57 protein-coding genes and 1 pseudogene (2 of these 58 cut by a window edge) are annotated in these 55,411 nt (G+C 71.4%); 30 read left to right on the plus strand and 28 right to left on the minus strand.

Annotated elements, in window-relative coordinates; translation table 11 throughout:
• Positions 1-1,784 carry the 3' portion of a translational GTPase TypA gene (typA, locus tag RY94_RS01930; protein ID WP_043440968.1) on the plus strand. The gene continues 133 nt to the left of window position 1, outside the view, so the window shows 1,784 of its 1,917 coding nt (coding positions 134-1,917); the start codon falls outside the window, past its left edge; the stop codon is at positions 1,782-1,784.
• 163 nt (positions 1,785-1,947) lie between these two features.
• Positions 1,948-2,286 carry a hypothetical protein gene (locus RY94_RS01935; protein WP_156134975.1) on the plus strand — a complete coding sequence of 113 codons (339 nt, stop codon included), beginning with the start codon at positions 1,948-1,950 and terminating at the stop codon, positions 2,284-2,286.
• Positions 2,287-2,295: 9 nt separating this feature from the next.
• On the opposite strand, the gene RY94_RS01940 is transcribed toward RY94_RS01935, so the two are convergent.
• Positions 2,296-2,790: an ArsR/SmtB family transcription factor gene (locus tag RY94_RS01940; protein WP_043441405.1), complete on the minus strand. Its 495-nt coding sequence runs from the start codon at positions 2,788-2,790 to the stop codon at positions 2,296-2,298.
• Positions 2,791-2,892: 102 nt separating this feature from the next.
• Positions 2,893-3,129 (minus strand): putative acetyltransferase, encoded by a 237-nt coding sequence (locus RY94_RS01945; protein WP_043440971.1) that lies wholly within the window; start codon positions 3,127-3,129, stop codon positions 2,893-2,895.
• Between the two features lie 145 nt (positions 3,130-3,274).
• Here RY94_RS01945 and fdxA point away from each other — a divergent pair, with 145 nt between their 5' ends.
• From fdxA to RY94_RS01960, 3 genes are all read left to right on the plus strand, one after another.
• Positions 3,275-3,601 carry a ferredoxin gene (gene fdxA, locus RY94_RS01950; RefSeq protein ID WP_043440973.1) on the plus strand — a complete coding sequence of 109 codons (327 nt, stop codon included), beginning with the start codon at positions 3,275-3,277 and terminating at the stop codon, positions 3,599-3,601.
• 3 nt (positions 3,602-3,604) lie between these two features.
• Complete coding sequence (dapC, locus tag RY94_RS01955) at positions 3,605-4,756, plus strand: succinyldiaminopimelate transaminase (protein WP_442853430.1); 1,152 nt, start codon at positions 3,605-3,607, stop codon at positions 4,754-4,756.
• Positions 4,757-4,927: 171 nt separating this feature from the next.
• Positions 4,928-6,208, plus strand: coding sequence for a citrate synthase (locus tag RY94_RS01960; RefSeq protein ID WP_043440977.1), 1,281 nt, complete (start codon positions 4,928-4,930; stop codon positions 6,206-6,208).
• A 94-nt stretch (positions 6,209-6,302) separates the two neighbouring features.
• Here RY94_RS01960 and galE read toward each other — a convergent pair whose 3' ends face one another.
• Positions 6,303-7,328, minus strand: a complete 1,026-nt coding sequence (galE, locus tag RY94_RS01965; protein WP_043440979.1) for a UDP-glucose 4-epimerase GalE — start codon at positions 7,326-7,328, stop codon at positions 6,303-6,305.
• A 151-nt stretch (positions 7,329-7,479) separates the two neighbouring features.
• Here galE and RY94_RS01970 point away from each other — a divergent pair, with 151 nt between their 5' ends.
• Positions 7,480-8,094 (plus strand): hypothetical protein, encoded by a 615-nt coding sequence (locus tag RY94_RS01970; RefSeq protein WP_043440981.1) that lies wholly within the window; start codon positions 7,480-7,482, stop codon positions 8,092-8,094.
• Between the two features lie 24 nt (positions 8,095-8,118).
• Here RY94_RS01970 and RY94_RS01975 read toward each other — a convergent pair whose 3' ends face one another.
• The 8 genes from RY94_RS01975 to RY94_RS02010 form a co-directional block, all read right to left on the minus strand.
• Positions 8,119-8,997, minus strand: coding sequence for a hypothetical protein (locus RY94_RS01975; protein WP_043440983.1), 879 nt, complete (start codon positions 8,995-8,997; stop codon positions 8,119-8,121).
• A gap of 3 nt (positions 8,998-9,000) precedes the next feature.
• Complete coding sequence (gene dapD, locus RY94_RS01980) at positions 9,001-9,978, minus strand: 2,3,4,5-tetrahydropyridine-2,6-dicarboxylate N-succinyltransferase (protein ID WP_197060564.1); 978 nt, start codon at positions 9,976-9,978, stop codon at positions 9,001-9,003.
• 98 nt (positions 9,979-10,076) lie between these two features.
• Positions 10,077-11,477, minus strand: a complete 1,401-nt coding sequence (locus RY94_RS01985; RefSeq protein ID WP_043440987.1) for an alkaline phosphatase family protein — start codon at positions 11,475-11,477, stop codon at positions 10,077-10,079.
• A 10-nt stretch (positions 11,478-11,487) separates the two neighbouring features.
• Positions 11,488-12,624, minus strand: coding sequence for a metabolite traffic protein EboE (gene eboE / locus RY94_RS01990; RefSeq protein ID WP_197060565.1), 1,137 nt, complete (start codon positions 12,622-12,624; stop codon positions 11,488-11,490).
• Positions 12,624-13,496 carry a TatD family hydrolase gene (locus RY94_RS01995; RefSeq protein WP_043440989.1) on the minus strand — a complete coding sequence of 291 codons (873 nt, stop codon included), beginning with the start codon at positions 13,494-13,496 and terminating at the stop codon, positions 12,624-12,626. Before RY94_RS01995 ends, eboE begins: the two co-directional genes overlap by 1 nt.
• A 3-nt stretch (positions 13,497-13,499) precedes the next feature.
• Complete coding sequence (locus RY94_RS18255; RefSeq protein ID WP_043440991.1) at positions 13,500-15,014, minus strand: EboA domain-containing protein; 1,515 nt, start codon at positions 15,012-15,014, stop codon at positions 13,500-13,502.
• Positions 15,011-15,913 carry an SCO3242 family prenyltransferase gene (locus RY94_RS02005; RefSeq protein WP_043440994.1) on the minus strand — a complete coding sequence of 301 codons (903 nt, stop codon included), beginning with the start codon at positions 15,911-15,913 and terminating at the stop codon, positions 15,011-15,013. The genes RY94_RS18255 and RY94_RS02005 overlap by 4 nt, the downstream gene beginning before the upstream one ends.
• Before the next feature lie 3 nt (positions 15,914-15,916).
• Positions 15,917-17,170 (minus strand): inositol-3-phosphate synthase, encoded by a 1,254-nt coding sequence (locus RY94_RS02010; protein ID WP_082045978.1) that lies wholly within the window; start codon positions 17,168-17,170, stop codon positions 15,917-15,919.
• 288 nt (positions 17,171-17,458) lie between these two features.
• On the opposite strand from RY94_RS02010, the gene dapE reads away from it, so the two are divergent.
• Positions 17,459-18,550, plus strand: a complete 1,092-nt coding sequence (gene dapE, locus RY94_RS02015) for a succinyl-diaminopimelate desuccinylase (RefSeq protein ID WP_043440996.1) — start codon at positions 17,459-17,461, stop codon at positions 18,548-18,550.
• 74 nt (positions 18,551-18,624) lie between these two features.
• Here the strand turns inward: dapE and RY94_RS02020 are convergent, their stop codons facing one another.
• From RY94_RS02020 to RY94_RS02035, 4 genes are all read right to left on the minus strand, one after another.
• Entirely contained in the window at positions 18,625-19,494 is an 870-nt protein-coding gene (locus RY94_RS02020; protein WP_043440998.1) for an amino acid ABC transporter permease, read from the minus strand.
• The gene (locus RY94_RS02025; RefSeq protein ID WP_043441000.1) at positions 19,491-20,168 is read right to left on the minus strand and encodes an amino acid ABC transporter permease; all 678 of its coding nucleotides are present in this window, start codon (positions 20,166-20,168) and stop codon (positions 19,491-19,493) included. Before RY94_RS02025 ends, RY94_RS02020 begins: the two co-directional genes overlap by 4 nt.
• A 75-nt stretch (positions 20,169-20,243) precedes the next feature.
• On the minus strand, positions 20,244-21,089 hold the full coding sequence (locus tag RY94_RS02030; protein WP_043441003.1) for a glutamate ABC transporter substrate-binding protein: 846 nt from the start codon (positions 21,087-21,089) through the stop codon (positions 20,244-20,246).
• A gap of 58 nt (positions 21,090-21,147) precedes the next feature.
• Positions 21,148-21,924: an amino acid ABC transporter ATP-binding protein gene (locus RY94_RS02035; RefSeq protein WP_052273823.1), complete on the minus strand. Its 777-nt coding sequence runs from the start codon at positions 21,922-21,924 to the stop codon at positions 21,148-21,150.
• A gap of 139 nt (positions 21,925-22,063) precedes the next feature.
• Between RY94_RS02035 and RY94_RS02040 the strand changes: the two genes are divergently transcribed.
• The 5 genes from RY94_RS02040 to RY94_RS02060 all read left to right on the plus strand — a co-directional run bounded on the left by RY94_RS02040 (position 22,064) and on the right by RY94_RS02060 (position 25,558).
• Positions 22,064-22,969, plus strand: a complete 906-nt coding sequence (locus RY94_RS02040; protein ID WP_082045979.1) for a TIGR00730 family Rossman fold protein — start codon at positions 22,064-22,066, stop codon at positions 22,967-22,969.
• 25 nt (positions 22,970-22,994) lie between these two features.
• Positions 22,995-23,360 carry a DivIVA domain-containing protein gene (locus RY94_RS02045; RefSeq protein ID WP_043441007.1) on the plus strand — a complete coding sequence of 122 codons (366 nt, stop codon included), beginning with the start codon at positions 22,995-22,997 and terminating at the stop codon, positions 23,358-23,360.
• Positions 23,357-23,995 carry a DNA-3-methyladenine glycosylase I gene (locus tag RY94_RS02050; protein WP_052273824.1) on the plus strand — a complete coding sequence of 213 codons (639 nt, stop codon included), beginning with the start codon at positions 23,357-23,359 and terminating at the stop codon, positions 23,993-23,995. Before RY94_RS02045 ends, RY94_RS02050 begins: the two co-directional genes overlap by 4 nt.
• Complete coding sequence (locus RY94_RS02055; protein ID WP_043441009.1) at positions 23,992-25,215, plus strand: hypothetical protein; 1,224 nt, start codon at positions 23,992-23,994, stop codon at positions 25,213-25,215. Before RY94_RS02050 ends, RY94_RS02055 begins: the two co-directional genes overlap by 4 nt.
• 163 nt (positions 25,216-25,378) lie before the next feature.
• Positions 25,379-25,558, plus strand: a complete 180-nt coding sequence (locus tag RY94_RS02060) for a DUF3117 domain-containing protein (protein WP_043441012.1) — start codon at positions 25,379-25,381, stop codon at positions 25,556-25,558.
• A 17-nt stretch (positions 25,559-25,575) separates the two neighbouring features.
• Here RY94_RS02060 and RY94_RS02065 read toward each other — a convergent pair whose 3' ends face one another.
• Positions 25,576-26,214: an O-methyltransferase gene (locus RY94_RS02065; RefSeq protein ID WP_043441015.1), complete on the minus strand. Its 639-nt coding sequence runs from the start codon at positions 26,212-26,214 to the stop codon at positions 25,576-25,578.
• Between the two features lie 263 nt (positions 26,215-26,477).
• Here RY94_RS02065 and sigE point away from each other — a divergent pair, with 263 nt between their 5' ends.
• The 3 genes from sigE to RY94_RS02080 are packed head-to-tail and all read left to right on the plus strand — an operon-like array spanning position 26,478 to position 28,546.
• The gene (gene sigE / locus RY94_RS02070) at positions 26,478-27,125 is read left to right on the plus strand and encodes an RNA polymerase sigma factor SigE (RefSeq protein ID WP_156134992.1); all 648 of its coding nucleotides are present in this window, start codon (positions 26,478-26,480) and stop codon (positions 27,123-27,125) included.
• A 5-nt stretch (positions 27,126-27,130) separates the two neighbouring features.
• Positions 27,131-28,111, plus strand: a complete 981-nt coding sequence (locus tag RY94_RS02075) for an anti-sigma factor family protein (protein WP_043441019.1) — start codon at positions 27,131-27,133, stop codon at positions 28,109-28,111.
• A 33-nt stretch (positions 28,112-28,144) separates the two neighbouring features.
• On the plus strand, positions 28,145-28,546 hold the full coding sequence (locus RY94_RS02080; protein ID WP_043441021.1) for a protein translocase TatA: 402 nt from the start codon (positions 28,145-28,147) through the stop codon (positions 28,544-28,546).
• Positions 28,547-28,575: 29 nt separating this feature from the next.
• On the opposite strand, the gene RY94_RS02085 is transcribed toward RY94_RS02080, so the two are convergent.
• The 3 genes from RY94_RS02085 to RY94_RS02095 are packed head-to-tail and all read right to left on the minus strand — an operon-like array spanning position 28,576 to position 31,575.
• Entirely contained in the window at positions 28,576-29,706 is a 1,131-nt protein-coding gene (locus tag RY94_RS02085; protein ID WP_082045999.1) for an Mrp/NBP35 family ATP-binding protein, read from the minus strand.
• Positions 29,703-30,302 (minus strand): DUF1003 domain-containing protein, encoded by a 600-nt coding sequence (locus RY94_RS02090; protein WP_231554376.1) that lies wholly within the window; start codon positions 30,300-30,302, stop codon positions 29,703-29,705. The genes RY94_RS02085 and RY94_RS02090 overlap by 4 nt, the downstream gene beginning before the upstream one ends.
• On the minus strand, positions 30,295-31,575 hold the full coding sequence (locus RY94_RS02095) for a magnesium transporter MgtE N-terminal domain-containing protein (protein WP_043441023.1): 1,281 nt from the start codon (positions 31,573-31,575) through the stop codon (positions 30,295-30,297). Before RY94_RS02095 ends, RY94_RS02090 begins: the two co-directional genes overlap by 8 nt.
• A 156-nt stretch (positions 31,576-31,731) precedes the next feature.
• Here RY94_RS02095 and RY94_RS02100 point away from each other — a divergent pair, with 156 nt between their 5' ends.
• Positions 31,732-32,595, plus strand: a complete 864-nt coding sequence (locus RY94_RS02100) for a general stress protein (protein WP_052273825.1) — start codon at positions 31,732-31,734, stop codon at positions 32,593-32,595.
• Positions 32,596-32,712: 117 nt separating this feature from the next.
• Here RY94_RS02100 and RY94_RS02105 read toward each other — a convergent pair whose 3' ends face one another.
• Positions 32,713-34,287 (minus strand): aminopeptidase P family protein, encoded by a 1,575-nt coding sequence (locus RY94_RS02105; protein ID WP_052273826.1) that lies wholly within the window; start codon positions 34,285-34,287, stop codon positions 32,713-32,715.
• A gap of 105 nt (positions 34,288-34,392) precedes the next feature.
• Between RY94_RS02105 and RY94_RS02110 the strand changes: the two genes are divergently transcribed.
• The 4 genes from RY94_RS02110 to RY94_RS02125 all read left to right on the plus strand — a co-directional run bounded on the left by RY94_RS02110 (position 34,393) and on the right by RY94_RS02125 (position 37,347).
• A complete protein-coding gene (locus RY94_RS02110; protein WP_043441025.1) occupies positions 34,393-35,028 on the plus strand; it encodes an NAD(P)-dependent oxidoreductase in 636 nt (211 codons plus the stop codon).
• Positions 35,028-35,483 (plus strand): MarR family winged helix-turn-helix transcriptional regulator, encoded by a 456-nt coding sequence (locus tag RY94_RS16555; RefSeq protein WP_052273827.1) that lies wholly within the window; start codon positions 35,028-35,030, stop codon positions 35,481-35,483. Before RY94_RS02110 ends, RY94_RS16555 begins: the two co-directional genes overlap by 1 nt.
• Complete coding sequence (locus RY94_RS02120; RefSeq protein WP_043441028.1) at positions 35,480-36,433, plus strand: NAD(P)-dependent alcohol dehydrogenase; 954 nt, start codon at positions 35,480-35,482, stop codon at positions 36,431-36,433. Before RY94_RS16555 ends, RY94_RS02120 begins: the two co-directional genes overlap by 4 nt.
• Before the next feature lie 71 nt (positions 36,434-36,504).
• Positions 36,505-37,347 carry a PHP domain-containing protein gene (locus RY94_RS02125; RefSeq protein WP_043441030.1) on the plus strand — a complete coding sequence of 281 codons (843 nt, stop codon included), beginning with the start codon at positions 36,505-36,507 and terminating at the stop codon, positions 37,345-37,347.
• 40 nt (positions 37,348-37,387) lie between these two features.
• Here RY94_RS02125 and RY94_RS02130 read toward each other — a convergent pair whose 3' ends face one another.
• The 5 genes and pseudogenes from RY94_RS02130 to RY94_RS18600 form a co-directional block, all read right to left on the minus strand.
• Entirely contained in the window at positions 37,388-38,131 is a 744-nt protein-coding gene (locus RY94_RS02130; RefSeq protein ID WP_052273829.1) for a polysaccharide deacetylase family protein, read from the minus strand.
• Between the two features lie 182 nt (positions 38,132-38,313).
• Positions 38,314-39,120, minus strand: a complete 807-nt coding sequence (locus RY94_RS02135; RefSeq protein ID WP_231554377.1) for a DNA-methyltransferase — start codon at positions 39,118-39,120, stop codon at positions 38,314-38,316.
• Positions 39,063-40,784, minus strand: a complete 1,722-nt coding sequence (locus RY94_RS02140; RefSeq protein WP_231554378.1) for a DEAD/DEAH box helicase — start codon at positions 40,782-40,784, stop codon at positions 39,063-39,065. Before RY94_RS02140 ends, RY94_RS02135 begins: the two co-directional genes overlap by 58 nt.
• A 258-nt stretch (positions 40,785-41,042) precedes the next feature.
• Positions 41,043-42,542, minus strand: a complete 1,500-nt coding sequence (locus RY94_RS02145; protein WP_331374506.1) for an RNB domain-containing ribonuclease — start codon at positions 42,540-42,542, stop codon at positions 41,043-41,045.
• Between the two features lie 20 nt (positions 42,543-42,562).
• A pseudogene (locus RY94_RS18600) lies at positions 42,563-43,036 on the minus strand (ferritin-like fold-containing protein); the annotation flags it as partial.
• 14 nt (positions 43,037-43,050) lie between these two features.
• Between RY94_RS18600 and RY94_RS02150 the strand changes: the two are divergent.
• The gene (locus RY94_RS02150) at positions 43,051-43,704 is read left to right on the plus strand and encodes a ferritin-like fold-containing protein (protein WP_043441036.1); all 654 of its coding nucleotides are present in this window, start codon (positions 43,051-43,053) and stop codon (positions 43,702-43,704) included.
• 99 nt (positions 43,705-43,803) lie between these two features.
• Here RY94_RS02150 and RY94_RS02155 read toward each other — a convergent pair whose 3' ends face one another.
• Entirely contained in the window at positions 43,804-44,025 is a 222-nt protein-coding gene (locus tag RY94_RS02155) for a DUF3107 domain-containing protein (protein ID WP_043441038.1), read from the minus strand.
• Positions 44,026-44,073: 48 nt separating this feature from the next.
• Complete coding sequence (locus RY94_RS02160) at positions 44,074-44,694, minus strand: TetR/AcrR family transcriptional regulator (RefSeq protein WP_231554379.1); 621 nt, start codon at positions 44,692-44,694, stop codon at positions 44,074-44,076.
• A gap of 97 nt (positions 44,695-44,791) precedes the next feature.
• Here RY94_RS02160 and moeB point away from each other — a divergent pair, with 97 nt between their 5' ends.
• Positions 44,792-46,009, plus strand: coding sequence for a molybdopterin-synthase adenylyltransferase MoeB (moeB, locus tag RY94_RS02165; protein WP_043441041.1), 1,218 nt, complete (start codon positions 44,792-44,794; stop codon positions 46,007-46,009).
• Positions 46,010-46,058: 49 nt separating this feature from the next.
• Here moeB and RY94_RS02170 read toward each other — a convergent pair whose 3' ends face one another.
• Positions 46,059-47,429, minus strand: coding sequence for a glutamyl-tRNA reductase (locus tag RY94_RS02170; protein ID WP_043441043.1), 1,371 nt, complete (start codon positions 47,427-47,429; stop codon positions 46,059-46,061).
• A 182-nt stretch (positions 47,430-47,611) separates the two neighbouring features.
• Here RY94_RS02170 and hemE point away from each other — a divergent pair, with 182 nt between their 5' ends.
• The 8 genes from hemE to hemL form a co-directional block, all read left to right on the plus strand.
• Entirely contained in the window at positions 47,612-48,673 is a 1,062-nt protein-coding gene (gene hemE, locus RY94_RS02175; protein ID WP_043441045.1) for a uroporphyrinogen decarboxylase, read from the plus strand.
• A 2-nt stretch (positions 48,674-48,675) separates the two neighbouring features.
• Complete coding sequence (hemG, locus tag RY94_RS02180; protein WP_082045983.1) at positions 48,676-50,202, plus strand: protoporphyrinogen oxidase; 1,527 nt, start codon at positions 48,676-48,678, stop codon at positions 50,200-50,202.
• A 71-nt stretch (positions 50,203-50,273) separates the two neighbouring features.
• Positions 50,274-50,993, plus strand: a complete 720-nt coding sequence (gene hemQ, locus RY94_RS02185) for a hydrogen peroxide-dependent heme synthase (RefSeq protein ID WP_043441047.1) — start codon at positions 50,274-50,276, stop codon at positions 50,991-50,993.
• Between the two features lie 47 nt (positions 50,994-51,040).
• Positions 51,041-52,198, plus strand: a complete 1,158-nt coding sequence (locus RY94_RS02190) for a ferrochelatase (RefSeq protein ID WP_052273863.1) — start codon at positions 51,041-51,043, stop codon at positions 52,196-52,198.
• Complete coding sequence (hemC, locus tag RY94_RS02195) at positions 52,195-53,142, plus strand: hydroxymethylbilane synthase (protein WP_043441050.1); 948 nt, start codon at positions 52,195-52,197, stop codon at positions 53,140-53,142. The genes RY94_RS02190 and hemC overlap by 4 nt, the downstream gene beginning before the upstream one ends.
• A 6-nt stretch (positions 53,143-53,148) precedes the next feature.
• Positions 53,149-54,018, plus strand: coding sequence for a uroporphyrinogen-III synthase (locus tag RY94_RS02200; RefSeq protein ID WP_052273830.1), 870 nt, complete (start codon positions 53,149-53,151; stop codon positions 54,016-54,018).
• Positions 54,015-55,001 carry a porphobilinogen synthase gene (hemB, locus tag RY94_RS02205; protein WP_043441052.1) on the plus strand — a complete coding sequence of 329 codons (987 nt, stop codon included), beginning with the start codon at positions 54,015-54,017 and terminating at the stop codon, positions 54,999-55,001. Before RY94_RS02200 ends, hemB begins: the two co-directional genes overlap by 4 nt.
• Before the next feature lie 26 nt (positions 55,002-55,027).
• Positions 55,028-55,411, plus strand: partial view of a glutamate-1-semialdehyde 2,1-aminomutase gene (gene hemL, locus RY94_RS02210; protein WP_043441054.1) — the start only. 963 nt of this gene lie beyond the right edge of the window; the window shows 384 of its 1,347 coding nt (coding positions 1-384); the start codon lies at positions 55,028-55,030; its stop codon lies beyond the right edge, outside the window.

Raw genomic sequence — 55,411 nt, forward strand, 5'->3', positions numbered from 1 at the left:
GAGACGTCGCCGACCGCGTCATGGACTCGGGCGACCTCGAGCGCGAGAAGGGCATCACCATCCTCGCGAAGAACACCACCGTGTTCTACGACGGCCCCTCGGCCAACGGCGAGACCATCACGATCAACGTCATCGACACCCCCGGCCACGCCGACTTCGGCGGCGAGGTGGAGCGCGGCCTGTCCATGGTGGACGGCGTGGTGCTCCTCGTCGACGCATCCGAGGGCCCGCTGCCCCAGACGCGCTTCGTGCTCCGCAAGGCCCTCGCGGCCAAGCTCCCCGTGATCCTGCTGGTCAACAAGACCGACCGCCCCGACTCCCGCATCGAGGAGGTCGTCAGCGAGTCGATGGACCTCCTCCTCGGCCTCGCCTCCGACCTCGCCGACGAGGTCCCCGACCTGGACCTCGACCTGATCCTGAACGTGCCCGTCGTCTACGCCGCGGCCCGCGTCGGCGCAGCGTCGATCGAGCAGCCGGCCGACGGGCATGCGCCGACCAACGACAACCTGGAACCGCTGTTCAAGACGATCATCGACCACATCCCGGCGCCCCGCTACAACCCCGACGGCGTCCTGCAGGCACACGTCACCAACCTCGACGCGTCGCCGTTCCTCGGCCGCCTCGCGCTGCTGCGCATCTTCAACGGCACGCTGCGCAAGGGCCAGCAGGTGGCCTGGGCCCGCCAGAACGGTGAGCTCAAGACCGTCAAGATCACCGAGCTCCTCGCCACGAAGGCGCTGGACCGCGTACCCACCGATTCCGCCGGACCCGGCGAGATCGTCGCCGTCGCCGGTATCGAGGGCATCACCATCGGTGAGACGCTCACCGACGTCGACAACCCGCAGCCGCTGCCGCTGATCACCGTCGACGACCCCGCGATCTCGGTCACCATCGGTATCAACACCTCGCCGCTCGCCGGCAAGGTCAAGGGCGCCAAGGTCACCGCACGCCAGGTCAAGGACCGCCTCGACAAGGAGCTCATCGGCAACGTCTCGCTCCGCGTCCTGCCCACGGCCCGCCCCGACGCCTGGGAAGTCCAGGGCCGTGGCGAGCTGGCGCTCGCCATCCTCGTGGAGCAGATGCGCCGTGAGGGCTTCGAGCTCACCGTCGGCAAGCCCCAGGTGGTCACCAAGACCGTCGACGGCAAGATCCACGAGCCCATGGAGCACATGACCATCGACGTCCCCGAGGAGTACCTCGGCGGCGTCACCCAGCTCATGGCCGCCCGCAAGGGCCGCATGACCAACATGGCCAACCACGGCACGGGCTGGGTCCGCATGGAGTTCATCGTCCCGGCGCGCGGCCTCATCGGGTTCCGTACCCGCTTCCTGACCGACACGCGCGGCGCCGGTATCGCGGCGTCGATCTCCGAGGGCTACGAGCCCTGGTGCGGCGACATCGAGTACCGCACCAACGGCTCGATGATCGCCGACCGCTCGGGTGTCGTCACCCCGTTCGCGATGATCAACCTGCAGGAACGCGGCTCCTTCTTCGTGCAGCCCACCTCCGAGGTGTACGAGGGCATGATCGTCGGCGAGAACTCCCGCGCCGACGACATGGACGTCAACATCACGAAGGAGAAGAAGCTCACCAACATGCGTGCCGCTTCCTCCGACACCTTCGAGAACCTGACCCCTCCGCGCAACCTCACCCTCGAGGAGTCCCTCGAGTTCGCCCGCGAGGACGAGTGCGTGGAGGTCACCCCGGAGACCATCCGCATCCGCAAGGTCATCCTCGACGCCAACGAGCGCATGCGCGCCTCGCGTTCGCGCGCCCGGGCCTAGTCCCGACGGCACGTCAGCACCATGGCCTACGACGACGCCGGTCCCTTCCCTGCCGGGAAGGACCGGCGTCCGTCGTTCCCGGTGCGCCCTCCTGGGGGCCCGCGGCGCCCCGNCTGGGGGTCCGCGGCGCCCCGCCGCGATCGCGGGCGCGGTGGCGGCCGGGGTGGCGGCGGGAGTCCTCGGGACCGCGCTCCACGGCCACCTGCTCTTCGTGGGCGGGGTCGCCGTTCCCGTCGGAGCGCTGGCCGCCCTGCTCCTGGCGGGCAGCCTGTTCCTGCTGTGCGGCCTGTGGGCGCGGAACGTCATGATGACGGCGGTGGCGGGCGCCATCGCGTACGGGATCGTGGCGCTGCTCTCGCGCTCATCGAAGACGCTCATCCTCACCGGGTCGTCGACGGCGGCCCCGGGCACGGCATTCGCGGGGAATCTCTGGCTCTTCGGCGTGCTCATCGCGACGCTCGCCGCGGTGGTGCGGGGCGTCGTCGTGCTCCGTCAGCGCTAGGGGCCCGGCTCAGTCGGCCGTGCGGTCGAGGTGGTGGGCCAGCAGGACGGAGGTCGCCGTGCCGTCGTCGTCCGGCCCGCGGCGCGCGTAGTCCTCGAAGACCTCACGGATGCGCCCCATCATCTCGGCACGGTGCTCGTCGTTCAACCGGACGCCGACGCGCCAGACGTCGATCTCGGAGGGCTCCAGGCCCTCGATCTCCTGCAGGAACGTCTCCACCAGGACGGGCGCGGAATCCGGCAGGCGGCCGTTCCGCGAGAGCCCCGTGGCGCGGTACGGGATCTCCTTCGCCCCGCGGTTGCCCACGCGGGTGTCCTCGGCGGCGAGGAACCCGGTGGTGAGCAGGGTCCTGACGTGGTGGAGCGTCGTCGCCGGGTTGAGGCCCAGGGCCTCCGCGATCTCCTTGTTGGTCCGCGCCCGGTGCAGGCACAGCCGCAGGATCCTGAGCCTGACCGGTGAGCTGAGCGCCCGGCCCCGGGCCTGGAGATCCTCGTCTGAGTCCATGCGCCGATTGTACGGGAGATCGCCCGCGGGATTGGCAGGTCCCAATCACTGATTCCGGGTGGGCGGTCCATGCGTCGACGCGGCCGGCGGCGTGGTGTGCTGCTACGGCGCCGCCCTGCGCGGCGCGCGGCGTGGCGGAGGCGGTGGCACCGGCCGCGCCGCGGTGACGTCGGCGAGGAGCACGACGTCGTCCCCCCTGCGGGTCCGCACCGTGCAGGCGGTCCCGTCGACGGCCACGAGGTCGCCGAGCGAGTCCGTGACCCCGGCGTCGATGCGACGCCGGACGACGACCCGCGTGCCGAGGGGGAGCGAGGCGAGGAGGGCGGCGGGTGTCTGCACGCCTCAAGGGTAGGCCCTGGCGGTGGACCGCGGGGCCGCGGTGCCGGGGACACCCTGGTCCAGCCGGGGCGGGCCGTTGCGTTAAGCTGGAACCCGCACCACGGGTGCGTCAGCCCGACCCCAGTCACCAGGAAAGGCGTGGGAAGTGACCTACGTAATCGCGCAGCCATGCGTGGATGTCAAGGACAAGGCCTGTATCGAGGAGTGCCCTGTCGACTGCATCTATGAGGGCGAGCGGTCGCTCTACATCCACCCCGACGAGTGCGTGGACTGCGGCGCGTGCGAACCCGTGTGCCCGGTCGAGGCGATCTACTACGAGGACGACACCCCCGAGCAGTGGGCCGAGTACTACAAGGCCAACGTCGAGTTCTTCGACGACCTCGGCTCGCCCGGCGGTGCGGCGAAGGTCGGCAACACGGGCTTCGACCACCCCATCATCGCGGTCCTGCCGCCCCAGAACCAGCCCGCGTAGGTGGTGGCCGGGGAGCCGACGCCGTTCGGCCTGCACCTGCCCGACTACCCGTGGGACGCGCTGGTGCCCTACCGGAAGATCGCGTCCGGCCACCCCGGGGGCTTGGTGGACCTGTCCATCGGCACCCCCGTGGACCCGACGCCGGACCTCATCCAGGCGGCGCTCGCCGCCGCCGCCGACGCGCACGGCTACCCGACCACCCACGGCACGGCCGCGCTCCGCGAGGCGATCAGCGCCTGGTTCGCGCGGCGCAGGGGAGTGCCGGGGCTCGACCCCGCGGACATCCTGCCGACCGTCGGCTCCAAGGAGCTCGTCGCGTGGCTCCCCCTGCTGCTGGGGCTGGGCGAGGGCGACGTCGTCGTCCGCCCCTCCGTCGCCTACCCCACGTACGACGTCGGCGCCCACCTCGCGGGCGCCACGCCGGTGGCCGCCGACTCCCTCGCGGACCTGCCCGCGGACGTGCGGGCCCGCGTCCGCCTCGTCTGGATCAACTCGCCCGGCAATCCGACGGGCGAGGTGCTCGACGTCGAGGGCCTGCGGACGGTCGTCGACGACGCCCGCTCGCTCGGCGCGGTGGTCGCATCCGACGAATGCTACGGCGAACTGGGCTGGGGCCGCTGGGACCCCGCGGAGGGCGGCGAGCCCGTGCCCAGCGTCCTCGACCCGCGGGTGTGCGGCGGGTCCCATGAGAACCTGCTGGCCGTCTACTCGCTGAGCAAGCAGTCCAACCTCGCCGGCTACCGGGCAGCGTTCACGGCCGGGGACCCGGGGATCATCGCGAACCTCGTCAACTCCCGCAAGCACGCCGGCATGATCGTGCCGTACCCGGTGCAGGAGGCCATGCGGGTGGCGCTCGGGGACGACGCCCACGTGGCCGCACAGAAGGACCTGTACCGTCGCCGTCGGGCCCTGCTCGTCCCGGCCCTCGAGGCCGCGGGCTTCACGATCAGCGGCTCGGTGGCCGGACTGTACCTCTGGGCGTCGGACGGGAGGCCCACGTGGGACACCATCGACCGGCTCGCCGGGCTCGGGATCCTCGCGGGTCCGGGAACGTTCTACGGCGATGCCGGGCACGGCTTCATCAGGATGGCGCTCACGGGGAGCGACGAGCGGATCCGGGCCGCCGTGGCGCGTCTCGCGGACGCTCCGCGCTGACCCGCCGTACTCGTCCTTGCTCCCGGGCCCCGCAGGGCAGCAGGATTAGTGATCGGGGGCTCGCTGACGGTAGCGTTTGGCGTGAATGTGCTGATCCCGGGGTGACCTCTGCCCTCGTGTGAAGCGATGATTTGTGGCGATGACCGCGCTCCAGCTCCTGAAGGAGAATCAATGACCGAGCAGAATGCCTCACTGCACTACGGCGACGGCGAACTCAGCCTGCCGCTGGTACGGGCAGCCGAGGGCAACCACGGCTACGACGTGTCGAAGCTGCTGAAGCAGACGGGCCAGGTCACCTTCGACCCAGGCTTCATGAACACCGCGGCCACCACCTCGGCGATCACCTACATCGACGGCGATGCCGGGATCCTGCGCTACCGCGGGTACCCGATCGAGGAGCTCGCGAAGAACTCCAGCTTCCTGGAGGTCTCCTACCTCCTGATCTACGGGAACCTGCCGACGCCCGAGGAGCTGACCGGCTTCGACGGCCGCATCCGCCGGCACACGCTCCTGCACGAGGAGCTGAAGGGCTTCTTCGGCGGCTTCCCGCGGGACGCCCACCCGATGCCCGTGCTGTCCTCGGCCGTCTCGGCGCTGTCCACGTTCTACCAGGACTCGCTCGACCCCTTCGACGACGAGCAGGTGGAGCTCTCCACCTTCCGCCTCATGGCGAAGCTGCCCGTCATCGCGGCCTACGCGCACAAGAAGTCCATCGGCCAGCCCATGCTGTACCCGGACAACTCCATGAACCTCGTGGAGAACTTCCTGCGGCTCTCCTTCGGCCTGCCCGCCGAGCCGTACGACCTCGACCCCCTGATGGTCAAGGCGCTGGACCTCCTGCTCATCCTGCACGCCGACCACGAGCAGAACTGCTCCACGTCGACCGTCCGCCTCGTGGGCAGCTCCAACGCGAACATGTTCGCCTCCGTCTCCGCGGGGATCAACGCGCTCTTCGGCCCGCTGCACGGCGGCGCCAACGAAGCCGTGCTGAACATGCTCCGGGACATCAAGGGCCAGGGCATGCAGCCCGAGGACTTCATGGAGAAGGTCAAGAACAAGGAAGACGGCGTGAAGCTCATGGGCTTCGGGCACCGCGTCTACAAGAACTACGACCCCCGCGCGAAGATCGTCAAGGCCACGGCCCACGACATCCTCACCAAGCTGGGCGGCAACGACGAACTGCTCGACATCGCCATGCGGCTCGAGGAGAAGGCCCTCGCGGACGACTACTTCATCGAGCGGAAGCTGTACCCGAACGTGGACTTCTACACGGGCCTGATCTACAAGGCCATGGGGTTCCCGGAGAAGATGTTCACCGTCCTCTTCGCGATCGGCCGCCTCCCGGGCTGGATCGCCCAGTGGCGCGAGATGATGCAGGACCCGCAGACGAAGATCGGCCGTCCGCGCCAGCTGTACACGGGCGAGGGCGAGCGCCACTACCCCGCGCACTGACCCGCGCACCGACCCGCGCCGGATCATCCGGACGAACGACGGCCGCCCACCTCCTGGAGGCGGGCGGCCGTCGTCGTTCCGTGCCTGGGCCGGGTCAGGTCCCGTCGGCGGTCGCGTAGCCCTGCGGGTTGTTCCTCTGCCAGCGCCAGTGGTCCTCGCACATCTCCGCGAGGGTCCGGGTGGCGGACCAGCCGAGGTCGGCGAGGGCCGAGGACGGGTCGGCGTAGCTGACCGCGGCGTCGCCCGGTCGGCGCGGCGCGAACTCGTAGGGGATGTCGCGGCCGACCGCCGCGGAGAACGCCCCGAGGACCTCGAGGACGGAGGAGCCGTTGCCCGTCCCGAGATTCCAGATGTGCACCCCGCCGCGGGCCACGAGATAGTCCAGGGCGGCGAGGTGCCCCTCGGCCAGGTCCACCACGTGGATGTAGTCGCGCACCCCGGTGCCGTCCGGCGTGGGGTAGTCGTTGCCGAAGACCAGTACCTTCTCGCGACGGCCCACCGCCACCTGCGCCACGAACGGCAGGAGGTTGTTGGGGATGCCCGTGGGGTCCTCGCCGATGGTGCCCGAGGAGTGGGCCCCCACCGGGTTGAAGTACCGCAGCAGTGCGATGTTCCAGCGGGGATCCGCGGCACCGAGATCCGTCAGGATGTCCTCGATCTGCTCCTTCGTGCGCCCGTAGGGGTTCACCGCGTCGAGGGGGAGCTTCTCGGTCAGGGGCACCTCCTCGGAGGCGCCGTAGACGGTGGCCGACGAGCTGAAGACCAGGGTGCGCACATCGGCGTCGTCCATGACCCGCAGCAGGTTCAGGGTGCCGCCCACGTTGTTGTGGTAGTAGTACAGCGGCTTCTCCACCGACTCGCCGACGGCCTTCAGCCCCGCGAAGTGGATGACGGCGTCCACCTTCTCCTCGGCGAAGATGGCACGCAGCCGGGGTTCGTCGAGGAGATCGGCCCGGTGGAAGGTCGGGGTGCGGCCGGTGAGGGCTGCGACCCGTTCGAGCGAGGTCTCGGTGGAGTTCAGCAGGTTGTCGACGACGACGACGTCGTGGCCGTGCTCGAGCAGGGTCAGGACGGTGTGCGAGCCGATGTAGCCGCTGCCACCGGTAACGAGTATTTTCACGCTCCCATCCTAGGTGCATCCCCGCGGGAGGGACGGGATGCCACAGGCCGAGCCCGGAACGGCGACGGCCCGCCGTGACCGATCCCTCTGGAGCCGGCGGGGTCCTGGGATTACTGTAGAAGTGAAACCCGAAAGGCTCCGAAGGAGGCCCATGTCGTACGCCGACCCCGGTTACAGCGCGTACTTCACGGTGGACACCTCGGAGGTGCTGCTCGTGGCGCTGTACCTCAGGGACTGCGCGGGGCTGCAGGGCACGGGCCTGCCGGCGCTCCCGCCCCTGACCCCGGCGGTGCGGAGGGTCGAGACCCGGCGCCTGACCGCGCCGACGGGTGGACGGGCGGCCCTGCGCGTCGAGTGGGAGGCGTGGTGGCACACCCTGCTCATGCACCGCATCGGGGACGCGGTCCTGCCGCTCCCGCCGCAGTTCGAGGCGCTGGACGGCATGGCGGCACTGAAGGCGCTCCTGCGGGCACACTTCGGGGCGGCGATGGCGTGGGCGGCGGAGCGGTGCGCCGAGTACGTTCTCCGGGTGGGGGCCAGGGGTGCGGACAGCATGGACCGGCTGCTCGCCCGGATCATCCAGGAGTCCGAACTCGAGCTGGGGCGCCCGGCCCGCCCCTTCACGCTGGAGGTCGTCGAACTGCCGCTGGCCGGTCGACGGGCCTGGTGGGTGGAACCGGACAAGCTCCTGATCTGCCAGGACCTGTTCGACGACGAGCGCTCCTTCCGCAGCTTCGTGGAGCCGGTCATCAGGGTGCTCGCCTGAGCCCGGGCCGCCGCGCGCCGGTCATCAGGGTGTCGCCCCCGCGACGGTGATGGTCACCGCCCCGGTCTCCGTCGTCGTCGACGACCAGCCGCCGTCCGCCCGGACCCATTCGAGGCCGGAGAACGCCACCGAGGTGATCTGCAGGGCCGACGCGTTCGCCACCGCCCACTGGGCGACGGCCCAGCCCCTGGCATCCGCTGCGTCGAGCGTGAGACGGGTCCCGTCCACCGTCGTGCGGAACGGACCGAAGACCTCCCCGGCCGCGGTCGAGACGGCGAATGGATCACCGGCGGCGGAGGGTTCGCGGAGGGTGCAGTCGAGGGCCGCGGGGGACTGGCCGGTCAGTGCGGACGCGAAGGCCCGGCCCTCCGGCTCGTGGTCGGCGTACGCCGTGGGGTAGGCGGAGCGCTGGACCGTCTGGGCGGCCTCGGTGATCGGCAGCGTCTCGTACCCCGGGACCTCCACGAGGGCGTCGTAGAAGGCGCCCGCCGCATAGAGGGGCGTCATGACCTGCTCCTGGGTCCCCCAGCCCTGCGAGGGGCGCTGCTGGAACAACCCCCGGGAGTCCGGTCCGGCGTCGTCCCCGTAGTCGATGTTCTCCAGCCGGGACTCCTGCACCGCCGTCGCGATGGCGATCGACGCCGCACGGGCCGGGAGCCCCCGGTTCACGGCGACGCCCGCGATGAGCGCGGCATTGCCGGCCTGCTCCGGGGTGAGCTCGAACGTGTCCTCGCCCACCGTCGCGCTGCACCGCTCCCGGACCAGGACCTCGCTCCCGTCCAGCTGGTGGAGGGCGGCTGCGGTCCCGCCGACGGCGACGGCGGCGAGCCCGGCGAGCATGGCGCCGGTCCGGAGCTGTCGCCGTCGTCGCCGGACGGCAGCCGACGGTGGCCGCGGGGACATGCGCTAGTTCGCGTGCAGGGCCGGGTTGAGGGCGATGCCCTCGCCGCTGCGGGGGCGGGCCTCGACGGCGCCCGTGGCGGAGTTGCGCAGGAAGAGGATGCCCGCCTCCCCGGAGAGCGTCGTGGCCTTGACCAGCGACCCGTCCTGCAGCGTCACCTTCGTGCCTGCCGTGAGGTAGAGCCCTGCTTCGACGACGCAGTCGTCACCGAGGGAGATCCCCACGCCGGACTCGGCACCGAGCAGGCAGCGCTCACCGATGGTGATGCGTTCCTTCCCGCCGCCGGAGAGTGTCCCCATGATCGAGGCCCCACCGCCGATGTCCGAGCCGTCCCCGACGACGACGCCCGCCGAGATGCGACCCTCGACCATCGATCGGCCGAGGGTCCCGGCATTGAAGTTCACGAAGCCCTCGTGCATCACGGTGGTGCCGTCGGCCAGGTGGGCGCCGAGCCGCACGCGGTCGGCGTCGGCGATCCGGACGCCCGCCGGGACCACGTAGTCGACCATGCGCGGGAACTTGTCGACGCCGTGGACGGACACGGGGCCGCGGGCCCGCAGTGCGGCGCGGACCGTCTCGAAACCGTCCACGGGGACCGGCCCGTGGTTGGTCCACACCACGGTGGCCAGCAGGCCGAAGATGCCGTCGAGGGAGAGGGTGTTGGGCTGGACGAGCCGGTGGGACAGGAGGTGGAGCCTCAGGTAGGCGTCCTCGGTCCCGGCCGGGGCGTCGTCGAGGTCCACGACCAGGTCGACGACCCGCTGCGTGACGTGCCGGGCGTTGTCCACGCCGGACTCCGCGAGGGCCTCGAGCGTGTCCCGCAGGCCGGTCGCCGCGGCGTCGTCCATGGTGGGCCCGCCGATCCAGGGGGAGGGGTACCAGGTGTCCAGGACGGTCCCGTCGGCGGCGACGGTGGCGAGGCCGAGGCCGCCGGCCGGGCGCCCGGGAGCGGACATGGATGAGCTGGGCGTGGGAGGAGTCATGGGCACAAGTCTACCGAGGTGCGCCGTCGACCCCCGCGCGGCGCCCCGCCCGCCGCAGGCGTCGGACCCGCGCTACGGCGCTCCGCTGCCTCCCGCGGTCAGGACCGGATCCCCTGCATGCCGAGGACCAGCTCCTTCACCGACGCCGCCGGGACAGGGCGTCCGCGCTCCAGGAAGCGGGCCGCGGCAGCGGGTACGTCGGGATTCGACGAGATCACCAGCGGTGCCTCCCCGGGCTTCGACGGGAGCCTGCCATGGGTGCCCCTGACGTGGCCGGGGTCGAGCGGAACCAGGTTCATCGCATACCGGAGACCTGCTTTCTTCTTCAGCAGGTTGAGGCCCCCCTTCGCCTTCGCCCACGGGTCCGCGGGATCGAAGAACAGCTCGGCCGGGTCGTAACCCGGCTTGCGGTGGATGTCGACGCCCCGGGCATAGTCGGGTGCCCGGTCGTCGTCCAGCCAGAAGTAGTAGGTGAACCACGCGCCGGGTTCGGCCACCACCACCAGCTCGCCGGAGCGCTCGTGGTCGAGGCCGTAGCGGGCCTGCGCCTCGCGGTCGAGGACCTCGTCGACGCCCGGCACCCCGCGGAGCAGCGCGGCGACGCGAGGGACGTCCGCCGGGTCCGCGACATAGACGTGGCAGACCTGATGGTCCGCGACCGCGAAGGCCCGGGAGGTCCACGGGTCGAGCTGCTCCCTGCCGTCCTGTTCGTAGACCTCCAGCAGCTTCTCGCGGCGGAGGATGCGGTTCACGTGGACGGGCCGGTGCGCGTCCTCGATGCCGTACTCGGAGACGGCGACGACGTCCACGCCGTGCGCGAGGGCTGAGTCGAGCAGCGGTGCCAGCACCGCATCCAGGGCGGCGGCGGCCTCGACTGCCTGCGGGCTGGTCGGTCCGAAGCGTTGGAGGTCGTAGTCGAGGTGCGGCAGGTATGCCATGAGCAGGTCGAGGGAGGCCGTGCGCAGGAGGTGTTCGGTGGAGCGGGCGATCCACTCGGTCGAGCGGATCGAGGCGGTGGGCCCCCAGTACTGGAAGAGGGGGAAGTCGCCGAAGAGGCCGGTCAGTTCGTCGTGCAGCGATGGCGGGCGGACATAGGCGTCGGGCGATTTGCGGCCGTCGGCGTGGTAGATGGGGCGCGGGGTGACCACCAGATCCGTGGACATGCCCATCGCGTACCACCAGCAGACATTGCCGGCCCGATAGTCGGGCATGGTGCGCCGTGCCGTCTCCCAGAGCTTCTCGCCCTGGACGAGTTTGTTGTGCTGGCGCCAGAGGTGGATCTCGCCCAGGTCGCGGAAGTACCAGCCGTTGCCCACGATGCCGTGCTGCGCGGGATCGAGTCCCGTCAGCATGGTGCTCTGCACCGAGCAGGTCACCGCGGGGAGGACGGTCGACAACTCGGCGCTCCAGCCGCCGTCCGCGAGCCGCGAGAGGCGCGGCATGTGGGTGAGGGCAGTGGGCGTCAGCCCTACGATGTCGAGCAGCAGGACAGGTTTCACGGGCGGGGTCTCATTCGCTGGGGGAGGACTGGTGGAGGTGGGGCCGCAGGTGCGCGATGGACCAGGCGATCTCGGCGGCGATCCCCTCGACGAGCGGGACCGGACCGCCAGGGAGGACGCCCCAGGTGTAGGTCTCGATGTCGAGGTGGGCGTCGGAGCCGTGCGGCATCGCGGCGACGGCCTCGACCGCGGCGCGCAGGACCGACGTCGTGGTGGTCAGGGGAGGTTCCGGCAGGTAGTGCAGCGGCAGGTGGAAATGGACACGCCACGGTCCCCGGGCGGGAAGGACGTCGAGCGCCTCCGGGAGGTCGTCGCTGCGGAGCACACCCGCAGGGGCCGCTTCCCTCACCTGGTGGATGTACCGCGGCTCGACGAAACGCGCCAGGGCCTCCCGCGCGTGCGGCAGGGCGGGGTCCTCGACCTCGAGTGCGACGGATGCCTGGATCTTCACGACCCTCAGGCCCGCGTCGACGATGCGTCGGACCTCCGCGGCGGGGTCGGCGAAGGAGACCGCGAGATGGCAGGTATCGAGGCAGATGCCGACGAGCTCCGGGTCCAGGCCCGCCCCGACGCGCGCGGACAGCCAGTCGACGACGTCGGCGACGGAGTCGAGCACGCAGCCGGGTTCCGGTTCCACCGCCACGCGGATGGTCCGCCCCGTGGTCCTCCGGAGGTCCCGCAGGAAGGCGGAGAGTTCCACGAACGCGGCTGTCGCGGCGGCGTCCGACGCATCCGTCCACCCCTCGCGCCACGCGAGCGGCAGGGTCGAGATGGAACCCTCCATCCCGGCGGGAAGCAGACCCGCGAGGACCTGCGCACAGGCCTTCGTGTAGTCGAGCCGGTCGGGTCGCGCCCACGAGGGCTCGTACACGGCCAGCTTCACGACGTCGTCGTGGAAGCCGCCGAAGGGGAAGGCGTTGATCGTGTGGAGGTGGAGGCCTTCGTCGGACAGCGCCGCACGAAGCCTCTCGCGATCCTCCCCCGACCGGGCGAGCCGGAAAGCGAGCCCGGCCGGCAACCATAGTCCGACGCCGAGGGTCTCGAGCCCGGACCGCCGGCGGATCGGGCCCGCGTAGCGTCGGAGCTGCTCGAGCACTCCGTCCAGGTCCTCCGCGGGATGCACGTTGGTGCAGTACGAGAGCAGCATCAGGCGCGGGCTCCCCGCAGGATCGAGTTGCCCTCGAACTCCTCGCCCCGCGGATCCTCGACCTCGAAGCCGGGAATCGGATCGAGGATCAGGCGGCCGCTCTGGCCGTAGAACTCCACCGGGTTCTCCCAGAGGACCCTCTCGACGTCCTGCGGGGTGAAGCCTCCCGCAAGCATCGCGTGCCCCGTGGCGGCGGTCTTGAGCGGGTCCGACCTCCCCCAGTCAGCCGCGGAGTTCACGAGGACACGCTCCGTACCGTAATGGCGGAGGATCTCCACCATGCGCGCCTCATCCATCTTGGTGTCGGGGTAGATGGAGAAACCCAGCCACGCCCCGGCCTCCTTCACCATCTCCGCGTTGGTCTCGTTCAGGTGGTCCACGAGGACCATCCGGGGCGTGATGCCCGACTCGCGGACCACGTCGAGCGTGCGGGCGGTGCCCGCGAGCTTGTCGCGGTGCGGGGTATGGACGAGCACCGGGAGGGCGTGCCGCACGGCGAGCTCGAGCTGCCGGCCGAAAGCGACGTCCTCCGCCGGTGTCATCGAGTCGTACCCGATCTCACCGACGGCGACGACGCCGTCCTTCACGAGGTAGCGCTCGAGCTCGTCGAGCACCGGCGTGCACCGGGGGTCGTTCGCCTCCTTGGGATTGAGGGCGATGGTCGCGTGGTGGCGGATGCCGAACTGTGCGGCCCTGTGGCGCTCCCAGCCGATCAGGCCGTCGAAGTAGTCGAGGAACGATCCGACGTTGGAGCGCGGCTGGCCGAGCCAGAAGGCGGGCTCGACGAGTGCGCGCACGCCGGCCGCATACATGGACTCGTAATCGTCGGTCGTGCGGCTCGTCATGTGGATGTGGGGATCGAAGATGCGCATGGGTCAGGTCCTTCCGGAGGGTACGCCCGCGGGCACACGGATCAGGCGGTGGATGTCGGGCGGCACCGGCCGCCCTGCGGCAGTGCGTTCCCGGGCGAAATCGCGGGCCATCCGCGCGAGCTCGGCATCCGTACGGAGCTCGAGTCCGGCCACCGCCCTGAGATCGATGTCCATGAAGACCAGCTTGAGGACGGCATGCCGCCAGTCGTGCTGGTCCAGGTGGTCGCGGGCGAAGGCGCCGGCGGCTGCGGCGACCAGGCCGCGGTCATTGGTCCGCAGCGCATCCGTGGCGAGCTCGAGGCCGGTCGGCACGAGGTCCGCGGTCAGCGCCCCGTCCCCTCGCCCGGTCGAGGCGTTGAACCAGCGAAGCACCCCCCTCCGCTCGGAGGAGTCGCCCCGGAGGTAGAGGGTCCGGAGGGTCTCCGCCTGTCGGATCGGGTCGAGGACGGAGGCGAGGTGATCGAGGAGGTGGACGCGCGCCGCGTCGTCCTCGGTGCCCCGGAGGATGCCGGTCGGATCGCCTGACGGATCGAGTGGACGGCGACCCGCGAAGCGTCCCGCTCCGGGGAAGATCCGATGCACCGATCCGGGATCCTGGGACACTTCGCCGATCGCGTCGGCCATCCATCGGAGGTAGCGGCGTCGGGCGGGGACCTGCTGCCAGGCGTCCTGCAGCGCGAGCATGCTGGCGGCCACCAGTGCCGGCCCGTCGTGCGAATGGCGCGGCAGCTCCACGGCGGCGATCCCCTCGAAGCCCATCTCGTCGAGGGTCGCGAGGGCCAGCGTGAGATCGGCGTCGCCCTCCCCGAAGGGGAGGTGCTCGTGATGCGTGTCCGGCATGTCGTCGAGCTGCACGTTCGCGAGGAGATCCCCGGCCTCGAGCAGCGCCCCGCGGATGCCGTGGGGCTCCACGACGACGCAGTGGCCGATGTCCACCGTGATCCGCAGGTCACCGCCCCCGATGCGCTCGCGGAGGCGGAGCGCGTCACGGACGGTCTCCACGACCATCCCGGGTTCCGGTTCGATGGCCAGGACGACGCCCGAACGGGCAGCGGCCTGCACCAGTACTCGCACCCGTTCCTCGAGGCGCTGCCAGGCGTCCTCCTCGGAATCCCCCTCCCCGAGGACCCCGGAGAAGAAGGAGACGCAGCGGGCGCCCAGGGCGGACGCGATCTCGATCGACCGGTGCATGAAGTCCATCCGACGATCCGCGTTCGCGTGTACGAGGGCCGGGTGATGCTTGCACCTCGGGTCGAGGAGGAAGCGGACCCCGGTCTCGATCACGACCGCCAGGCCCAGCCGGTCGAGGTGGTCGCGGAGTCGCTCGAGCTCGGTCGGCAGGTCGGCGTTCCACGGGTCGAGGTGCGGATGGCCGATCGTCAGGGCGACAGCCGAGTAGCCCTGCTCGGCGATGAGTTGCAGTGCCGTGTCCAGCGGATGGTCGGCGAGTCCGTTGGTGCCGTACCCGAGGTGGAACCGCCGCGTCCCGGCAGTCCGTGCAGCCTGATCGTTGCTCATGTCTCGCTCACCTCCCCTCCACGACGCCGTGTCCGCAGGAGCGCCCCGGCGAGATCGACGGCGGCGAGGAACGCGGCGGCGCCGACGCGCCCGCCCCGGACGCCGGGAAGGACGAGAGCGGTCTGGAGCGGAACCATCGCACGGATGCCCTGCTTGGTCGCTTCCCTCGCGCGGGGGCCGCTCGGCTCCGCCACCGCGCTCCACTGCGCCGGGAGGCACCGGAGGGCGTAGGCGAGCGCACCCGCTATCGCGAGGGGATCGGCTGCCAGGGAAGGAGCGCGACGCCGGGAGGCGACGAGTACCGTCGTGAGCGTGGTCGCCGCGGAGACGCCGGCGGCCAGCGGTCTGCTCGTTCCGTGGACCTCTCCGCGCGACAGCGCGGTGACGCCGACGGTGTGGGCGGCCATGGCGAGGGCCGGCCCGGCGGCGCGGGCGGCACCGTCGGTACCCGCGCCGAGCAGCACATCGAGCCCCCGGCAGCCGCCCATGAGGAGCGGACCCGCCACCGGATGCGGCTTCGCCACGAGATCGTAGGTCCAGATGCACAGCGTGAGCGGCAGGGCGATACCGAGTGCGCGTCGCCCTCCGGCCGCTGCGGCGAGGGCGAGGCCGACGGCGGAGAGCGAAGCACCCAGGCCGAAGGCCCGCCGGGCGGAGACCCGCCCCGAGGGTATCGGCCGCTCGGGCCGTTCCTCGGCGTCGAGGTCGCGGTCGGCGAAATCGTTGAGCGCCATCCCCGCCGCATACAGGCATGCGCTGGCGGCCGGGAGCAGGAGGACGGACCGACGGCGACGTGCGGTCCGGCTGCCGGCAGCCGCGTGCCCGACGAGGCTGTCACCGAGGACGGTGAGCACGGCGGGGGCGCGCACGAGTTCGAGGTACGTTCCGAGATCGGCCATGGGTCAGGTCCCCGTCGAGGAGGGGTCGGTGAGGAGCCGCAGGGCTTCCCCGGCCTCGTGGGCCCAGTCCACGAGATGCCGGTGCTGTGCCGCGAAGGAATGCTCGTCGCTGCCCCAGGGGTCCTTGAAGAACAGTCCGAGCGCCGGGACGTCGCCGGTCCAGCCCGCCGCATCGGCGAGCGCCATCAGGCGTGCGAGGTCGAGGATCATGGGTGCCGCGAGAAGCGAGTCGTAGGCACTCCACGTCGTCTGCAGGGTGATCCGCGTGTCGAGGAACCCGCGCGCGCTCACGTGGTCCCAGGCGACTTTCGTCTCCCCGAGGTCGGGGACGTTGTCGATGTGCAGGGGTGTCACGGCACCGCCGGTGAGTTCCCTGAGGCCACGGTTCTTCGACTTCAGCTTGCCCTTCACTGCAGCGGGATCGGCGAGCGTCGCGCCGTCGCCGCCGCCCAGGAGGTTCGTGCCGGCCCAGCTGCTGATGCGCAGGCCGCGGGCGGAGAAGGCGGGCGCGAGCACCGAGCGCAGCCAGGTCTGGCCCGTCTTGCCGTCCTGTCCCGCGGTCGGGATCCCCCGCTCGAGGGCCAGCTGATGCAGGGCCGGGATCTGCAGGGCGGTCGAGGGGGTGAAGCAGATGTACGGAGAGCCCGCGAGGATCGCCGCGTAGGCGCCCACGGAACTGGGGGGGAGCAGACGTCGTCCGGGCTCTCGGAGGGCGGCCTCGAGCAGGTCGAGGTCCTCGAACTCCGGCGCCGGCCCGGGCATGGGTTCGGAGGACGCCACGTCGATGACGATCACCCGCTCGAGGCCGGCGTCGCGCTGGAAGTCGGTGATGTCGCGCGCCATCCGTGCCGCCGCCTGGGACTGGGACTCGTTCCCCTCCGTCCCCAGATAGCCCCGCCGTACTCGGGAGTCGGCCTGCTCGAGTGCCGCCTGCAGGGGACCGAGGAGCCGCGCCGGGATCATTCCCGACTCGACGAGCAGTTCCGCGCGTTTGACCATCCCGACCGCAGAGACGTCGTGTCCGGCAATGACGAGATCCGTGTACCGGGGGAGCGGGACGTCGTCGAAGTCCTTCTGTCCCGTCACCGTGCCGGTCGTGTCGGTCAGCCCCGCGGCGAGTGCCGCCAGCCCGAGGGCGGCGGTGGTCGCAACAGAGCCACGCGCGCCGATGAGCCAGAGGCCGGTGGCCCCGAAGGGGGCGGACCCGGGGGGCCCGCCCGTTGGAAGAGATCCCGGTACCCTGTCCTGCGCGTCCACTCTGGCTCCTTTGCCGACACCGATGAAGCGACCACCGAGCGTGAGTCAAGAGGGTGAGACCTCGCCGCCTGTCAGGGACTGGGCCGGTCGGACCGACGGCGTGCCGCCGGTTCCGGATGTCCTGTTCAGGTGATCGCTACTCGACGGTACGAGGGGGCGTCGAGTAGCCGCACCAGTACGTACTACCTGATCTCGCCGACGCGGTACTTGGAGCGCGGGTACCGTCAGGGTGCGGGTACCAGCGGCGGTCCGCCTGACGGTCGGCACCGTGCTCGTTAGAGTTGCCGGATGACAGACATTCAGCACGTGACACTCGACCTGACGTCCGACGTAGCCCACCTGACAGCGCGCCTGCTCGACGTCGAGAGTGTCTCCGGCAACGAGGCGGGCGTCGCGGACGCCATCGAGCAGGCCCTGCGGCGCCTGGACCACCTGGAGGTGGTGCGCGACGGCGACTGCGTCATGGCGAGGACCGGCCTCGGGCGCCCCGAGCGGGTCATCCTCGCCGGGCACATCGACACCGTGCCCCTCCCGACGGTCCCCGGTGCGCGCGGCACCGTGCCGTCCGCGTGGGACGGCGACGTCCTGTACGGGCGGGGAGCCACCGACATGAAGGGCGGTGTCGCCGTCCAGCTCGCGCTCGCGGCGGCCCTCACCGAGCCCACGCGGGACATCACGTTCATCTTCTACGACCACGAGGAGGTCGAGGCCTCCCTCAGCGGACTCGGCCGGGTGGCGGCGTCCTACCCCGAGTGGCTGACGGCGGACTTCGCGGTGCTCCTGGAACCGACGGACGGCACCGTGGAGGGCGGCTGCAACGGCACGGCGCGCTTCGACGTCCGGGTCACCGGCAAGGCGGCCCACTCGGCGCGTGCCTGGCGGGGAGTCAACGCGATCCACGGCGCCGCCGAGATCCTCGTCCGCCTGCGGGACCACGAGCCGGCCACCGTCCACGTGGACGGCCTGGACTACCGGGAGGGCCTCAACGCGGTGATGATCACCGGGGGCACCGCCGGGAACGTCATCCCGGACAGCGCGGTGATCGAGGTCAACTACCGCTTCGCCCCGGACAAGACGCCCGAGCAGGCCGAGGAGTACGTGAGGGCGCTGCTCGACGGGTTCGACGTCGAGCGGACCGATGCGGCCGCGGGGGCGCGGCCGGGCCTGCAGCACCCCGCGGCGGCGGCATTCGTCGCGGCCGTCGGCGCGGACCCGAAGCCCAAGTACGGCTGGACCGACGTGGCGCGGTTCAGCGCCCTCGGGGTGCCGGCGGTCAACTTCGGTCCCGGCGACGCGCTCCTCGCGCACACGGACGACGAACACGTGCATGCCGACGCCATCCGGGCGTGCCTGGGAGCCCTCGTGACCTGGCTGTCCTGACAGCCCTCCCACGACGAGGGACCCGGCAATCCGCCGGGTCCCTCGTCGTTCCTGCCCTGGGAGCGGCTCCCCGGTCAGGTGGAGGCCGCGTCCATGGCGATCGTGCCCACCGCGGCGGGCTTCCGTCCCTTGGTCCTGAAGCTCAGGAGGACGGACAGCCGTGTGGCGAGGGTGGACAGCGCGAAGTTGATGATGATGAAGATCGCGGCGGCGACCATCAGGGACGGGATGATGTTGCCCTCGCCGACGCCGAGCCGGCGCATGTACTGCAGGAGCTCGGGGTAGGTGATGATGAAGCCCAGCGCCGAGTCCTTGAGGATCACCACGAACTGGCTGATCAGGGCGGGCAGCATGGCGATGAGGGCCTGCGGCACCTCGATGCTGCGCAGCGACTGGTTGGCCGTCAGGCCGATGGCCATGCCGGCCTCGCGCTGGCCCCTGGGCAGCCCCTGGACCCCGGACCGGACCAGCTCCGCGATCACGGAGCCGTTGTAGAGCGTGAGCGCGATGACCACGGCGATCAGCGGCGCGTCCTGGGGTTGCACGGCACCGGAGCTGCCGAGCGCCAGCCAGAAGAAGATCATCATGAGCAGCACGGGGACGGCCCGCAGGAATTCGACGACGACGCCGGCGACCCACCGGACGGGCGCCAGGTGCGAGAGCCGGCCGACGCCGAAGATCAGGCCGAAGAGCACCGAGGTGACGATTGCGATCGCCGCCGCCTTCAGCGTGTTGACGAGCCCCGGGAGGATGAAGAACTCCCAGGTCCTCGACTCGAGGAAGGGCGTCCACATGCTCGCTTCGAGCTGCCCCTTCTCGGCCAGCGTCGAGATGATCCAGGCGAGGATCCCGAGGCCCACGAGCACTCCGACGATGTTGCCGATCAGGATGTTCCGGCGCGCGCGGGGACCCGGCGCGTCGAAGAGGACCTGCTGCGCGCTCATCGTGCCACCGCCAGTTTCCGTGAGGCCCAGGTGGTCAGCAGCCCGATGGGGATCACCAGGACCACGAAGCCGAGGGCGAAGGTGAAGAAGATCGGGATCACGAGGTCCGAGCGGAACTCGATCATGGTCTTCATGAGGCCCGAGGCCTCGGTGGCCACCGACCCCGCTGCGGCGACCGTCGAGTTCTTGATGAGCGCGATCAGCACGTTCCCGAGAGGCGCGATGGCGCCGCGGAAGGCCTGCGGGAGGATGATCAGGCGCGCCGCCGGCAGGAAGCTCAGGCCGATCGCCCGTGCGGCCTCGGCCTGCCCGAGCGGCACGGTGTTCACGCCGCTACGGATGGCCTCGCACACGAAGGCCGCGTGGTACACGGCCAGGCCCACGATGGCGATGCGGAACAGGCTCGCGTTCAGATCCGCCGCCAGGCTGATCTGCATGACGGAGAACAACCCGAGGAAACCGAAGGCCAGGATGATGGTCAGCGGCGTGTTGCGGAAGATGTTCACGTACGCCGCGCCGAACCACTGCAGGCTCGGGATGGGGGAGATGCGGAACAGGGCCAGCAGCGTGCCGATGGCGAGCGCCCAGATGGCGGCCCAGAACGACAGTTGGATATTGACCCAGAACGCGGCGAGCACGTCATAGGTCTCGAACAGCGACAGGTAGTCCTCCACGGTTCACCTCTTTCCTGGTGGGGACATGGCATTGGCGGGGCGGTCCGGGGACCACCCCGCCAATGGGGAGCGATGCTATGCGCAGGGCTCCGGCTCGGGCGGGTTCAGCTCCGCATTGAAGGTGTAGTCGGCACCCTCGGTGTTGCTGGTGATCGCCTCTTCCCAGGCGCCGTCACCGATCATCTTGGTGATCGCCGAGTTGATGTCCCCGCACCTGTCGCTGCCCTTGGGCAGACCGACCCCGTACCTCTCCTCGGAGAAGGTGTTGCCGACGACCTTGAACTTGCCCGCGTTGGCTTCCTGCGCGGCGAGGCCGGCGAGGATGATGTCATCGGTGGTGACGGCGTCGATCTGGCCGCCGCCCATTGCCGTGACGCACTCCGCGTAGCCGGGCTGCTCGACGAGCTGCACGCCCGGGTACTGGTCCTTGATCTTCTGGGCCGACGTGGACCCCGTGACCGAGCAGAGGTTCTTGCCCTCGAGATCCTCGGGGCCGGTGATGTCGCTGTCCGTGGGGACGAGCAGGTCCTGGCCCGCGACGAAGTACGGTCCCGCGAAGTCCACGGTCTCCTTGCGGGTGTCCGTGATCGAGTAGGTCGCGAAGATCATGTCGACCTGCTCGTTGGCCAGCAGGTTCTCGCGGTTCGCGGACGGCGCCTCGACCCATTCGATGTTCTCCTCGGACACCCCGAGCTCGGCCGCCACGTACTTCGCGACGTCGACGTCGAAGCCGGAGTAGGAGCCGCCCTCGTCGTAGCCGAGGCCAGGCTGGTCGAACTTGATGCCGATGCGGAGGCTCTCGCCGCCGCCCTCGCCGCCGCCGCCTTCGCTCTCGGTGCTGTCGCCGCCGCCGCCACAGGCGGACAGCGTGAGTGCTGCTACGGCAGCCACCGCGGCTGCTGCGTATCGGGTCTTTCGCATTGGTTCTCCTTGCGTCGCGGCCTCGGAAGGCCCTCGTGGGTTCTGGTGATGCGGGGGATCAGTGCGAGAGGATCTTGCCGAGGAAGTCCTTGGCGCGGTCGCTCTGCGGATTGGTGAAGAACTCCTCGGGCGTGGCCTCTTCCATGATCTGGCCGTCGGCCATGAAGATCACGCGGTCGGCGGCGCGGCGGGCGAAGCCCATCTCGTGGGTCACGACGATCATGGTCATCCCCTCCTTGGCGAGCGAGACCATCGCGTCGAGGACCTCGTTGATCATCTCGGGGTCGAGGGCCGAGGTCGGTTCGTCGAACAGCATCACCTTGGGCTTCATGGCGAGGGCCCGGGCGATGGCCACGCGCTGCTGCTGGCCACCGGACAGCTGGGCGGGGAGTTTCTGGGCCTGGTTGTCGACGCCGACGCGCGTCAGCAGCGACATGGCGAGCTCCTTGGCCTCGCCGCCCTTCATGCCCCGGACCTTGATCGGGCCCAGCGTGACGTTCTCGAGGATCGACTTGTGCGCGAAGAGGTTGAACGACTGGAACACCATGCCGACGTCGGCGCGCAGCTTCGCGAGGGCCTTGCCCTCCGCGGGGAGGACCTTGCCGTCGATGGCGATCTCGCCGTCGTCGATGGTCTCGAGGCGGTTGATGGCGCGGCACAGGGTCGACTTCCCGGACCCGGAGGGCCCGATGACCACCACGACCTCACCGCGCCCGACCTCGAGGTTGATGTCGCGCAGGACGTGGAGATCGCCGAAGTGCTTGTTCACGTTCTTGAGCGAGACGAGGGGGCTTCCCGGGGACGCGGGCGTAGCCGGTTGCGGTTCACTTGTCATGGGAGAAATCTAGCGAACTATTCCTCTCCAGCAATACACCGGGAGGGAATGGGGACGATTGTGATTAAAGTGCAACCAGTAACGAGTCCAATGCCCCCGCCATCCCGTGACGGCTTGCACCATTGGTTAGCCTAGGACAATGTCTCACTCCCAGCAGTCCCCGGCCGGTGATCGCATCGGACCTTCCAGCGCAGACGACGGCGTCCCGCAGGCAGTGCCCGACGGGCCCGCGGCGCAGGCCGCGAACGGCACGTCCCGGGCCCGTGCGAACGGTGCGCCCGCGGCGGTCAGGGCGTCGCGGCACAAGGGCCCGGTGGAACTCAGGCGCGGCCAGGCGGCGGCTCCGCAGTCCGACAGCATGCTGCTGGATACCGATACCAGCGCGGGATTCACGCGCACCGATCCGTGGCGCGTGCTGCGTATCCAGAGCGAATTCGTCGAGGGGTTCGGTACGCTGGCCGACCTCGGCCCGGCCATCAGCGTGTTCGGGTCCGCCCGCACGCCGCGGGACTCCTCCTTCTACGCCATCGGCGAGGAGGTGGGCCGGCGCCTCGTGGCGTCGGGGTACGCCGTCATCACCGGGGGAGGCCCGGGCGCCATGGAGGCCGCGAACAAGGGCGCCTGCGAGGCGGGCGGCGTCTCCGTGGGCCTCGGCATCGAACTGCCCTTCGAGCAGGGCATGAACGAGTGGGTGGACCTGGGGATCAACTTCCGGTACTTCTTCGCGCGGAAGACGATGTTCGTCAAGTACGCCAACGGGTTCATCGTGCTGCCGGGCGGCTTCGGGACCCTCGACGAGCTGTTCGAGGCGATGACCCTCGTCCAGACCCGCAAGGTCACCTCCTTCCCGATCGTGCTCATCGGTGTGGACTACTGGCGCCCGCTCATCGACTGGATCGAGGGCACGCTGCTCACCGAGGGCACCATCTCGGAGAAGGACCTCTCGCTGCTGCAGCTCGTCGACACGGCGGAGGAGGCCGTGCGGATCGTCGCTGCCTCGTCGGGGCACCGGCACGCGCCGAGCGCTGCGTCCGGGCACCACTGACAGGCGATTCTGGCACCATTGCGGTGTGACTATCTTCCTGGTGATCCTCGCCGTCCTGCTCGTGGGAGGGACCGCCCTGCTCGCCTCGGGACGCCCGCTTCCGGCGCTGCTCCGGCGTCCCGGTGCCGCCCTGCGGGCGGACCCGGCTGCCCGTCCTGCGGGTGGCGGGCTCGGTCTCGTCGAGCCGGTCGCCGGCCTGCCCCCGGTCCTGCTGCCCGAGCAGCCCTGCGCGCCGGACGTCGACGCCGTGCGGTTCGGCCTCGGCCTGCGCGGCTACCGCATGGACCAGGTGGACGAGGTCCTCGACCGGCTCGCGGCTGCCCTCGCCGAGCGGGACGCCGTCATCGGTGAGCTGCGCTCGCGGCTCTCCGCGCAGGACGCCCGGCGATGAGCGGCGCGGTCCCGGGCTCCGACGGCAGGCCGCGGTGCGGGTGGGCGGTCTCCAGTGCCGATTACGAGCTGTACCACGACCTCGAATGGGGCCGCCCCGTCCGGGACGAGGCGGGACTGTTCGAACGGCTGAGCCTCGAGGCCTTCCAGTCCGGCCTGAGCTGGATCACCATCCTGCGGAAGCGGGACGCGTTTCGCAGCGCGTTCGCGGGGTTCGTCCCGGAGGCGGTGGCGTCCTTCGACGAGCACGACGTCGCGCGGCTCATGGCCGACGCCGGCATCGTCCGGAACCGGCAGAAGATCGACGCGACGATCGCCAACGCCCGTGCCCTCCTCGCACTCCCGGAGGGCACCACGCTCGGCTCGGTCCTCGCCCGTCACCGCCCCGCGTCCGGCCCCGCGCCGGCCACCCTGGCCGACGTCCCGGCGGTCACGGCCGAGAGCACGGCGCTGGCCCGCGACCTCCGTGGCCTCGGTTTCCGCTTCGTGGGCCCGACGACGGCGTACGCCATGCTGCAGGCGACGGGGTACGTCGACGACCACCTCCGGGACTGCTGGGTCCGGGGGAGTGCGGGGCGCACCATCGACGCGGGGCCGCCCCCGGGTGCCGGCGCGCCCGACGACGGCGCGGCATGAACGGTCCGGGCACCGCCGCGACCGCCGCGACGGCGCGGCCGGTCCGGCGGCGGGCCCACTGGGCCGTGCAGGTGCTGGCGGTCTTCGTCGCCGGTCGCCTCGTGTCCACCGTGGTCTTCCTGCTCGCTGCGGCACGCCAGGGTCCCAGCCCGTGGTCCGGTCCCGCCCCCGGCTACGGCGCCTTCATCAACTTCTGGGACAGCGGCTGGTACGAACGGATCTTCACGGAGGGCTATCCGTCCGAGCTGCCGCTGGATGCCCTGGGCATGGTCACCCACAACCAGTGGGCGTTCTATCCCCTGTACCCGGGCCTCGTGCGCGGTCTGGCCGCGGTCACCGGCCTGGGGTGGGGGGTCCTCGCGCCGGTCGTGTCGGTGGTCGCGGCGGCCGGTGCGTCGCTCGTCATCTACCGCCTGTTCAGGCTGCGCGCCGAGCATCGGACGGCGCTCGCGGGGGTCGCCGTCGTGTCCTTCGCCCCCGTCGCGGCGATCCTGCAGGTGCCGTACGCGGAGTCGCTGCACCTGCTGCTGCTGGCCTCGGCGCTGTACCTCGTCTCGGTGGGCCGCTACGGCGCGGCCGGGCCCGTCGTGGTGCTCATGGGCCTGGCGCGCCCGGCCGGGGTGCCTTTCGCGATCGCCATGGGGATCCTGTTCCTCCACGCACTGTGGGCGGCACGCCGCGGGGACGATCCGGGGGCGCGTCGCACGGCGGCGGGACGCGTGCTCCCGCTGTTCCTGCTCGGCGTGGTCTCGTCGGCCGCGGCGGTCGCGTGGCCGCTCATCGCCTGGGCCGCGACAGGTCGGCCCACGGCCTACGTGGCGACGGAGACGGCCTGGCGGGGGGAAGCCCTCGTCCCGTTCCTGCCCTGGTTCGAGGCGCCGGCCGCCGTCGTCGGGCCCGCGGCGGGTGTGCTGGTGGTCGTCGGCCTCGTGATCGGGGCGGCCGGGATGTTCCTCGCGCCGTCCGTGCGCTCGATCGGCCTCGTGCCCGGCGCCTGGTGCGCCGCGTACCTGCTCTACCTCGCCGCGTTCTGGGACCCGCAGTCGAGCACCTGGCGCATCCTGCTGCCGCTGTTCCCCCTGGCACTCGCCGTCGCCTCCCCGCGCGGGGGGCGCCTGCTCTGGGTGCTCCTGCCGGTGTGCGTGCTGCTCCAGTTCCTGTGGGTGGACCGGCTCTGGGCGTGGACCCCGACCGGCCCGGACGGGGATTATCCACCATGATTGTGATCCACGCCGCACCTGAATTAGCAGGTGCAGGACTTGTGCTGAATAATAAAGGTGATGACGTGCACATCGGGGCCCTGTACAGGTCGCTGCGGTGGAGCACCGTTTACTGTTGCGCTACCGCTGATCGCGGTCGCGCCCTGTTGAAAGGGACACCCCTATGGCTGCCATGAAACCGCGTACCGGCGATGGACCGATGGAAGTCACCAAGGAGGGGCGCAGCCTCATCATGCGGGTGCCGATCGACGGCGGCGGACGCCTCGTCGTCGAACTCAACGCCGAGGAGGCAGGCCGTCTCAAGGATTGCCTGCTCGACGTCACGAACCAGCTCGCGCGCTAGGTCCCGCCACAGCGCCGTCAGGCGCGCTGCTTGACCGCCAGGAGGAGCCCGCTGCCCGTGGGCAGGAGCGCCGACACGAGGGCGTCGTTCTCGCGGACCATCCGGCCCACCTGACGCAGGGTGTTCGTCGACTGCTCGCGGACGGCCGGCTCCGCCACCCGGTCCTGGTCCAGCGCGTCGTTGACGATCATGATGCCGCCGTCCTTCAGGAGGCGGGTGGCCTGCTCGACGTACGCGGGGAGCCCCGGCTTGTCGGCGTCGATGAACACCAGGTCGTAGGCCGCATCGGTGAGCCGTGGCAGCACGTCCGCGGCGCGCCCGGAGATGGTCCGCGTGCGGTTCGAGGGGATGCCTGCTTCCGCGTACGCCTCCCGCGCGGCGCGGAGGTGGTCCACGTCCGAGTCGATGGTCGTCAGGACCGCGTTCCGGCCGAGGCCACGCAGCAGGCAGACGCCGGAGACGCCCGCGCCGGCGCCGACCTCGACGGCCGTCGTGGCCTTGGACGCGGCCGCGAGCACGGTCAGTGCCGCCCCGACGGCCGGCGTCACCGGGGTCACGCCGAGTTCGTGGGACCGGTCGCGTGCCCTGAGCAGGGTGTCGTCCTCCTCGGGGAGCCCTTCGGTGTAGGACCAGCTGCTGTGTTTGTCGGCGGCCATGGACATCCATTCTGTGATCGCGGGAGATTCCGGGGGCCATCGGCAGGCCGGAGCCCCGCCCCAACACTACTGTGCGGCGAGGGCGCACTTCCATGCGGGGCCCGCGCCGGCCACCGCCCTGCCAGCGAGTTCCCAGCTTGGTGGGAAAGACTTTTCTTTCGGGACATCCGGCGCGAGCACGGTCTCGAATCCCTGGCACCACCGTCCAGCCTCACGGCGACGGGCGGAGCAGGTCCGGAAGTCGAGGCGAAGAGGGGAACATGATGTCCAGTGTGAAGGCGGCCCAGGCAGCCGGGGAGGCGATCCCCGCCGCGGATGCGCCGATCCTCGACGAGCACGGCAACCCCTGGGTGGCGCCGTCGTGGGAGGAAGTCGTCACCAACTACTCGCCCAAGGTCTACCGGCTGGCCTACCGGCTCACCGGCAACAGGTTCGACGCCGAGGACCTCACACAGGAGGTGTTCGTCAGGGTCTTCCGGTCACTCGCGAACTTCAAGCCGGGCACCCTCGACGGCTGGCTGCACCGCATCACCACGAACCTGTTCCTCGACCAGGCACGCCGCAGGACCCGCATCCGCTTCGACGGGCTGACGGAGGAAGCGGAGAGCCGCCTGCCCAGCAAGCATCCCGGGCCCGAGCGCAGCTTCGAATTCAACAACCTCGACATCGACGTGCAGGCCGCCCTGGAGGAACTGCCACCGGACTTCCGCGCTGCCGTGGTGCTCTGCGATCTCGAGGGCCTCGCGTACGACGAGGTGTCCCGGGTGCTCGGGGTCAAGCTCGGCACCGTGCGCTCGCGCATCCACCGGGGCCGGACGATGCTGCGGGAGAAGCTCGCACACCGGGACCCCCGCGCGGCCGGCAAGAACGGCTCGGCCCTGGGCGTCCCGCGGATCGCGGGCCTGGGCTGAGGGTCATGCTCCATCCCCAGCGCTCCCTCCAGGACCTCGTGGACGGTGAGCTGTCGGATCGACGGCGCATCGCCGTGGAACGTCATGTCTCCCGCTGTTCCTCCTGTGCGGCTGCCCTCGAGCGGATCCGCGGCCTGAAGAGCGCCCTGCTGGGCCTCAGCCGGCCGCAGCCGCACCCCGACTTCCAGCGCCGGCTGCTCTCGTCGGGGTCCGGTGGTTCGCCGGAGCCCCGCGGGGTGACCGCCGGCTCGAGCGCGGCCTTCGTACGTGACCACGACGAGCAGGTCGGAGCCCGTCGGCGCCGTCGTCCGGTCCTCGCCGCTGCCGGCGGGTCCGTCGTCGTCGCGGCCGCCATCCTCGCCTCGGCCTACGTGGTGGGCTCGGAGGCCCGGCCGGTGGCGGCGGGTTCGGCGGCCGGGACGACGGCGCTGCGGTCGGGCTGGGAGTCGGTGGCCCCCCAGACGCCCACCTTCCTCGACACGGACCAGCTCGAGACGCTGCGGGCGGGCGGCTGGTACTGCCCGGAACTCGAGGCGCTCGGGTTCACGCTGCAGAGCGCTGAGGGCATCACCGTGGGCGGCAGGCCCACCCTGGAACTCGTCCTCGAGAACGACGGCGACACCGTGACCGTCTACGAGCAGAGGAAGGTCGGCGGTGGCGCGGAGCGGCGGACCGCCCCCGTGCCCCTCAACGCCGTGACCGGCAACACCGTGGCCTCCGACGGCTTCGAGCATGTCGGCGGTACGGCCCAGGACGTCTGGGTCCGAGCCGGAGTGCCGTGGCAGGCCGTCCTCGACTCGCCGTCGGTCACGTACACCGTGGTCTCGGACCTGCCCCCGGCCTCCATGCCGCAGACCCTCAGCCAGCTCGTCACCACGGAGCACGCGCAGCTCTCGCTCGCCCCGCAGGGGCAGGAGGACTCGATGGTGGATCGCATCATCCGGGGCCTGTCGATGATCACCCACCCGCAGGACGACGCCGGATAGGTCCGGGACGGAACGGGAAGGTAGTCTTTTCTCGTGTTGGGAATCAACGGTCTCGAACTCGTGGTCCTGGCGCTGATCGCCGTCATGGTGCTCGGCCCGGAGCGGCTTCCGGAGTACGCTGCCCAGCTCGCCCGGCTCGTGAAGGGGCTCCGCCGCATGGCGACCGGGGCCCGGGAGCAGCTCCGCGAGGAAGTGGGCCCCGAACTCGACGAGGTGGACTGGCGGAAGCTCGATCCGCGCCAGTACGATCCCCGCCGCATCATCAAGGAAGCGCTGCTCGACGACGTCGAGGACGCCTTCAAGCCCGTCAGCGACGGTGCACCCAGGGCTGTCCCGCCGGCAGCGTCCGGCGTCGCACGCCCCGCCCTCTCCGTACCGGTGAGCCCCCGGCTCCCGGCGGGGCAGGCCGCACCCTACGATCTCGAGGCCACCTAGGACTCCTCCCGCGACCCGCCCTTCGGGCGTCAGCGGATGCTGACCGGGAGGTGCAGGCCCGCCAGGCCGCGGGGCCGCCGTGCGAGGGCCGAGGCGATGGACTCCAGCTCGGCCCCGGCGGCCGAACCGCCCCCCTGCAGGACGAGCGGCATGCCGGCGTCGCCTCCTTCGCGGAGGGCCACGTCGAGCGGGATGCTGCCGAGCAGCGGGATCGGCGAGTCCAGCGTCGCCGACAGCCGCGCTGCGACCGCAGTGCCTCCGCCGGAGCCGAACAGCTCCAGCCGCGTGCCGTCGGGGAGTTCCAGCCAGGACATGTTCTCGATGACGCCTGCGACGCCCTGCCCGGTCTGCGCCGCCATGGCGCCCGCGCGCTCGGCCACGTCCGCGGCCGCGCTCTGCGGCGTGGTGACGACCAGGAGTTCGGAGGCCGGGAGCAGCTGGGCGACGGAGATCGCGATATCGCCGGTACCCGGGGGGAGATCGAGGAACAGCGCGTCGAGGTCGCCGAAATAGACGTCCGTGAGGAACTGCTCGAGGGCGCGGTGCAGCATGGGGCCGCGCCAGGAGATGGGCTGGTTTCCCTCGACGAACATGCCGATCGAGATCACCTTCACGCCGTGGGCGACCGGCGGCAGGATGAGCTCGTCCACCCGCGTGGGCTGCTGCGTGATGCCCATGAGGGCGGGGACGGAGAACCCGTAGACGTCGGCGTCCACGATGCCCACGCGGAGCCCCTGGGCCGCCATGGCGACGGCGAGGTTGACGGTGACGCTCGATTTGCCGACCCCGCCCTTGCCGCTCGCCACAGCGTAGACCCGCGTCAGCGACTCCGGATCGTTGAAGGGGATGCCGCGCCGGCCGCCCGCCCCCTTCAGCTGCTCCTTCAGTGCGTCGCGCTGCTCCTGGTTCATGACCCCGAGGTCCACGTCCACGCCGTCCACGCCGTCGACGGCGGTGAGCGCCGCCTCGGCGTCGCGCGTGATGGTCCCGCGCAGCGGGCAGCCCGCGATGGTCAGCAGGACGCGGATCCGCACCCTCCGTCCGACGATCTCCACGGACTCGAGCATGCCGAGCTCGGTGATGGGGCGGCGCAGCTCGGGATCGATGACCGTGTCCAGGGCCGAGCGCACGGCCTCCTGGGTGGGCAGGTCGCGGCTCACCGGGACTGCTTCCTCCCGGCGGCCTGGACCTTCGGCAGGGTGACGGTGTTCTCGGACGGCTTCCGCGGCTTCCGCTTCTGCAGCGTGAGTTCCTGCCCGTCCGTGGTCTCGAGCAGTTCCTCGAGGATGGAGCGGAGCTCGGAGCGAACGTAGTCGCGCGTGGCGACCTCCCGCAGCGCGATCCGGAGTTCGGCGATCTCCCGCGTCAGGTACTCGGTGTCCGAGAGGTTCCGTTCGGCGCGCTGGCGGTCCTGCCGCAGCGAGACGCGGTCGCGGTCGTCCTGCCGGTTCTGGGCGAGCAGCAGCAGGGGCGCCGCGTAGGAGGCCTGCAGGGACAGCATCAGCGTGAGGGCGGTGAACCCGAGCGCCGCGTTGTCGAAGCGGACGTCCTCCGGCGCGAAGGTGTTCCAGCACAGCCAGAGGATGCAGAACACCGTCATGTACAGCAGGAACTGGGGCGTGCCCATGAAGCGGGCGAAGTTCTCGGTCGCACTGCCGAAGCGGTCCGGGTTGGGCCGCGGCCTCAGGAGGAAGCGCTTCCGGACCACCCGGGGCGTGTCCAGCCCACGCGACGTCGACCTGATCTTCTCAACCACGGCGGTCGCCTCGCTTCTGTCCCGGTGCATCGTCCTGCGCCCGCCAGTCGTCGGGCAGCAGGTGGTCCAGCACGTCGTCGACGGTCACGGCGCCCACGAGCCGGCCCTCCGTGTTGACGACGGGCAGTGAATTCAGATTGTAGGTCGCGAGGATGCGCGACACCTCGCTGACGTTCGACTGGTCGCCGATCGCCTCGAGGTCGGTGTCGATGATGTTGCCGAGGGGCTCCGGTGGTGGGTAGCGCAGCAGCTGCTGGATGTGCACGACGCCCAGGTAGCGGCCGGTCGGTGTTTCCAGGGGCGGCCGGCAGACGAAGATCGAGGACGCCAGCGCGGGGGTCAGTTCCTCGCGCCGCACGTGGGCGAGCGCCTCCGCGACGGTCGCCTCAGGAGAAAGGATCACCGGCACGGTGGTCATGAGGGACCCGGCGGTGTCCTCCTCGTACTCGAGCAGGCGGCGCACGTCCTCGGCGTCGTCGGGCTCCATGAGCTGGAGCAGCTCCTCCTTCTGCGCCTCGGGGAGCTCGTTGAGGAGGTCCGCGGCGTCGTCGGGGTCCATCTCCTCGAGGACGTCGGCCGCCCGCTCGCGCGTGAGGGAGGTGAGGATCTGGACCTGGTCGTCGTCGGGCAGTTCCTGCAGCACGTCGGCGAGGCGGTCGTCCTGCAGTTCGCCGGCCACCTCGATGCGCCGCTTGTCGTTCATCTCGTGCAGCGCGTCCGCGAAGTCGGCGGCCTTGAGATCGTCGTGCTGCGCGACGAACTGGGTGGCTCCCTGCGGTTCGTCCGTGGTGCCGTGGAGGGCGTCGAGCCAGTCGATGATGAGGCGTTCCCCGCCGCGGCGCAGCCCGCGCAGGGCCGACGAGCCGCCGCGGCGCACGAAGAGCTGCGACACGTGCCAGTCGCCCGTGCGGTTGCGCTCCATCGCGACGTCCTCGACGACGGCGTTCCCGCTGCCGTCACGCAGGGTGAGGCGGCGGTCGAAGAGCTCGGCGACCATGAGCATCTCGGCGCCGCGCTGCTCGAAGCGGCGCAGGTTGACGAGGCCGGTGCAGATGATCTGCGACGGGTCCATGGAGGTGATGCGGGTCATCGGCACGAAGACGCGCTTCTTGCCGGGGACCTCGACGACGAGGCCGATGACCTGCGGCGGTTTGGCGGGACCGCGGTCCAGCACGACGGCGTCCCGCAGGCGACCGAGGCGGTCACCGAGCGGGTCGAAGACATCGAGGCCCAGGAGTCGGGCGACGAAGACGCGGGTCGAGTTGCTAGTCACCTCCCTAGGCTATCGGGCGCAGCACCACCGGGCGGCATCGGAGTCGGCCGGGGCAGGGGTTGTCCAGCCGCCGGTCAGCGGATCGTCAGCGGACCGGCAGTTCTCTCCCGGCGAAGTGCCTCCCATCGGCGGGGACGGTGGGTAAGAATGGGGGGTATGTCCACACCACCACTTGGAACCACCGCCTCCCGCGATCTCGGCCGGGTCCTGCCCACGGGTGAGACGATCGGCCGGTACACCAGCTACCTGGATGCCCAGAAGGCCGTCGACTACCTCGCCGACAACAAGTTCGCCGTGCAGCGGGTGGCGATCGTCGGCAACGACCTGAAGACCGTGGAGCGGGTCACGGGACGCCTCAGCTACCCCCGCGTGGCGCTCGGCAGCGCGGCGACCGGCGCCTGGTTCGGCCTGTTCGTGGGACTGATCCTCAGCCTGTTCGCGGGCAGCGAGTCGGGGATCACGATCACGTCGTCCATCATCCTCGGCGCCATCTTCTGGCTGCTCTTCGGCGTCATCACCTATGCGTTCCAGCGGGGCAAGCGCGACTTCACCTCGACCAGCCAGGTCATCGCCGCCAACTACGACGTGATCGTGGAACCGGAGCTCGCCGCCGAGGCGCGCAGGATCCTGCAGCAGCTGCCCATGAACGGCCAGGCGCAGCACCCGGGCGCCAACCCCTCGGCCTGGGGGCAGGCCCCGGGCCCGCAGCCGCACCAGCCGCCCGAGCGCCCCGCCTCGTGGAACGACCCCTACGCGGGCCAGCAGCCCCAGCAGCAGCCCCAGCAGCCCGCGGTGGAGGAGAGCCAGACCGCCGGCCTCGGGACCACCGGCCCGCGGCGGGGACAGTTCCCCGATCTCCCGGATGGACGGCCCCAGTACGGCGTACGCGTGGACGACCAGGGGGCCGGCGACGAACCCCCTGCGGCGGCCCAGGCGGACGGCACGTCCACCGGGGAGCCCGCGCCGCGCGCCGACGACGACGGCGGGCACGGCTCGACCGCGGCGGGCGGACAGCGCTAGAGACCACCGGCGCCGTCGACGGCGCCTGACGCACGAGCGACGAAGGCAGGGACCCGGCCCGGGTCCCTGCCTTCTTGCTGTCGGTGCCTTCGTGCCGTCCGCCGCCGGACGGTCGGTCTACTCGCCGGTGCTGCCCCAGATGCCGCCCATCCAGGCCTCGACGTCCTCGGGGGTGCGGGGCAGGGCCGCGCTGAGGTTGACCGGACCATCGGCCGTCATGAGGATGTCGTCCTCGATGCGCACGCCGATCCCGCGGTACTCCTCGGGGACCGCGAGGTCCTCGGCCTTGAAGTAGAGGCCCGGTTCGATGGTGAAGACCATGCCCTCGGTGAGGACCCCGTCCAGGTAGAGCTCGCGCTTGGCCTGGGCGCAGTCGTGGACGTCCATGCCGAGGTGGTGGCTCGTGCCGTGCGGCATCCACCGCCGGTGGTGCTGGCCCTCGGGCGACAGCGCCTCCTCGAGCGGGACGGGCAGCAGTCCCCAGCTGTCCAGGTTCTCGGCGAGCACGGTGACCGCGGCGTGGTGGATCTCCCGGAACTTCCGACCGGGCCGGGCGGCCGCGAACCCTGCGTCGGCGGCGTCGAGCACCGCCTGGTAGATCCTCCGCTGCACCTCGGTGTACCGGCCGTTGATCGGCAGGGTGCGGGTGATGTCGGCGGTGTAGAGGCTCTCCGCCTCGACCCCGGCGTCGAGCAGGATCAGGTCGCCGGCCCTGACGTGGCCCGTGTTGCGGATCCAGTGCAGTGTGGTGGCGTTGTTGCCGGCGGCGGCGATGGTGTCGTACCCGAGGTCGTTGCCCTCCTCGCGGGCACGGGTGAAGAACGCACCTTCCACGACGCGCTCGCCCCGCGGGTGGGTCATGGCGCGGGGGAGGGTCCGGACCACTTCGTGGAAGCCCTCGACGGTTGCGGCCACCGCCGCCTCCATCTGCCCGATCTCCCAGGCGTCCTTGACGAGCCGCAGCTCGGACAGCACCTCGGCGAGCACGGCGTCGAGGGCGTCGGCCTGCTCGAGGTCCACCCCGGTGTTGATGCGCGAGGTGTCCACGAGGGCGTCGGCGTTGAAGTCGACCTCGCGGAGCAGTCGGATGCCGACGCCGCCGATCGCGACCACGCCCGCATCCTTCGTGATGGCGACCTCGAGTTCGGCGAGATCGGCGGTCCTCAGCGCGAGCTGGGCCTCGATCTGCGCCATGGACAGGCGCTGGCCGATCCAGAACTCGCCGTAGCGGGCGTTCGCGTAGAACTCGTCGCTGTCGCGTCCTGCGGGTTCGCGGAAGTACAGCGTGGCGGTGTGGTTGCCGTCGTCGTCGCCCGCTCCCTGCTCCACGGGCTCGAGCACGAGCACGGCGTCGGGCTCGTGGTCCAGGCCGAGACCGGTCAGGTGCGCGAAGCCGGAATGCGGGCGGTAGCGGTAGTCCGTGTCGTTCGAGCGCACCTTGAAGGGGCCCGCGGGGATGACGATGCGCTCGCCGGGAAAGCGGTCGGAGATGGCCCGACGGCGGCGTGCCGCGTGCGGGGCGACGGGCGACGCGGCGGGAAGATCCTCGGACGCCGGTGTCCAGTTACTCGCCATGAAGGCCTTGAAGGCCTCGGAGTCGGGCCGCTGGGAGCGGTTCTCGTTCCGGTCCGAGAGGGGCTGGCCCTCGGGGGAGTCGGTGGGGTTCAGGGATGCGGTGTCGTCAGGGCTCACCCCGACATCCTCCCACCGCGACCGGACCGCGGGAAAGTCCGACGCTCCAGATACTTTAGGAGCTAAAGTAAATGGTCACCAGACCATCGACGGAACGGCGGAACCATGGCAACGATCGCAGTCTTCGGCGGTACCGGGAGGACCGGCCGCCACGTCCTCGAGCAGGCCCTCGCTGCGGGGCACGAGGTCCGGGCGCTGGCGCGCTCGGCGTCGTCCGTCCGGGCTCGGGATCCCCGCCTGATCGTCGTCGAGGGCGATGTCCTGGACACCGACGCCGTGGACCGGGTGGTCGCCGGGAGCGGCGCCGTCATCAGTGTCCTCGGGCAGGTCAAGGGGTCGCCCGCGACGCTGCAGACCGACGGCATCCGCATCATCACCGACGCGATGGCGCGCCACGGCGTGCGGCGCATCGTGTCGCTCTCGGGTGGAGGGCTGCCGGATCCCGTCCATGACAGGCCGAAGGCCGCCGACCGGATCATCCGGGTCCTCCTGAAGCTGCTGTCGCCCGCGGTGCTCGAGGACGCCGAAGGGCACCTGCGCGTGCTCAGGGCGAGCGGCCTGGACTGGACGGTGGTGCGGGGGCCGCGCCTGCAGGCTACGCCGTACACCGGTATATACCGCGTGGGCTGGGTGGGCGTGGACGCCAGTACCTCCGTGGGGCGGGCCGACCTCGCCGAGTTCCTCCTGCGGCAGGTGGAGGACCGCACCTTCGTGCACCAGCTGCCGATGGTGAGCTACTGATGGAGGGGGTACGGGACGCCGGGCGTGAGGACGTCCTGGCCGAGGCGATCGACGCCATGGCGGCACTGACCCGGGACCTCGCCGCGGCGGGTTCCTACCCGTTCCGCGAACGGCGGCTCGGCCGGGCGCAGATGACCCTCCTGTACCAGCTGTCCCGCACCGACGGCCTCGGTGCCGGCGCGCTCGCCGCCGTGCTCGGCATCACCCCTGGTGCCGTGAGCCAGCATGTGGACCACCTCCGGCAGGCGGGCCTCGTGACGGTCGACGTGGATCCACTCGATGGGCGGGCCCGGATCGTCACGCTGACGGAGAAGGCACGCGCGGAGGTCGACGAGTTCCAGCGCGGCTGGACCGACGCCATCGCGCCGCGCTTCGATGCCCTGAGCACCGCCGATGTCCACGACCTGCACCGGCTGCTGTCCCTCGTCCGGCCCGCGGACGGGACCACGCCGTGAGGGCCGCAGGGTTCCACCGGTACGGTGGGCCCGATGAACTGGTGGTCCTCGAGCGCCCGCGTCCCGCGCCCGCCGCCGGCGACGTGCTCATCCGCCTGTCCGCCGCGGGCGTGAACCCGGCGGACACACATCTCCGCGCCGGTCACCTGCGGCGCTTCCTCCGACTCCGGCTCCCGTTCGTCCCCGGGTGCGACGGCGCCGGCACGGTGGTCGCGCTCGGCGACGAGGTGAAGGGCCTGGCGGTCGGCGATGCGGTCATCGCGATGGCGTCTCCCCGGCAGGGCGGGATGTACGGCGAGTTCGCCGCCCTGCCCGCGGACCAGTGCGCACTCGCCCCTGCGGTGGGGACCCTGGACACCGCAGCGGGCCTGCCCGTGGCCGGGACCACCGCGCTGCAGGCACTGCGGGACAGGGCCCGCGTCTCCCGGGGGCAGACCGTCCTCGTGTACGGAGCCTCGGGTGGCGTGGGCACCATGGTCGTGCAGATCGCGGTCGCGCTCGGATGTGGGGTGACGGCGGTGGCGAGCGGACCCAACCTCCCGATGCTCCGGGGTCTCGGCGCGCGCGTGGTCCTCGACTACACGGACCATGCGTTCCCCGGCCACGAGGGCACCTACGACGTCGTCCTCGACGCGGTCGGCCGGCTCGAGGCAGCGCTCGCTACCCGTTTCACCGCGCCGCGGGGCGTCCTCGTGACCATGAGGCCGCCGGCGATCCTGCGTCACCCCTCGTGGCTGCTGCCCTGGAGCGGGCGCCGTGCCGTCACCGTCATCGCCCGGCCCCGGCGCCGGGACCTCGACGAGCTCATCCGCCTCGTCGACGCCGGAAAGCTGCGCGTCGTCGTCGACGCGGTCTATCCGCTCGCGGAGGCCGCCCAGGCACACCGCCGGAGCGAGGACGGGCACGTGGCGGGAAAGGTCATCCTGGTGACCGGCTCCTCGGGAGACTGACGGCGCGGCGGTCCGGAGGGTCGCACGCGCCCTGACCGGGCCCGCGCCGCGGTGCGCGTAGATTGGACCCGGTGAGAATCGATCTGCACACGCATTCCAACGTCTCGGACGGCACCGAGGACCCCGACGTCCTCATCGGGTCCGCGGCCGCCGCGGGCCTCGACGCCGTCGCCCTCACCGACCACGACTCGACCGCGGGGTGGGACCGCGCACGGGCCGCAGCCACCGCCGTCGGCATCACCTTCATCGCCGGCATGGAGGTGTCCTGCCAGACCGACACGGGCATCAGCGTGCACGTGCTGTCCTACCTGCATGACCCGCTGCATCCCGGGCTGCTCACCGAGATCGAGAAGTCGCGGACCGCCCGCCTGACACGCGCACACCGCATGGTCGAACTCATGGCGGAGGACTTCCCGATCACCTGGGAGCTCGTGGAGCAGCACGTGACGGAGGGTGCCACCGTGGGGCGACCGCACATCGCCGACGCGCTGATCACGCTCGGCGTCGTCTCCACGCGATCCGAGGCCTTCGACCGCATCCTGACCGCGCGCTCACCCTACTGGGTCAGCCACTACGCACCCCATCCCGCGGACGCCGTCGCCCTCATCCGCGACGCCGGCGGCGTCCCCGTCTTCGCCCACCCGTCGGCCTTCACCCGCGGGGCGGTGGCGGGCGGGGCCGTCCTCGACGAGATGATCGACGCCGGGCTGCTGGGCCTCGAGGTGGAGCACCGGGACAACCCGGAGAGCGCGCGCGTGAAGCTGCGGCAGATCGCGCGGGACCGCGGTCTCCTGATGACCGGCTCGAGCGACTACCACGGGCGCGGGAAGCCGAACCTGCTCGGCGAGAACACGACGACGCCCGAGACGCTCGATGCCATCCTGTCCCTCGCTACGGGCGCGGCAGTCGGCTAGGACCCCGGGCGGCGCCGGAGGCCCTCCGCCACCGGTGGGATCACCGCACGGCAGGTGCGACCACGACGGCCGGCGAGCCCTGATTGACCGGGTTGGGCGTGGACGAGGGAGCGACCACCCCGAACTCGTAGCCCTCGGCCCGCAGTGCGTCGATCGTGGAAGCCAGGTAGGTCCACTGCGACGCGGGGCAGGACAGGACGTCCTCGGCGTCGTGGAGCAGGATGATCGCGCCGGGCGCCGCCTCCGCCATCACGAACTCCTGGACGCCCGCCGCACCCGGGCATTCGAAGTCGCCGGGATTGCCGACGTCCCACCGCCACAGGACGCCACCGCTCATGCCGATGGAGGTGAGGTAGTTCGTCGCGTAGGAGGTGCTGTTGCCGTACGGGAAGCGCATGAGGTCGGGGGTCGTACCGGTGATGGCCGCGATGGCAGCGTTGGTGCGGTCGATCTGCTGCTCCTGGTCGGCCGGGCTCAGGTCGGAGAAATCGGGGTGGTCCCACGAGTGGTTGCCGATCACATGCCCCTCGGCCTTGATCCGGCGGATGAGATCGGGGTACCGCTGCGCGTTGGAGCCCTGGACGAAGAACGTCGCCTTGACGTTCTTCTGCTTGAGGACGTCGAGGACGAACGCGGTGCGCTGGGGCGTGGGCCCGTCGTCGAAGGTCAGGCCGATGAGGGGTTTGTCGGCGGCCTGTGCCGGTGACAGGGGGCCGCCGACCAGCAGTGCGAGGACCAGGCTCGCGACGGCCAGGGCGGTGACGGCGATCTTGTTCTTCTTCATGGTGCTCAGCTCCCGTTCTCGACAGTTGGGTCCAGCCGTGCTCGAGGAGCACACTACGACTGCCGCGAGGCACTGTAAACACTCGAGCACGAAGGATCGGCGTGGCGTGGTACGCGTCTTCCTCCGGCCGGTACGCCCCCATACGGGCGGCGGACCGCGGACCGCATGGGGGCGCGGCGGCGTCAGGTCCAGGGCGCCAGGCGGGCACGCATGACGTCGATGGCCTGCGGGTTGCTGTCCACGCACACGAACCGACGCCCCAGCTTCCCCGCAACGGCGCCGAGCGTCCCCGACCCTGCGAAGAAGTCCAGCACCCAGTCGCCCTCGCGACTGCTCGCCGCCACCGCACGGCGCAGCAGGCCCTCCGGCTTCTGGGTGGGATAGCCCGTCTTCTCCCGGCCCGTGGGAGACACGATGGTGTGCCACCAGACGTCCGTCGGCAGTTTGCCGAGGGCCGCCTTCTCGGCCGTCACCAGGCCCGGCGCCATGTACGGCTCGCGGTCCACCTCGGCGCTGTCGAAGTGGTAGCCGGACGGGTTCTTCACGTACACGAGGATGTTGTCGTGCTTCGCGGGCCACCTGCGCTTCGCCCGGGCACCGTAGTCGTAGGCCCAGATGATCTCGTTCAGGAAGGACTCCCGCCCGAACAGGGCGTCCAGCATCACCTTGGCGTAGTGCACCTCGCGGTAGTCCAGGTGCACGTAGAGGGTGCCGTCGTCGGCGAGGAGCCGCCAGGCCTCGGCGAGGCGCGGCGCCAGGAAGTCCCAGTAGTCCTCGAAGGCGTCGTCGTAGCTCGCGAGCACGCCCTTGACCGTCGAGTAGGACATGCCCTTGAACCCCACGCGGTCTCCGGAGCCTCCGGCCGCCCGCACCATGGTGGTCTGCTGGCGGCGCTGGACCCGCCCGGTGTTGAACGGCGGGTCGACGTAGATCATGGTGAAGGCGGCGTCCGGGAGCAGGGCGAGGTACTCCGCATTGTCCGCGTGCACCACGAGGTTGGCGCCGTCCGGGCTCCAGGCGGGAGCCTCGGACGGCGCAGGAAGGGGGCACGGTGAGGCGTTCGGCGTGGGCCGCGCAGAGATCGTAGGNGCGAGCCCTCGCCCGACCCGTCGCCTGCGTCGCCGTCGCGGCGCTGGCCGCCGCGTCCACCGGACTGCGACCGCCCGCGTCCGCTGTCGCGTCCGCCCTCGTTCCTGCCGTCGCTCCGTCCATCAGGGCGTCCGCCGCCGCGCTTGCCGGTCTCCCCGAGGTCCTCGAGCACCTCGGCGTTGATGCCCGCGAGCCTGCGGTCCTTGCGGGGCAGGCGTCCCTTGGTGCCCTCCGGGATGTCGAGTTCCAGGTACAGGTGCGGTGACGACGAGTAGGTCTCCACGGGCTCCGGGGCATCGAGTCCGAGGGCCTTGTTGATGAGCCCCCAGCGCGGGAGGTCGTCCCAGTCCACGAAGGTGACCGCCGTGCCCTTCTTGCCGGCGCGGCCCGTACGGCCCACGCGGTGCAGGTAGGCCTTCTCGTCCTCGGGGCACTGGTAGTTGATGACGTGGGTGATGTCCTCCACGTCGATGCCGCGGGCGGCCACCTCGGTGGCGACGAGGACGTCGATCTTGTCACCGCGGAAGGCGCGCAGCGCCTGCTCGCGGGCGCCCTGGCCGAGGTCGCCGTGGATGGCGCCGGCGGCGAAGCCGCGGTCGATGAGTTCCTCGGAGAGCTTCGCGGCGGTGCGCTTGGTCTTGCAGAAGATGATCGTGCGTCCGCGGTGCCGGGACTGGAGGATCCGGGCGACGACCTCGGCCTTGTCCAGGTTGTGCGCGCGGTAGATGACCTGCCGGATGTCCTTCTTGGTGATGCCCTCGTCCTCGGGATCCGCGGCCCGGATGTGCGTGGGCTGCGTCATGTACCGGCGGGCCATCGCGATGACGGGGCCGGGCATGGTCGCGGAGAACAGGAGCGTCTGGCGCACCGGGGGCGTCGCGGCGATGAGCGTCTCGACGTCGGGCAGGAACCCGAGGTCCAGCATCTCGTCGGCCTCGTCCAGCACCACGATCTTCACGTTCTTGAGGACGAGCAGCTTCTGCTTGTACAGGTCGATCAGGCGCCCGGGCGTTCCGACGACGATCTCGACGCCCTTCTGGATGGCCTCGATCTGGGGCTCGTACGCACGTCCGCCGTAGATGGTGACGATGCGCGCGTTGCGCTTCTTCGCCGCCGTCGTCAGGTCGCTCGCGACCTGGACCGCGAGTTCGCGGGTCGGCACGACGACGAGCGCCTGCGGGGCGCCGGGCACCGGGAGGCGGTCGTAGCCCTCGTCCTCGGGGCCGACGACCCGCTGGATGGCGGGGATGCCGAAGCCGAGGGTCTTGCCGGTCCCGGTCTTCGCCTGGCCGATGATGTCGTGGCCGCCGAGGGCGATCGACAGGGTCATCGCCTGGATGGGGAACGGGTGGATGATGCCGGCGTCGGCGAGGGACTCGACGATGTCGGGGCGGACATTGAAATCCGCGAAGGTCTCCGGCACGGCCGCGTGGGGCTCCGCGGTGGTGACCAGCGTCTCCTCGACGTCGATGGCGTCGGGGGAGTTGTCCGCGACGAGGTGGTGGCCGTCGGCCGCCGCGGTGTCGCCGGCGCCTGGGTTCGTATCGTGGTGTGTGTTCTGCACGTTCTACCGTTCATTCAGGCCGAGCGGCCGCTGAGGCTCGACGGATCGGATGGGATTCATCCGGTGCGGAGCCTATCGGCGGGCGCAGGGCGTCCAGTGGAAGCCGATCGCGGGCTTGCGACTGCGTGCGGGCGGCGGAGTGAGACCTGCGCCTGCGGGGAAACTCGGGATCGAGTAGGTACTGCGGGTTATCGAGGGATAACGACCGGGCATCCATTACTACACGCCAAGACTACCCTGCCCGTCCCCTGCACGGCGTCATCGCGGGCTCCGTGCAGGCGCGTCCGTCGGCTTCACCTCGAAGCGGATGCGCCGGCGCGCGATGTCCGCCTCCAGCAGGACCACCGTGACGCGCTCGCCGGCCACCAGTTCGCCGTAGCACGTCGCCTCGAGCGCGGGGTCGGTGATCTGCACGGTCCCGGACAGGCGGGGCGCCTGCTTCCCGGGGGCCTCCTCGATGGCCGGGGGAGAGCCCTGCAGGACCACGGCGGAGAAGGCCTCGCCGATGCGGTTGCTCAGCAGCGCAGCCTGCACCGCGTCCATGGCCCCCGAATCGAGGCGGGAGGCCGTCTGGTTCGAGGACGCCATGAGTGCGTTGAGCTCGGGCAGGGCCGCCCGCACCCAGGCCGGCACCTCGGTGCCCCTGCACAGCGACTCGCACGTCACGAGCACGAAACGGTCCACGAGCCGCCGCAGGGGAGCGGTGGCATGGGCGTACGGCGCGGCGATGGCCGACTGCACGACGGCGTCCGGCACCTCTCCGTCGAACGCCGTGTAGCCGGCGCCGCGGAACAGCGACGCCGCGGCGTGCATGAGGGCCAGCTGGCGGGGGACGGTGACGTCGAGGGTGCGGAGGAAGGCCCCGTAGGGCATGTGCGCGGGCCAGGGGTGTTCGAGCGCCTCCGACTGGCGCCGGAACTTGCCGAGGGCGCCGTCGTCCGGCTCGGGCATGGTCCGCAGGATGCCGATGCCGCCGTCGATCATCATGCGCGCCGCGGCCATGCCCGTCATGAGTGAGATCTGGGCGTTCCAGTCCTCGCACGGCAGGGCCGGTTCCGTGACGATGCCGTAGCTCCCGCCGGCATAGATGATCTCCTGGCGTGGCAGGTTGAGGCTCGCGCCCCCGCGGGCGAGTTCCTGCCGGATGCGGAGCAGGCCGATCTCCTGCAGGAGCGTGAGCTGCCCGTCGGCGGTGCCGGCGTCGATCTCCGCCTGCACCTGCGCATACGTGAGCTGACGGCGGCTGCGGACGGTGGCGCGGCGGACCGTGGCGGATTCGACCTCCGCGGCGGCGTCCAGCAGGAAGTGCCACACGAAGGCGGGGCGGTCGCGGTCCGGGAGCAGGCTCGCCGCGTCCTCCGAGATGACCTCCGGGTGGAGCGAGATCCGCCCGTCCGGCGCGTACAGGGTCTGCCCGCGGAGCCTTGCCTCGGCGTCGATCGCCCCACCGGCACCGACGAAGAGCGGGACGTCGGCGATGGCGTACCGGACCTCGTACCCCGCGGCCCCGGCGCTCCGGCGCGCGAAGTGGACGGCCTGGTCGAGGTCGGTGGAGCCGGGCGGGTCGATCGTGAGGAAGGGCAGGGCGCGGAGGTCGGTGGACGGCAGGGTGTGCGCGGCGACCGCGGTGTCCGCCTCCCGCAGGACCTCCTCGGGGAACTGCTCGCGGATGCCGAGTTCCTCACGCAGGGATCGCAGCGACTCGGTGAGGCGCTGGTGGGACTCCCGATCCCTGAGGTCCATATGCTGTGCGGGCACAGGCAATACGGTAATGCACGTCACAGACATCCGGCAGTCGCACAGGGCGCCGCCGGGCCCTGGGACCTCTGGGGCGAAGCGACTCCACGGCCTTCAGCACGCGGCGCCGCCGCGTGTCCGGTCCCTTCGCCTGCTCGATCGGCAGGACGAGCGCCGGACCGGCCGAGAGGGCGACGGCAGGATCCTCCTCGCGCGGGGCAGCTTGCCGCACCTTTCGGAGTGCGTAGTGTTAGCAGAATGAACAACGGCTCCTCCGACAGCACGGCCCTCTCGGCAACCGAACGGAACCGGGCCGGGTCCGCCCGGCCCCCGGCGGCCGCGCCCGGGAGCCGGCCCGCNGCCACGAACCGACCCACCAGCTCGAAGTGCTCGAACTCCTGGACGGCGAGGCGGCCGAGGCTCGCGCGGTCGGCGAGGCTCGGTGAGAACCGTGCGTCCGAGGACAGGCGCTCGAAGCCGGACAGTTCCCCGTAGGCGACGACGCCGAGCAGGTCGGTGACGAAGCGCGCTGGCGAATCCCGTCTATGCGCGCTTCGTCACCGACCTGCTCGGCGTCGTCGCCTACGGGGAACTGTCCGGCTTCGAGCGCCTGTCCTCGGACGCACGGTTCTCACCGAGCCTCGCCGACCGCGCGAGCCTCGGCCGCCTCGCCGTCCAGGAGTTCGAGCACTTCGAGCTGGTGGGTCGGTTCGTGGCCGGGCTCGGCGTCACGATCGAGGACGCGATGGCACCCTTCCAGGCCTCGATCGACGCCTTCCACGAACGCACCCGCCCCGGCGACTGGTACGAGTCGCTCATGAAGGCCTACGTCCTCGACGCCTTCTCCGGGGACTTCTACCGCTCACTGGCGGACACCCTCGATCCGCGCACGCGTGAGCTCCTCTGCACCATCGACTCCGGGGAGGGGGCCGCCCACCTGCAGCGCCGCCTGAAGGAGGCACTCTCCGACGATCCCCGCCTCGCCTCGCGCCTCGCCCTCTGGGGGCGCCGGCTCGTGGGCGAGGCGCTGACCCAGGCGCAGCGCGTGGGCATCGAGCGCGAGTACCTGGCGGGGATCCTGTTCGCCGACGTGGCGGACCACACGCAGCACTCGACGGCGCTGTTCTCCCAGCTCACCCGCAACCACTCGCGGCGCATGAGCGCGCTGGGGCTCACAGCGTAGGAACCGGCCCCGATGCGGGAGGACCCGTAGCCGGTGGCTGCGGGTCCTCCCGTCGCCGGTCCTGCTGCTCGCCGGCGGTCGTGCGGGGTATCGGTCCTGCTAGAGCGCACCGAACCCGACGCGGCGGGTCTCCTCGGCGCCGATCTCGACATAGCCGAGGACGCCCGTCGGGACGATCACGAGGCGGCCCTTGGAGTCCTTGAGCCGCAGCTCCGTCCCCGTCAGGGCCTGCCCCACCAGCTCCGCGATGGCGTCCGCGCTCTCGGAGGACTCGAGGATGATCTCCCGGTTGACGTTCTGGATACCGATCTTGATTTCCACGGCGCGTGCCTCCTGTTGTATGAGCCTGGTATTGCTTCGAAACCTACCCTAGATCTCCTTGGGGAAACGGCTGATTCCGCGCCAAGCTAAACGGTAGATCAGCTCCGCGGCGGCATCGATGTCCAGGCTTCCGTCGGTCTCCAGCCAGTAGCGCGCGCTGATCTGCGCCATGCCGGCCAGGCCGCGGCCCAGCAGGGTCGCCTCCACCATCGACAGCTGGGTGTCGCCGGCGATCACCCCGGCGATCGCGCCCGCGAAGTGGGCGTTGAAGGCCTCCAGCCGGCTGCTGACGTCGGGCTCGTTGCTGATGTCCGATTCGAAGACCAGCCGGTGTGCCCTGCTGTCCTGCGCGATGAACTGGAAGTAGGCGCGCATGGTCGCGTGCACGCGCAGCTTGTTGTCGTCGGTGGAGCGCAGCGCGTCGACCAGCAGCTGCGTCAGCTCGGCCAGGTGGCTGTCCAGCAGCGCGAGGTAGAGGTCCCGCTTGCCGGGGAAGTGCTGGTAGAGCACGGGCTTGCTCACCCGGGCGGCCACCGCGATGTCGTCCATGGCGGCCCCGTGGTAGCCGTGGCCGACGAAGACCTCCTGGGCTGCCGCCAGGAGCTGGCGGCGGCGCTCGTCCCGCGGGAGCCGGACGGCTTTTCCGGCGGCGGTCGGTTCAACACTCACGTCAGGAGTTCCTCGGTTCAGCGGTCGGGGGGCGTCGGCCCAGTTTACCCACCTGCCGCGGCTGGCCCGGCCCTGCCGGCGCGGAATACCCTTGGGCATGACCGCTTCGACTTCGTCCGCGCACGCCCCCGAGAACAGCCCGGCGGGCCTGCCGCCCCTGGTCGACGCCGTGGGGAGCCTGACCCGGGAGGAGACGCTGCGCTACTCGCGGCACCTGATCATCCCCGGGTTCGGCACCGAGGCGCAGCTGCGGCTGAAGAACGCCCGCGTCCTCGTGATCGGCGCCGGAGGGCTCGGCTCACCCGCCCTCCTGTACCTCGCGGCGGCGGGCGTGGGCACGCTGGGCATCGTGGACGACGACGACGTCGAGCTCTCCAACCTGCAGCGCCAGGTCATCCACGGCGTCCCGGACCTCGGCCGGCCGAAGGCCGAATCCGCCCGCGACAGCATCCTCGCGCTGAACCCGCTGGTCGAGGTGGTCCTGCACGGGGAGAGGCTCGACAACTCCAACGCCCTCGCGCTCTTCTCCGGGTACGACCTCATCGTCGACGGCACGGACAACTTCGCCACGCGCTACCTCGTCAACGACGCGGCCGCCATCCTGGGCAAGCCCTACGTCTGGGGGTCCATCCTGCGGTTCGACGGCCAGGTCAGCGTCTTCTGGCAGGACCGCGGGCCCACCTACCGCGACCTGTACCCGGATGCACCGCCGCCCGGTTCCGTCCCCTCCTGCGCGGAGGGCGGCGTGCTGGGCGTCCTGTGCGCGCAGATCGGGTCCGTGATGGTGAACGAGGCCATCAAGCTCATCACCGGCGTCGGCAGGACCCTCCTCGGACGGGTGCTGGTGTTCGACGCCCTGGACATGAGCTGGCGGGAGGTGCGCGTGAGGCCGGACCCGACGGCCCCGCGCATCACGGAGCTGATCGACTACGAGCAGTTCTGCGGACTCCCGTCCGCCTCCACTGCGGCGGAGGATCCTGAGGAGGTGCCGACCGTGTCCGTCGAGGAACTCGCGGAGCTCCTCGCCGCGCGATCGGCCGGCTCGGCGGATTTCGACCTGCTGGACGTCCGGAATCCGGAGGAGTACGCGATCGTGAGCATCGACGGCGCGGTGCTGGTCCCGAAGCCCCTGATCCTCGACGGCGCCGCGGCCGTGGACGGCGCGAGGACCGTCTACGTGCACTGCAAGTCCGGGGTCCGCTCCGCCGACGTCGTGCGCCACCTCCGCAGCAGGGGCCACCGGGACGTCTGGTCGGTGGACGGAGGCATCATCGAGTGGGTGCGCACCATCGAACCGCAGAAGATGACCTACTAGGAACCATTGGGACCTGCCGGGATGCGGGGGCCGTCACCGGCGCCGGGGGTCAGGCGCTCTGCGCCGGCCGCTCGTGGTCCACGGGACATAGGGCGCCCTCGGGGTGCGCATGGTCGCCGTGGGCATTGGCAGGCGCTGCCGGGGCGGCGGGTGCGGCCGACGGCGCGGGCATCACGTCGATGCCGTAGAGGGCCTCGAGTGCTGCGGTGTACTCGTCCTGGCGTCCCTCGGCGGCGAGCTCGCGGGCACGGACGGTGGGGACGTGCAGGAGCTGGCGGACCATGCGCCGCAGGGCGAACTCGACCTCCTCCGCGGCGGCGGTGCAGCCGTGCTGGGCGCGGACGCGCTCCATCTCCGCGTCGAGGACGGTCTGCGTGTGCCGGCGGAGGGCCACGATGGCCGCGTTCATCGCCCGCGTGGCCTGCTGTTCCTCGAAGGAGCGTGCAGCCTCGCGTACGAGGTCACTGGCCTGCGCCAGAGCGTCGGCCTGCTCCTCGGGCGCCGCAGCACGGACGGATTCGAGGGTGATGAGCTCGACGTCGTCGAGGTTCGCGACGGCGGGGTCGAAGTCGTGGCTGAGGGCGAGGTCGATGATCACGAGCGGGCGGTCGCTGCCCTCGCGCACCCGCTCGATGTCGGCGGCGTCGATGCGGGCGTCACTGCCGCTGCAGCCGATGACGACGTCCGCCCGGCCCATGGCGCCCGGCAGGTCCGCGGCGGCGAGGGCCGTCCCTCCGCGGGTCGCGACGAAGGCGTCGGCCCGACCGGACGAGGAGAAGACCGAGACGTCGGTGCACCCCTTGTCCCGGAGGGCCGCCATCGTGGCGCCCGCATAGGCTCCCGTCCCGAACAGCACCACGGTCTTGGCCGACCACTCGGGATCCTCGGAGAGGTCGCCCGCCAGTTCGAGGGCGACGGACACGATGGACCGGCCCCGGCTGCCGAGTGCCGTCTGCGCGCCGACGTCCTTCGCGGTCCGGGACGCAGCCTGGAAGAGGCGGACGAGGCCGCCGCTGGCGGCACCGGAGCCCTGGGCCTCGATGAGCGCACGCCGGACCTGGCCGGCGATCTCCCGTTCCCCGATGACCGCGGAGTCGAGCCCGGCGCCGACGGCGAAGAGGTGTTCGGCCACGTCCTGGCCGGTGTGCGTCTCGAAGGAGGAGGACACCGACTGCTCGGGGATGCCCGAATACTCGCTGATGGTCGCCACGATCGCGGAGCGGGCGGCCTCGATGTCCTCCTCGGACGGGGCTTCGGCGTAGATCTCGAAGCGGTTGCAGGTCGCGAGGACCACGGCGCCCGCGACGGACCGGTCCCCGGCGAGCGCAGCAGAAGGGACCTGGGGGGCCCCGACACTGAGTCGGGCCACGGTTTCCAGGTCCACGTTCGAATGGGTCGCGACGAGCGAAAGAAGTACCACAGCGTTCCGATCATATCGAGCGCAGGCTCCCTCCACCGAATAGGCAAGGCTTACCCGAGGATTGCCTTCCGCGGAATCCTGCGGGAAACTGCCCCTCGCGGGCAGGGTGATGTTGGCCACGCCGGGCCCGCGCGGGCGGCCCCGGTTATCCATCCCGGAGGATCTTCGGCAGAATCGGCGGTATGGACCTTGGAGCATCGCACCCGCTGATCGACGGACGTACGTCCGGATCGGCCCTCATCTCCGCCTACCGGGGCCAGGCTCCGCACCGGCGCCCCGTCTGGTTCATGCGCCAGGCCGGACGGTCGCTGCCGGAATACCGCGCCCTGCGCAAGGGCACCGACATGCTGGAGTCCTGCCTCGATCCCGGGATGGCGTCGGAGATCACCCTCCAGCCCGTGCGACGCCATGATGTGGACGCGGCGATCTTCTTCTCCGACATCGTGATCCCGCTCAAGCTGGCCGGGGTCGAGGTCGACATCGTGCCCGGCGTGGGGCCCGTCCTCGGCGCGCCCATCCGGTCCGCCGCCGACGTCGCCGCCCTGCCCACGCTGACGGACGAGGCGCTGGAGCCGATCCGGCAGGCCGTGGCCCTCACGGTCGCCGAGCTGGGCTCCACCCCGCTCATCGGTTTCGCGGGTGCCCCCTTCACGCTGGCGGCCTACATGGTGGAGGGCAAGCCGTCCCGCGACCACCTCGGTCCGCGCACCATGATGCACGCCGATCCGGACACGTGGCGCGCCCTGACCGAGTGGGCGGCGGACGCCTCCGGCATGTTCCTGCGGGCCCAGCTGGAGGCCGGCGCCAGTGCCGCCCAGCTGTTCGACTCGTGGGCTGGCTCCCTCGGCCTCGCGGACTACCGCCGGCACGTGGCACCGGCCTCCCGCAGGGCCCTCGACCATGTCCGGGGCCTCGGCGCGCCGCTGATCCACTTCGGCACCGGCACCTCGGAGCTGCTCGTCGCGATGCACGAGGTCGGGGTGGACGTCATCGGCGTCGACTACCGGCTGCCCCTCGACGAGGCGAACCGTCGCCTCGGCGGGACGGTGCCCCTGCAGGGCAACATCGATCCCGCCCTCCTGCCCGCACCGTGGCCCGTCCTCGAACAGCACGTCCGCGACGTCCTCGCCGCCGGGGCGTCGGCGCCGGGACACGTGGTGAACCTCGGGCACGGCGTGCCGCCGGAGACGGACCCGGACGTCCTGACGCGCGTCGTCGACCTCATCCACTCCGTGGAGCCGTAGCCATGGCGAGGGCGGCGGGCCCGGACGGCGTCCCAGCGGAGCAGGAGGGCCCTCCCGCGCCCCCGGAGCGCGCCCGCCCCCGGACGGTGGTCGTGGTCGGCGGGGGCATGGCGGGCCTCGTCGCGGCACGGACGCTCCTGACGCGGGGGTTGCGCGTCACCGTCCTCGAGAGAGCGGACCGGTTCGGCGGCACGGTGGACAGCCGTGTGCTCGGCGGGTTCCGGCTCGACAGCGGCGCCGAATCCTTCTCCACGCGGTCCGCCACCGTGCCCGCGCTCGCCGTCGAGCTCGGGCTGGGGGACAGGATCGTGGTCCCCGACGCCGCGGGTGCGTGGGTTCAGCTGCCCGGCAGCGACCTCCGGGCGGCCGCGCAGCCGCTGCCGAACTCCGGGGTCCTCGGCATCCCGGCGGACCCCTCCGAACCCACCATCAGCGCGATCCTCGGCCGCGCGGGCTCCGTCAGGGCCGCCCTCGACGAGGTCCTCCCGGTCGGTCCCCTCGCCACCCGCCCCGGGGTGAGCCTCGGGGAACTGGTCCGGACGCGGATGGGGGAGGACGTCCTGACCCGCCTGGTGGCGCCGGTGGCGGGCGGGGTCTTCTCCGCCGACCCCGACGACCTCGACGTCGACTCCGTGGCGCCGGGACTGCGCGCCACCATGGGCCGCCTGGGCTCGCTCGGCGCCGCGGCAGGCGCCCTGCGCCGGGCCGCTCCGGCGGGTGCCGCGGTGGGCGGCCTCGTCGGCGGCATCGCCCAGCTCCGCGACGCCCTCGTGCAGCAGCTCCGGGAGGACGGCGCGGACCTGCGGTCGAACGAGCACGTCAGCGGGATCGCCCGCTCGGGTGCCGGCTGGATCGTGACGACGGAGCACTCGGCCCTGACGCGACGCCTCCCGGCCGACGCCGTGCTCGTGGCCACCGAGGGCAGGGGCGCCGTCGATCTCCTCGCCCCGTCCCTTCCCGCACTGGCACAGGAGCGGCCCGATCCGGTACCCGGCGTCGCCCTCGTCACCCTGATCGTCGACGTCCCGGAGCTCGACGCGCGTCCCCGGGGTACCGGCGTGCTCGTGGCCCGTGGCGTCGAGGGTGTGGCCGCGAAGGCGCTCACCCACGCCACGGCGAAGTGGGCCTGGCTGCGGGACCAGGCCGGGCCCGGCTCCCACGTCCTCCGGCTGTCCTTCGGCCGCGTCGGGGACGAGCCCACCGCCGTCGGGCTCGGGACGCCCGACGACGCCCTCTACCGCCACGCCCTCGCCGACGCCTCGACGCTGCTCGGCGTGCCCATCGGGGAGGCCGACGTCGTCGACTGGGACGTGGTGCGCTGGGCCGGTGCACTCCCGCACGCCTCGGTGGGGCACCGGGAGCGTGTCACGCGCATCCGGGCCCTCGTCGCGGAGCAGTCGGCGTCCCTCGCGGTGACCGGCGGCTGGCTCGCCGGGACCGGGCTGGTCGCCGTCATCGACGACGCCCGGACCCGCGCCGACGCGCTCGCGGACGCCCTGGCGGAGAGCGGCCGCACACCCGCCGTGTGACCTTCATCTCTTCTACGTTTCGTAGAACAAAACGATTTCGGTTCGCCTCCGGGCAGGGGCAGACTAGTACCATGACTGAGCTCACCGGTAGCACACCCGCCCATGCTCCACAGCCGACCGGGGAGGGCGCCGAAGCCCCCGGAGAGCTCTTCTACACCCTCTGGACCGTCTTCAAGCGGGAGGCCGCGACCACGGATTCGGGCGCGCACTCCCTGGTGGACGTGCTCGCCACCCTGGAGCAGGACGGCGTCGTCCTCCGCGGGTTCTACGACGTCTCGGGCCTGCGCGCCGACGCCGACGTGATGGTCTGGCTGCACGGACCGCGTCCCGAGGACCTCCAGGCCGCCGTGCGGAAGCTGCGCCGCACCGACGCCTTCGCCGCGACCACCGTGGCGTGGTCGGCCATGGGTGTCCACCGCGACGCCGAGTTCTCCAAGTCCCACAGCCCGGCGTTCTCCCGCGGGGTAGCGCCGGCCGAGTGGGTCTGCGTGTACCCCTTCGTGCGGTCCTACGAGTGGTACATCCTCCCCTCGGACGAGCGCCGCGAGATGCTCATGGACCACGGCCTGAAGGGGCGGAAGTACCCGCAGGTGATCTCCAACACGGTGTCATCCTTCGCCCTCAACGACTACGAATGGATCCTGGCACTCGAAGCTCCCGAGCTCGTGGACCTCGTGGACCTCATGCGGTACCTCCGGGAGACCGAAGCGCGGCGCCACGTCCGCGAGGAAGTGCCGTTCTACACCGGCCGGCGGATCAGCCATGACGAGATTGCAGAGGTGCTCCAGTGACGACACAGGCATTCAACCCCCTCGACGGAGTCGACGAGAACGGGCGGATGGCCCCGAAGGCGTACGACGCCGTGGTGCTCGCCTCCTTCGGCGGACCGGAGGGACAGGACGACGTCATCCCCTTCCTGCGGAACGTGACCCGCGGCCGCGGCATCCCCGACGAGCGCCTCGAGGAGGTCTCGCACCACTACCGTGCGTTCGGCGGCGTGAGCCCCATCAACAGCCAGAACCGGGCCCTGCGGGCCGCCATGGAGGCCGAGCTCCGGCGTCGCGGCATCGACCTGCCCGTCTTCTGGGGCAACCGCAACTGGGAGCCCTTCATCGCCGACACCCTGCAGGAGGCGTACGACGCCGGTCACCGCAAGGTGCTCGCCGTGACCACGAGCGCCTACTCCTGCTACTCGAGCTGCCGCCAGTACCGCGAGGACCTCGGCATGGCGCTCGTGAAGACCGGCCTCGAGGGCCGGCTCGAAGTGGACAAGGTCCGCCAGTACTTCGACCACCCGGGCTTCGTGGAACCCTTCGTCGAGGGCGTGACCGACGGCCTCGCCAAGGTCCGTGCCGGGCTCGCCGAGCAGGGCACCCCCGAAGCGCCCGTCCACATCATGTTCTCCACCCACTCCATCCCCATGGGCGACGCCGAGGCCGCCGGACCGCGTGCCGGCGACGGCGGGCCGGCCTACGAGGAGGGCGCCTATGTGGCGCAGCACCTGGCGACCGCGCAGGCGGTGCTGGACCGGATCCCCGGGGCCGCGGGCGTCGAGTGGTCCCTGGTCTACCAGTCCCGCTCCGGCGCCCCGCACATCCCGTGGCTCGAGCCGGACATCAGCGACGCCCTCCGCGACCGCTACGAAACCGGCACGCGCGGCGTCGTGATCGTCCCCCTCGGCTTCGTCTCCGACCACATGGAGGTCGCCTGGGACCTCGACACCGAGGCCATGGAGACCTGCGGCGAACTCGGGATCGTCGCCGACCGCGTGCCCACGCCGGGCACCCACCGGAAGTTCGTGGAAGGACTCGTGGACCTCATCCTCGAGCGCACCATCGACGACAACATCGTCGACCGCCCGTCGGCGACGGCGCTCGGACCCTGGTTCGACGTGTGCCGTCCGAACTGCTGCGCGAACCGCCGCGGGGAGAAGCCGACCGTCGCCGCCGTCGACTCCACCGTGGGGACGCCGCTGCCCAACCCCGGTACGGTATGAGCGCAGCCATCAGGGTGGGCACGCGGGGCAGCGCCCTCGCGATGACGCAGACGACGACGGTGGCGGAGCGGGTCTCCGGGCTCGCCCGCCTGCCGTACGAGCTCGTGCGCGTCCGGACCGAGGGGGATGTCCTCAAGGGGTCGCTCTCGCAGATCGGCGGCACCGGCGTCTTCGTCGCAGCCCTCCGTGACGCCCTCCTCGAGGAGCGGTGCGACGTGGCGGTGCACTCGCTCAAGGACCTCCCCACGCTGCCCGCCCCGGGTCTGACGGTCGCGTCCGTGCCCGAGCGGGAGGACGTCCGCGACGCCCTCTGCGCCCGGGACGGCCTCACCCTGGCCACGCTCCCGGACGGTGCACGCGTGGGCACGGGGTCCCCGCGACGCGCCGCCCAGCTCCGGTCCGCGCGTCCCGGGCTCGAGGTCGTGGACATCCGCGGCAACGTGGACACGCGTCTCGGACGCGTCGCAGGGCTCGTCCCCGGAGCACCCGGTGACCTCGACGCCGTCGTCCTCGCCGCGGCGGGACTGCGGCGGCTCGGGCGCGAGGAGGCGATCACCGAGCTGATCGACCCGGACGTCATGCTCCCCGCCGCGGGCCAGGGCGCCCTCGCGATCGAGTGTCGCGAGAGCGAGGCGACCCCCGGGGTGCGCGAAGCACTCGCCGCCTACGACCACCTGCCCACACGGCTCGCGGTGACGGCGGAGCGCGCCGTCCTCCTGCAGCTCGAGGCGGGCTGCGCGGCGCCCATCGGCGCCCTCGCCCGGCTGCAGGGCGACGACCTCGCCCTCGAGGCCGTGGTGTGCAGCCTGGACGGCCGGTCGATGATCCGCCTGACCCGCTCGGCGCCGGCCACCGACGCCGTCGCCGCCGCGCAGCTCGGCCTCGAACTCGCCGAGGAGCTGCTCGCCGCCGGGGCAGCCGACATCGCGCCCCTGAACAGCTAGGCACGCATGGTCAGCTGGTCAGGGGGCCGGCCGGTGGTCGTGCTCCGGCACCCGGCCCGGGCGGTCCGGATCGCCGACGCCCTCCGCGCGGGCGGCATGACGGCCTACGCCCTGCCGCTCACGGACACGGAGCTCCCCGCCGCCACCGACGCCGTCGGCCGCGCGCTGGCGGCCCTCGGGCAGGGCGGGTACGAGTGGCTGGTCCTGACCAGCGCCAACGCCGTCCAGTCCCTCGGGATGCTCGCGGGCGCGGACACGCTCGCCACCCTCGTCCGCCGCGGGGGAGCGCGGGTCGCCGCGGTCGGCACCGCGACCGCGCGGACACTGGCCGCGGCGGGCGTCGTCGTGGACCTGGTGCCCGGGGAGGCGTCCTCGGCCGGCCTCCTGGCGGCGTTCCCGTCCGGTCGGGGCGCCGTCCTCCTGCCCCAGGCCGATCTCGCCCCGGACGACCTCCGTGCGGGACTCGCGGCCTCGGGCCGGGCCGTCCACCGCGTCGAGGCGTACCGCACCGTGCCCTACCCGGCGTCGACCACGCGGCGTGTCCCCGGCGTCGAGGAGGACGGGCCCAGACCGCCGGTGCTGTCCCTCCGCGAGCTCGTGGGCCTCACGTCGGGCGGCGTCCAGCCCGCCGTCGTCTTCACCGCCCCGAGCGCGGTCCGGCAGTTCCATGACAGGCTGGGCGGCGGTCCGCTGTCCTTCCGGGCCGTCGCCATCGGCCGCACCACGGCCGGGGCGCTCCGGTCCGAGGGGTGGGCGCCGGCGGCCACGGCCGCAGACCCCACACCGCAGGGCATCGCCCGGGCGGCGGCGGACGCCCTCGCACAGGACGACGCACCCATCTCGCACGCCGCACCATCGAACGGAGATCAGCCATGAGTTTCCCCCAGCACCGGCCCCGGAGGCTGCGCTCGACCCCCGCCCTGCGGCGCATGGTGGCCGAGTACCGCGTCCACCCGTCCGAGCTGATCCTGCCGGCCTTCATCCGCGAGGGGCTCGCCGAGCCCTCGCCGATCCTCTCCATGCCCGGGGTCGTGCAGCACACCACGGACTCCCTCAAGCGGGCGGCAGCGCAGGCGGTGGAGCGCGGCGTCGGCGGCATCATGCTGTTCGGCATCCCCGAGCACCGCGACGCGACCGGCAGCGCCGGCATCGACCCCGACGGCGTCCTCAACCGTGCGATCGCGGACGTCCGCTCCGAGGTGGGCGACTCCCTCGTGGTCATGAGCGACGTCTGCCTGGACGAGTTCACCGACCACGGGCACTGCGGTGTCCTCGCCGCCGACGGCACGGTGGACAACGACGCGACACTGGAGCTGTACGGGCAGATGGCCGTGGAGCAGGCCCGGGCCGGCGCACACGTGCTCGGCCCCTCCGGGATGATGGACGGGCAGGTCGCCGTCATCCGCCAGGCGCTGGACGAGGCCGGACACCAGGACACCGTGGTGCTCGCCTACGCCGCCAAGTACGCCTCCGCGTTCTACGGCCCGTTCCGCGAGGCCGTCGACTCCCAGCTCGTCGGCGACCGCCGGACCTACCAGATGGACGCCTCGAACCGCCGTGAGGCGATCCTCGAGGTGGAACTCGACCTCGAGGAGGGCGCCGACATGGTGATGGTCAAGCCCGCCATGAGCTACCTGGACATCCTCGCGGACGTCGCCGCCATGTCGCCCGTGCCCGTCGCGGCGTACCAGATCTCGGGGGAGTACGCGATGATCGAGGCCGCGGCCGCGAACGGCTGGATCGACCGCCGCCGCGCCATCGAGGAATCCGTCCTCGGGATCAAGCGCGCCGGCGCGCAGATGATCCTCACCTACTGGGCCTCGGAGCTCGCGCTCTGGCTCGACGAGCCCGCCCACTGAACTCCCACAGCGAAGGAACCGCACCGATGACGACCCCAGCAGCAAGCACGTCCGAGGACCTCTACGAGCGCGCCCGCGCCCTCATGCCCGGCGGCGTCAACTCGCCCGTCCGTGCCTTCGGCTCCGTGGGCGGGACCCCGCGCTTCCTCGTCGACGCGCACGGTCCCTACGTCACCGACGCCGACGGCACGCAGTACGTGGACCTCGTCTGCTCGTGGGGGCCGGCACTGCTCGGCCACTCGCACCCGGACGTCATCGCGGCCGTGCATCGCGCCGTCGACCACGGGCTCACCTTCGGCGCCTCGACGCCCGCCGAGGCCGACCTCGCGCAGCTCGTCAGGGAGCGCGTCCCCGCCGTGGAGCTGCTGCGCATGGTGTCCACGGGGACCGAGGCCACCATGACCGCCGTC

The organism is Arthrobacter sp. L77 (assembly GCF_000816565.1).
GTDB classification, from domain to species: domain Bacteria; phylum Actinomycetota; class Actinomycetes; order Actinomycetales; family Micrococcaceae; genus Arthrobacter_D; species Arthrobacter_D antioxidans.

Bases quoted from the DNA above. Each gene is read 5' to 3' on its own strand.
- RY94_RS02050 (WP_052273824.1), top strand. From the start codon at position 23,357: ATGAGCGGCGCGGTCCCGGGCTCCGACGGCAGGCCGCGGTGCGGGTGG.
- hemG (WP_082045983.1), top strand. From the start codon at position 48,676: ATGGCGAGGGCGGCGGGCCCGGACGGCGTCCCAGCGGAGCAGGAGGGC.
- RY94_RS02060 (WP_043441012.1), top strand. From the start codon at position 25,379: ATGGCTGCCATGAAACCGCGTACCGGCGATGGACCGATGGAAGTCACC.
- RY94_RS16555 (WP_052273827.1), top strand. From the start codon at position 35,028: ATGGAGGGGGTACGGGACGCCGGGCGTGAGGACGTCCTGGCCGAGGCG.
- RY94_RS02035 (WP_052273823.1), bottom strand. From the start codon at position 21,924: ATGACAAGTGAACCGCAACCGGCTACGCCCGCGTCCCCGGGAAGCCCC.
- RY94_RS02075 (WP_043441019.1), top strand. From the start codon at position 27,131: ATGCTCCATCCCCAGCGCTCCCTCCAGGACCTCGTGGACGGTGAGCTG.
- RY94_RS01960 (WP_043440977.1), top strand. From the start codon at position 4,928: ATGACCGAGCAGAATGCCTCACTGCACTACGGCGACGGCGAACTCAGC.
- RY94_RS02130 (WP_052273829.1), bottom strand. From the start codon at position 38,131: ATGAAGAAGAACAAGATCGCCGTCACCGCCCTGGCCGTCGCGAGCCTG.
- RY94_RS18255 (WP_043440991.1), bottom strand. From the start codon at position 15,014: ATGAGCAACGATCAGGCTGCACGGACTGCCGGGACGCGGCGGTTCCAC.
- RY94_RS02100 (WP_052273825.1), top strand. From the start codon at position 31,732: ATGTCCACACCACCACTTGGAACCACCGCCTCCCGCGATCTCGGCCGG.
- RY94_RS02200 (WP_052273830.1), top strand. From the start codon at position 53,149: ATGGTCAGCTGGTCAGGGGGCCGGCCGGTGGTCGTGCTCCGGCACCCG.
- RY94_RS02055 (WP_043441009.1), top strand. From the start codon at position 23,992: ATGAACGGTCCGGGCACCGCCGCGACCGCCGCGACGGCGCGGCCGGTC.
- RY94_RS01970 (WP_043440981.1), top strand. From the start codon at position 7,480: ATGTCGTACGCCGACCCCGGTTACAGCGCGTACTTCACGGTGGACACC.
- RY94_RS01995 (WP_043440989.1), bottom strand. From the start codon at position 13,496: ATGCGCATCTTCGATCCCCACATCCACATGACGAGCCGCACGACCGAC.
- RY94_RS02065 (WP_043441015.1), bottom strand. From the start codon at position 26,214: ATGGCCGCCGACAAACACAGCAGCTGGTCCTACACCGAAGGGCTCCCC.
- sigE (WP_156134992.1), top strand. From the start codon at position 26,478: ATGTCCAGTGTGAAGGCGGCCCAGGCAGCCGGGGAGGCGATCCCCGCC.
- RY94_RS02040 (WP_082045979.1), top strand. From the start codon at position 22,064: ATGTCTCACTCCCAGCAGTCCCCGGCCGGTGATCGCATCGGACCTTCC.
- RY94_RS02005 (WP_043440994.1), bottom strand. From the start codon at position 15,913: ATGGCCGATCTCGGAACGTACCTCGAACTCGTGCGCGCCCCCGCCGTG.
- RY94_RS02020 (WP_043440998.1), bottom strand. From the start codon at position 19,494: ATGAGCGCGCAGCAGGTCCTCTTCGACGCGCCGGGTCCCCGCGCGCGC.
- dapE (WP_043440996.1), top strand. From the start codon at position 17,459: ATGACAGACATTCAGCACGTGACACTCGACCTGACGTCCGACGTAGCC.
- dapD (WP_197060564.1), bottom strand. From the start codon at position 9,978: ATGACTCCTCCCACGCCCAGCTCATCCATGTCCGCTCCCGGGCGCCCG.
- RY94_RS01940 (WP_043441405.1), bottom strand. From the start codon at position 2,790: ATGGACTCAGACGAGGATCTCCAGGCCCGGGGCCGGGCGCTCAGCTCA.
- eboE (WP_197060565.1), bottom strand. From the start codon at position 12,624: ATGCTGCTCTCGTACTGCACCAACGTGCATCCCGCGGAGGACCTGGAC.
- hemB (WP_043441052.1), top strand. From the start codon at position 54,015: ATGAGTTTCCCCCAGCACCGGCCCCGGAGGCTGCGCTCGACCCCCGCC.
- hemE (WP_043441045.1), top strand. From the start codon at position 47,612: ATGGACCTTGGAGCATCGCACCCGCTGATCGACGGACGTACGTCCGGA.
- moeB (WP_043441041.1), top strand. From the start codon at position 44,792: ATGACCGCTTCGACTTCGTCCGCGCACGCCCCCGAGAACAGCCCGGCG.
- RY94_RS02030 (WP_043441003.1), bottom strand. From the start codon at position 21,089: ATGCGAAAGACCCGATACGCAGCAGCCGCGGTGGCTGCCGTAGCAGCA.
- RY94_RS02110 (WP_043441025.1), top strand. From the start codon at position 34,393: ATGGCAACGATCGCAGTCTTCGGCGGTACCGGGAGGACCGGCCGCCAC.
- RY94_RS01975 (WP_043440983.1), bottom strand. From the start codon at position 8,997: ATGTCCCCGCGGCCACCGTCGGCTGCCGTCCGGCGACGACGGCGACAG.
- hemC (WP_043441050.1), top strand. From the start codon at position 52,195: ATGAGCGCAGCCATCAGGGTGGGCACGCGGGGCAGCGCCCTCGCGATG.
- hemQ (WP_043441047.1), top strand. From the start codon at position 50,274: ATGACTGAGCTCACCGGTAGCACACCCGCCCATGCTCCACAGCCGACC.
- RY94_RS02190 (WP_052273863.1), top strand. From the start codon at position 51,041: ATGGCCCCGAAGGCGTACGACGCCGTGGTGCTCGCCTCCTTCGGCGGA.